This window comes from Candidatus Omnitrophota bacterium (genome assembly GCA_028699255.1).
In the GTDB taxonomy this organism is placed as follows: domain Bacteria; phylum Omnitrophota; class Gorgyraeia; order 2-01-FULL-45-10; family 2-01-FULL-45-10; genus FEN-1322.
Genome location: JAQVUX010000002.1, coordinates 115,343 through 173,013, shown reverse-complemented (window position 1 = coordinate 173,013; position 57,671 = coordinate 115,343). Strand labels below are relative to the sequence as shown.

Genomic DNA, 57,671 nt, shown 5'->3' with positions numbered 1-57,671 from the left:
TCTTCGGGAATTCTTCCTTCGGGAATACGCCCTGGTACGCGAGATTATGTATAGTATAAAGCACTTTTGTTTTAGCAAAAAACGAATCGTATTTATACAGGGTATTAAGATAAACCGGTATGAGTGCTGTCTGCCAGTCGTTACAATGTATTACGTCCGGCTGAAAACCTTCCTTCTTACAGCGCTCCAGCGCCTCTCTGCAAAAGAACGCGAACCTGTCTAAGTTATCGCGATAATCGCCGAATTTGTCGCCGTAGAGTTCCTTTCTGTTAAAATAACCCTCGTTCTCCACAAAATATACTTTTACCTCTTTGCCTATGACGGCCTCGGAACCTTCCGTCTTCACGCAGGCGTACTTCGGCATGATGACGCGCACATCGACGCCCATCTCTTCGAGAGCTATCGGCAGGCTCCCGGCAACGTCGGCAAGCCCGCCCGTCTTAGCGAACGGCGCTACCTCGCCCGCCACAAACAAAACCTTTAGCTTATTCACACAGCCTCCATATCGAGCCAATTTTTGCCTACTTCTATATGCGCTTCCACCGGCACCTTTAATTTTATAATGTCTTCCATGCCTTCCTTTACTATCTTCCGCGCTTTTTCAAGCTCGCTCCTCGGGACATCGAAGACAAGCTCGTCGTGCACCTGCATCGTCATCTTCGTCTTCATTCCGCTCCCGCGCAACTTTTCGCTTATGGCGATCATCGCGACTTTTATCACATCCGCGGCGGAGCCCTGTATCGGCGCGTTCACGGCGGTCCTCTCGGCAAATTGCCTGATCCGCATATCCGGGTTACTTATCTCCGGTATGTAACGCCTGCGGCCTAATATCGTGGAAACGAAACCGTTCTTTCTCGCCTCCTCGACGAGCCCCTCGAGGTATTTTTTAATATCGGGGTACCGCTCGAAATATGAGTCTATGAACTCTTTAGCCTTGTCTACTCCTATACTTAAACTCTGGGACAGGCCGTACGGGCTCATGCCGTACACGATGCCAAAATTGACCGTCTTCGCCATGGCCCGCATCTCGGAGGTAACCTCCTCGGGCTTCGCGCCGAAAACCAAGCTTGCCGTAAAAGTATGTATGTCGAGTCCTTCCTTGAACGCCTTCGCCAACTGCTTGTCGCCGGAAAGATGCGCCAGTATCCTCAACTCTATCTGCGAGTAGTCGGCCGACAAAAGGACGCTGGATTCCGACGCCGGTATAAAAGCTCTGCGGATCTTCTTCCCCTCATCCGTCTTCACCGGTATGTTCTGCAGGTTCGGCCCGCTCGACGAGAGCCGCCCGGTAGCCGTAACCGTCTGGTTAAACGACGTATGTACCCGTCCGGTCTTCGGATTGATAAGCTCAGGAAGCGAATCGACATAAGTCGATTTTAATTTGGCGAGCTCCCTGTATTCTAAAAGCATTTTCGGCAGTTTATGTTCCGCGGCGAGCTTAACCAAAACCTCTTCGTTGGTGGAGATGCCTGTCTTCGTCTTTTTTATTACCGGTAGTTTAAGTTTTTCGAAGAGGATGCGCGAAAGTTGTTTCGGGGAGTTTATATTGAACTCCTCCCCGGCGAGATCATATATCTCCTTGGTCAACTTATCAAGTTTATGCCCTATCTCCGTCGAGAGTTTCGCCAGATAATTCTTGTCGATAGCGACGCCGTTTATCTCCATTATCGCCAAAACTTTTATGAGCGGTATCTCGACGTCGTAGAAAAGCCTATCCAATCCTTTATCCGCGATATCCTTTTCTAATATCTTTTTAAGGCGGAGCGTTACGTCGCTATCCTCACAGCAATAAGCCGATACTTTCGCCACATCGACCTTATCCATGGTTATAGCTGTCTTGCCTTTACCCAAAAGTTCCTCGATAGGTGTCGTCAGTTTATGGCTTAGATATTCGAGCGCGATATCGTCGAGGTTGTGGTTCAACTTCGACGGATTTAGGACGTAGGACGCAACCATCGTATCGAAAGATATGCCTTTTAACTCTATACCCTGGTTGGCAAGAATAATATATTCGTATTTTATATTCTGGCCTATCTTCTTTATTTTTTCATTTTCAAAGACCGGCTTGAGCGCTTCGAAAACACCGGAGACGGTAAAGTGTTTATTCATAGGCACGTAGCACGCCTTGCCTATCTTCCACGAGAATGAAACTCCGACGGGCTCGGCCAGCATCGGATCTTCACTGGTCGTCTCGAAATCGAACGCGAACTCGTCCAGCGCTTTAAGCTCGTCGACCAATTCTTTAAAAGCCTTGTCGCTGTCTATAGTCTCGTAAAGCGAATCGAGCGTGCCCTTAGGCGTCACGCTCTTCATAAGCGACTTGAACTCAAACTCCCTGAAGAGTTCCAGGAGCCTGCCCTCGTCCGGCTCCTTTAATTCAAGCTCCTTGAAATCTATCTTTATAGGCGCGTTCTCCTCGAGAACCGCCAGCTCTCTACTCATGTACGCCACGTCCTTATTCTCACCCAGTATCCGCTTCTTCGCGTCGCCCTTCACCTTATCGATATTCTTGTACAATTCATCAAGCGAACCGAATTCCGCGATCAACTCCATCGCCGTCTTCTCGCCTATCCCTTTAACACCGGGTATATTGTCGCTCGCGTCGCCCATGAGCGCCATTATGTCCACCACGTGCTCCGGCCCAACACCGTATTTCTCCTTAACCTTCGCGGCGTCGTATATAATATCCTCTTTATGCGGATTGTAAACCTTGATGTGGGCTCCGACTATCTGGAGAGCGTCCTTGTCACCCGTAACTATAAATGTATCTATGCCTTTTCCTTCCGCGCGCTTCGCTATGGTAGCCAATACATCATCGGCTTCGTAGCCTTCCAGCTGGAATATCGGTATGTTGTAAGCGGCGACTGTATCCTTTATATGCGGCATCTGGCCGACCAGGTCGTCCGGCATAGGTTTACGCTGTATCTTGTAATCTTCGTACTTCTTGTGTCTGAACGTAGGCCCTTTCATATCAAAAGCCACGGCCAGCATGTCGGGTTTCTTTTCCTTAACGATCTTATTGAGCATAGTAACGAACCCGTATATGGCGTTCGTCGGCTGGCCCTTTGAATTCGTGAGGGCCCGTATGGCATAGAATGCCCTGTAGCAGAATGAATTACCATCGATTAAATATAGCTTTTTATTGGACATTAAACGGACTTTGCAGGCATCTTATGTTTTTGGGATTTATCTACTCTTTCGAAAGGAAATTAGAAATTAGAATTGTCAATTACCGTGTATAAGTATACCAATATATCGCATTTTGTCAATAGAAAAAATTATCCCATACTGTCAAGAACTATGCTGACTTTCAGAATCAGTAACACTTATACTGTTAGGCTTAATCTCGGCGATCAGTGCGCCGAACAACATGGCTATCACCGATACGCGGTCAATTTTAATAGAATTCAGCATAAAAAATAACCCCCCTCTTAATTTGCTCCGTGCAGAGCTTTTATGACGATACGAGGGTTTATCTCGGCAATCCTGAGTAATGCCAAAGCCGGACCCTCCGGCCGTCTGCGCCCTTGTTCCCAATTCTGAAGCGTATCGATACTCACGCCAATCATATGGGCAAAGACGGCCTGAGAAGCGTGAAGCTTTAAGCGTATAGCCCTAACCATAACAGGATTAAATTTCGTAACCCTGCCAGCCTTCATCTTACCGGCGTGTATCTTTCTCGCCTGGTCGATACTCCTTAACAGATCTCCGAAGTCTTTGTTCTTCATAGCACACCGCCTTTTATGTAATCATACAGTATCTTTAACTGCTCTTTTGTTAAATCCTCTTGCCTTGATTTCTTATACGGAAGCAGGAGATATATCTTTGCGCCTCTCGCATATACGTAGTAAATAACTCGTATGCCTCCGCTTTTGCCTTTACCACTACTACTCCAACGTAATTTTCTTATGCCACCGCCACCTGGAATGACCGGCCCCGCTTCGGGATTAATCGCCAAAAACCATTGAAGTTCCCGATACTCATCATCACTTAAAAGATCAACTATTTTCTTTGTAAAAATCGGGGTTTCGATAAGTTCCATACTATATCCTTACGGTATAAGTATACGTCATTGGCGTATACTTGTCAAATCTTTTTTTATTTTTATTCTGCGCTACAGTGCGCGTGTATATATTTCACAGCGTCGAATGATTGATAATTACCGCGCCCCCCATGGAGATTTTTAACACAAGTGCCGTCTTGATAATTAAAGGATGAAAGAGTTAAGCAGGGATGGGATTTTGCCTCGCTTACCCCTTATATCCCACTTTTTGCCTCCCCTTTATCACTTCTTTCCTTAATATGATCCGAGAGGTAGTTGCCGGTGAGGTCGTCGATCGCCTGGGTCAGTTCCTGGATGCGGAGTTCCCGCTCGAAACGCGTACGCATGTCCTTTGGCGGGGTGAAGACCAGATCGAACTGCAGGCGCTTCCTCTCATAATAGATCCTCCGCAAATTATCGAGGATGTCGTTCCTGAGCTGGGTATTGAGCCGCGAGCGGACGTCGATGCTCGTTTGGTTATCGCTCCAGATGAGGTTGCCAAGGTCCCAGGATACGCTAAAGTCGAGGTTATTGGAATAATCGTCAGGGCCTACCACGGCATAATCACGCGTAGCGCTTGTATATATCTCGGTGTTGGATGACTGGTTGTTGCCGAGCCCCACAGAAACTTTCGGCACAAGCGCCTTTAATTTAGAATCCCTATGCCAACTCTGTATTTTCTGCGGGCTCACATCGCAGAACTTTATCGCCGCGTCCTGTAGATCCCTGAAAGATGGCTCGTTATCGAATGCTATCTTGAACGATTTCAGGTTACGCTCGATGTCCACATATTGATCGGCCGAGTACCTGCCCGTCTCTAACTTGTAGAGCCCTCTTTCCGTAACGGCCCATAACGCTTTCTCGTCCTCAGCGCAGAATAATATCCGCGAAGCGTTAAGAGTCTTTTCCGTGCCCTTGTAAAGCTCCGCCCAACCGCTCTTCTCATTAGTGAATTCGAATACGCCTTTGGTGGTTGCGCAATATAATGTCGCGGGGTTTTTTGACGGCAGGATGTAATTGACCGCCCCGCCCAGCCCGCTACCGGCAACGCTCTTCCACGACGCGCCTGCGTCGTCCGAGTACATGACAGACTTACCGACGCCAGCGTAGACACGCGAACCCCTGGCCGTAACACAGCTGACGGCGCCCAGTTCACCCGCCCCGCCCGCCTCCTCGTACTCAGCCGCGCTCACCGCCTCATCCCCCGCCTCAGAGTCAGCACCCGCCTCCGCGCCTCCTCCCGCGGCGTCTCCCGCGCCACCGCTCCCGCCGCCGACGTAGATGCGCTCCCACGCCGTCTGACCGCCCCGCCTGGCGTACAGCCCGTCCTCGCCCGCGGCGTATATCGCGTCCTTATTCAGGGCCGCGGACGATATCCGTTTATTCCTGAGATTTGCGCTGATATCCGACCAATGCGAGCCGAAGTCTTCGCTCAAATACAGCCCTTTCATGGTACAGATGGCCACTCGCCGCGGATCATATCTGGATATCTCGATGGACAGGATGTTGCTCTTCTCGCGGATTACCGTCCTGAAGACATTTTGCCACGTTCTGCCGCCATCTTCCGATCTGAAAAGTCCGCGTTTTGTACCGAGCAGGATATTCTTGCCGCGGGCATTAAGCGAATTGACTTCGTTCTCTCCGGGTGGAAGCGAAAATACCTCCTGCCATTTGTCGCCCTGCGCCACGTCGTGCGTCCTGTAGAGCGCGGTACGTGTAGCCAGATATGCGAGGCCGTTATCGGCCACCATGGCGCGCGTTTCGATATTTTTTATACTGCCGTCTTTGCCGGGATAGATTTCCTGGGCGCGAGCTTGTATTGCGGTAAACACCAGACAGAAAATTACGAATATTTTGGTCTTGCGGAACATCTCATCCTCCTTATTTTTGGAGGATGAGTATAGCACTTATTTAATTATTTGTCAAATCTTTTTGATTTTATTTAAATATCGCCTTCCATGGCAACCGCGCTGTCATTTTTATCGTCGAGGTCCTCAAATTTGATGTCGTAGCGGCGGCGCTCTAATTTCGAAAAGAGACTGTAAACACACGGCACGACGAAGAGCGTAAATAGCGTCGAGACGATAACGCCGCCTATAATGGTTATGGACATCGGGATGCGCGTCTCAGCGCCCGGGCCTATGGCAAGCGCCGGCGGCACCGCCGCGGATATGGTAGCGATCGACGTCATGAGTATCGGCCGCAGACGTATCGGGCACGCCTTGAGTAGCGCAGGTTTAACCTCGAGTCCCGCCTCCCTATGCTGGTTGGTAAAGTCTACAAGGAGGATCGAGTTCTTCTTTACTATACCCATCAGCAGGATAAGGCCGATCATACTGTAGATATTGAGCGACTGGTTAAACACCCACAGGCTTATGAACGCTCCCGAGATACTGAACGGCAGAGCGAATAATACCGACAGCGGATGCAGGTAACTATTGAATTGCGACGCGAGCACCATGTACGCGATAAGTATACCAAGTATAAAAGCGATCAATAGGCTAACCAAAGATTCGATAGCGGTTTGAGCGCTACCCGAGAATACCGCCTTGTAACCTTCGGGGAGAACGCTTTTTGTTATGCGCTCAACCTCTTTAAAAGCGTCCGTCTGCGATTTTCCGGGCGCAACGTTCGCGTATATCGTAATGGCCCGCTCTCTATTGCGCCGGGTTATAGTCATCGGCGTCGGTTTCGAACTTATAGTTACGACATTCTTCAGCTGGACGAGCTCGTTGCGGTTGTTCCACACCCACAGCTTCTCTATATCCTCTTCCTCGGTGCGCTGGGACGGCATAAGCCGCACCCTAACGTCGTAGCGCCGCCCATCCTTGGTATATTTCGCGATACGCTCGCCGCCTATCAAAGCGTTCACCGCGCTTCCGATAGCGGAAACACTCACACCCATGTCGTCGGCCTTTTGCCTGTTCGGTACGACGCGTATCTCCGGTATCTTGGCAAGAAAATCGGTGTCGACGTCGAGCATAAGCTTCGACTCTTCCATCTTCGCGCGTATCTCGTCGGAATACGCCGACAGCTTCTCCCAGTCCGGCCCTCTGACGGTAAATTCAACGGGAAAACCTCTCTGCGCCGAGAAACCTGACAGCGACAGATCCTGTATGGTAGCCTTAGTATCCGGTATTTTGTTCAATTCCTTACGGAATACCGTCATCAACTCGCCCTGGGTAAGCGGTTTTTTATTAGGCGGTACGATGGGCCTCTTCTTGGGATCTTTCAGCGTTACGAACATAACGCTTGAATTAACCTCGCCACTGCCGAAACCACCGACGAGCGAAAAGTAATCGCTAACCTCGGGCCTGCTCATAAGAAAATCTTCGGCCAGTTTGGAACGCTCGTCGGTTAATGTGATCGACGAGCCGACCGGCGTCTGAAGACGGCACATGAGCATGCTCATATCCTGTGACGGCAAAAACTCTTTGCGCATAATGCCGACGAAAAATATTGACGCCGCGAAAAAGGCAAGCGCCAATATCACAACGAGTATCCTTGCCCTAAGCGCCTTCTCCAGCAAAAAATGGTAAGTCGAAGCCAGCCATTTGAACCCGGAATCCACGCCCTTACCTATAAAGGTGCGGCGCGACCCGACCTCCAGGAATTGCGAGCATCTCATTGGCGCCAGAGTCAGCGCTTCCAGAAGCGAGAGCGCTACCGCGACCGATATTGTAACGCCGTATTGGAAAAAGAACTTTCCGATAATACCGTACATGAACGCGACCGGCAGGAATATGGCGATCAGAGCTATCGTCGCGGCGATGGCCGCGAATGTTATCTGCCGGGCGCCCCTGCGCGCGGCTTCTACTTTTTCGACACCTCTCTCCCTGTAGCGCACGATATTTTCGAGCACCATTATGGCGTCGTCGACGACTATACCTATCGCGAGCGACAGTCCCAAGACGGTAAACGTGTTCAGCGTAAAACCTAAAAAGTATATGACTATGAAGGTTCCAAGCACCGACGTCGGGATGGCGAGCAATATATTGAGTGTAGCGCTCCATGAACCCAGAAAGAACCAGCAAACGAGCGACGTAACTATAGCCGAGAGTATCAGCGTGAATATCAATTCCTGTATCGAGTCCTCGCTGAATTTCGTTTTATTGTAGCGGATACCTATATCGATATCTTTAGGCGCGTATTTTTTTATCTCCGCCAGCCGTTCCATTATCTTGTGCGCGACTTCGACCTCGTTGGCGCCGCGTTGTTTGCGGATGCCGAGCGCCACCGTCTGACGCTTGTTCGATCGCGCTATGCGCCTGACGTCGGCAAGTCCGTCTTCGATAGTCGCGACTTCCTTTAAATATATCGGCCGGAATACCGGCTGGCCCGACCTTTTAGGTATAAGGAGGTTTTCAAATTCTTTTGTGGTAGCCGCCTCCCCCATTACCCTTACGTTAAATTCTTTTATCGGCGTTTCAATTCTACCGGCGGGCAATTCCTCATGTTCCGATTTTACGGCATCTATTACGTCCTGCACGGTAAGCTGGTAGGCCTCGAGCTTATTGGCGTCAACCCATACCCTGAGATTCCTGTCGACGAATCCTCCGAGGAATATGTCACCGACGCCGTTTATAGTGGCGAACTGATTCTTGAGATGATCCTGCACATAGGTCATTATGTCGCGTAACGGCCTGCCATCGGACGAAACGGCCAGCATCAATATCGGATGGTCTTCGGAGTTAACCTTTGTTACAACGGCAGGATCGAGCTCTTTCGGCAGTGTCCTCTGCGCCTGGTCGATCTTCGACTGGACATCCTGGACGGCGACATCTATGTTTTTATTCAGATCAAATTCTACGCTTATAGTTGCCGACCCCTGGCGTATGGAAGACGATATTTCGCGCACCCCCTGTATGCTCATCAGGGAATCTTCAGCTATATCTACGACGTCCGTCTCCATTACCTCGGGAGCCGCGCCTTCCCACGTAAGGTTTATCGAAACCATCGGGAAGTCGACGTCAGGCAATTGCCCGACACCCAGGCGTGTGTAGCTTATAATGCCGAATATAATAAGCGCGGCCATCATCATCCACGCAAATACCGGATTTTTTATCGAAAGGTCAGAAAGTGTCATTCAAGCTCTCCGTTCCGCTCTGCCCGACCGCAACGCGCAACTGCCAGTACTGGCGCTTAGCCGCATACAAAGCGCTTATATAATCTCTCTCGGCGTCTTCCAGCGTCTGGATAGACGTCAAAACATCAAGGTTGCTGACCAGACTGCGCTCGTAATCTTTCTTCTGCAAATGATAATTCAGCTTTGCCGCCGAATACGCCTTCCTTAACGCTTCATATACGGCCATAGCTCCAACGAGGTTTGCGTAAGAATCCTTAATATCGTAAGGCGCTTTGCGTTTCGCGCGATGATATTCCTGCTTTCGCTCATCCGCCTCCAGGTTGGCCACTTTGGAATTGCCCAAAACTTCGGTTCCTTCGAATATCGGCACATTTACGGTAAGCATTACATCCCAGTCGGTATTTTCATAAAAACCCGTACGCTGGACGTAATAATTGCCCGACAAATCGGCTTCGGGCAGGAAACCGCTATCCACCACCCTGATATTTTCTTTCGACAATTCCCAGGCAAACTTCGCGGCCTTCACGTCGGGCCTGTCGGAAGCTTTTAAAACATAATACTCTTCTATGTTTAGTTTTATGGGAAATGGGTACGAATCCGATATTTCGCCGACCGGCTGTCCCACGAGAAATTCCAAAAGCTGGCGCGCCGTTATCTCTCTACTCTTCGCCAGTTCTATAGACGCCTCGACGTTATAAAGCTGGGCTTTAACGTTTACCACTTCGCTTGGCTTCGAACGTCCCAATTTTTCGCGGGCTATCAGTTCCTTAACGCGATCCGCGAGCGCTTTCCGAGTCTTTTTCAAAACTTTAAGATCGTCCCGTCTCTCTTTCAAAAGATAAAAAGCGTCCGCTACGTCGACGAGGAGGAGCTGTTCGGCGCGTATCTTTTCATCGATACGCTGGTTCTTCTCGTATTTGGCGCCACGTATCGCGGCTATGGCTTTGAAACCGTTAAAAAGCGTCTGTGTAACGTTAAAATATCTGGTCGAGCTCTTGGCTGGTTTTAAAGTACCGAAGGTCGTGCCTTTATCGGCAGGCTTTGTCTCCTGATAGTCTTCGGATATAAACGATGCGTGCGGCAGTATCTCAGACAAAGCCACCAGAAAGTGCGCATCCGCTTCTTTTATAAGATCGGCGTTTATAGCGATTATTTCGCTCTGTATAAGGGCCATCTGGTAGCAATCCGGTAATGTAAATGCTATTGAACAAATCGGAGTTTTCTCCGCGGGAGCGGATGCAGGGTTATCAGAAATCGCTTTAGACGTTGGTTCAGCCTTCGCGGGCACACTGTAGGAGGCTTGTTCCTGCGCGGCCTTTTTACGCTCTTTTGCGGAAACGGCCGTCCCTTCGCTCAGGACATCCGCCGGGCCTAAACTCAATAAAATAAAAAATAATAATAAAATCGCTACAAATCTCTTCACTCTTATTCTTTCCCCTTCTTTTCCTCATCCGCCCTCTTCTCGCGGAGGCGGTCTCTTACGATGGTTAATATCCTCAGATACTCTGCGCGCTCCTTCGCTGAGATGACGCCGAAGACCCTCGCAAGCATCTTCTTCTTGCTCTGTTCGGCGCCCCGAGCGGCATTGATGCCCTTAGTTGTAGCTATTACTTTTATTATACGCCTGTCTTCCGGGTCGCGCTCGCGCTTCACATAACCTTCACGGACGAGCCGCTCCACTATGCCGGTCATGGCGGCAGTAGTCACGTTCATGGTGCGCGCAAGGTCCGTCATGTTTTGGCTCCCTCCACGCTCGAGTATTATCATTATCGCGAGCTGAGGAAGCGTAATGCGCATCTTATGAAGATCACAGGGATCTTTCCGGTAAAGCTCCCTCATAAATTCCGGCATCATCCCGGATACTTTATCCGCAAATTCCGAAAGCGACATTTCCGACATGATTAACCTCCTCGATATTTAACTATGTTAAATATCAATGCTGTTAATCATATCATCACACAACATCCTTGTCAATATATTCCTGTATTTTTATTACGGGGTGGGGTTAAATGACAACCGCGCATATATAACAACCGTATATGACAACCGCGTAGGTTAGGCAGTTAACGACGCCGGATAACCTACGCGGTTGATTTACGGACGGTTCAGTATTCCGCGTCCTTATACCAGTTGAGCGAGGCCTCAGATAGAGAAATATCGGAACCCTGATTCTCCCTGTATTTTCGCTGGTATTCTTTGATAGCCTTAAGCTCGCTGTGGAATTTCTTGCCAAAATCTCTGGGCTTGTCCCAAAACTCGATACCGGCCTCGTACGCCTCTTCGTTCTGCTTCTGCCGGATATGCCGGATCTGGCTTATAACAAACAATACCTCGTCTTTAAGCATTAATTTTATTATCAGGTTGGATAAAAGCGGAAACTCGCGCCCTACCGTTATCAGCGCGCCCGCCTCCGATATATTGAGCGTTACTGACGGCTCTTTTGGGTAATGATCTTCGGACTTATATTCAATAGGACAATATATAGGATAGCGTTCATAGCGGCGTTTTTCTTGCAGTGTGTTCACTTCCATCGGGTCTCCTGTACCGTCGGCAGTGAAAGTATATCATATCTTCCGGATAATGCAAGGCGTCGGAGGCAATATCTCGTCATACGCCGCGGTTATCCGTTCCATAGTGAGTTTCCAGTCAAAATCCGCCAACCGCCTCCTCCCATTTGCGGCAAGCTTGTTCCGCAGGCTATCGTCTTCGCTCAAGGCAGTCATCGCCGCGGACAGTTCGTCCTCCGACAGCGGATTTACCAGTAGAGCGCTATTAGACGCCGCGACCTCGAGCAGAGCCGAAGTATTGGAGGTTATAACGGGAGTACCCAGAAAGAACGCCTCCAGTATCGGTATGCCAAACCCCTCGAATAGAGAAGTAAATATCATGGCCCTTGCCCGCTTAATCATCGAATAGAGAGCCGCATCGTCGAGGTATCCCGTCAATATGACCCTGTCGTTAAGACCGCAGGAATCTATAAGCTTAGTCAGTCTCTTAAACGCTTCGCCCTCTTTATCGCAATGGCCGACCACCACCAGCTTATAACGCGCCCTCTTCGGATCGCCATTAGCCGTAAACTTGCAAAAAGACCTTATAAGAAAGAGCACGTTCTTTCTTACATCGTCCAGTCTTCCCGCGATACTTATAAAATATGGCTCTTCCATACCGGCGGCCTTTAATGCGGCGGCCTTCTCTATATATTCCCTATCGCAGTCCGGATAAGCCACCAACACCTTCCCGGGCCTAACATGCAATTTCGTAACTATCTCTTTTTTTGAATATTCGGATACGGTGAATATCTTTTTCGAAACCAAGGCTTCAAGAAAATAATTGACGTATCTGGCGATCTTCTTTTTTCTTTTGATGGTACTATTGTCGCGGGAGATAGCATATAGGTCATGTATAGTCATAATAGACGGAACAGCTGAGATGAGCGGCACGCCCTTATCCCACAAAGCATGGTACAGCTGTATCTTATGCTTTAAAAGCTGGACGGGCAACACCCAATTCTTCCAGTATTTTTTAAATATTTTATTACTGAAGAGTATCACCCTGTGGCCGGATATGCAGGGTTTGTATTCGTCGAGGATGGGCGTATCGGTAAAGAGGCATATCTCGTATTTATCGTACCGCTGAAGGCCCTTCAGGAGATTGACAGCATACCTCGCCACGCCGTTCATTGGCTGAGAAAGTATCCTCGCGTCGATTCCTATCCTGGGCTTCCTATTTTTTATATTATCTGTGTCCATGTATCATACCATCGTTATGAAACTAATTAAGTAGCGTGTCCCCTGCCAATGTTCGGAAATATCACCTTTTATTTTTCTCTACCGGATTCCTTTTTCAATTTATCAAGAAAACTGGGATTAACTTTCCCCTTCAATTCCAATATCTTGTTAACAGTTTCCCATGTTTTATCGTAATCATGTTGTCGATAATATGTATCTGCCAACCACAAATATGCCAAAATATTATCAAGCTTTAATTTTATGGCAGTTTTAAAATCTGTGCATGCAGCATCATCATTTAATGCCACAAAATTTAAAATCCCGCGGTTTAAATATGCGAAACTATTAATAGGATCTATTTTCATCGCCTTCTCAAAATCATCTTTAGCTTTGTTGTATTGCTTTTTCATGCTATACGCAACACCTCGCTGTATATAGACATTGGGATCACTATGGTCGATTGATATTGCCTTACTAAAATCATCTATTACTTTATCATACTTCCCTTTCATATAATAACAAACAGCTCTTTGTTCATAAAATTTGGCGTTATTTGGTGCTATCTCTATCGCTTTAGTATGGTCATCGCTTGCTTTACTATAATAACCATCTTTAAAATAAATACTTCCGCGAGTAAAATAAAGATATTCATTCATAGGATCGATTTTTATAGCTTTGGTTAATTCAGATATTGCCTTCCCAAATTTACCATCAGCAGAATAAGCAATGCCCATTTTGCGATAAGTTTCTGAATAGTTGGGATTAGCTGCAATAGCTTCGTTAAGTTCTGCGATTGCTTTTTTTGTTTCACCTTTTTCAAGATAATAAGACCCATTAAATAGATGCATTGCAGTCTGTTCTGTGATTTTTTTATCAAATATGCTCTTAATCACATTAAGATTAATATGTATTAACATTTCATATTGTTTTGCCTTTATTAGTTTTAATTCTTTTTCCGCATCTTCAAATTTTCCTTGTGAGCCATATTCTAAAAACTTGATATAATTTGGATCACTAGGTATTTTTGTAATCTCAGTGGCACTACACGTAGCACGCAATAAAAATACCGCTGTCAGTATTATTGAAATCCTGACTATAACTTTATTCATCTTGCCCCCCTACTGGCGCAATATAGATAGTCTCTATTTTTTAAATTCTTCTACGATACGTGAATAATCGTCGCTTATATGCTTGGCAATCTCAACGGCCAGTTTGCGGTGTTGGAGACCTTTAGCTTTATAGTCAACGTCACTTAAATCTGCTTTTATCCCACACTCCACAGTAGTTTTAATATGCACTGAATATCTCGCCACTTCTATCGAACCTTTATTAAGTGTAATAATCGCATCGTGGGTACCTGTCCCGCTTGAACCTATCGCCATACCCAAAGTACCCATAGAAAGACCGATAAGAGTACCTTTTGCAGACTCGAACAGCGCGGATGAGTTCCAACCGCCATTTATATCCATTTTGAGAATACCATCAACTTGATTGTTTTTCTCATACGGAAAAATAATTTCATCAAACACTCTCATTTCTTTCAAATTTTTTACCACACCGTAACCATTCTCGAAAGACGCGGAAGTGTCTCCCAATACTACGCCAACCTTTATAGGAATTGTTTTTGAAACATTGTAAGTGGGCATTGCCGGGATCCTTTGCCACGCACACCCGCTAATAAATAGTATTGCAGTAAATAAATAAGCGACTTTTTTCACTCCGCCCCTTTGTTCTCTTGTGTTGTTGTGCCGCCTTTATCTTTTTTATTACTAAGTATCTTCATTAAACTGGTAACGACCTCGCCATTCAAGCTAGGATATTTTTCTTTTAATTCTTTAATTGCGTTATCTTTCTCATCATATATCGCTATATTTACATGACCTGCGCTAAATAGAATATAGTTATGCATATCTTTAGGTGTAAGCTTAAGAGTTCCAATATACACGATTGCGTTTGGCGAAACAGAAAAGTCTATCTTTGGATAAACATCGCTGACATTTTGATTATATTCCATGAAGCGTAGCGTAGTGAAGCGATAGTCTCCTGGAGGAAGCGCAATATAAAAAGTCTTTTCGACATAGCCTTTAAAATTTTTATTCTTCTCAAAGAACGTATATCTTATAAAAGGCCCGTCATTTGCTTGAATTTCATAAAATTTATTGGTCTTCACATTTATGAACATGGCTTTACATTCGGCGCCAGAGGGCATATAGAATGAGACCTTGCCAAAAACAACGCTTTTATCTGATGATACGATTAATGGCTCATTTTCTTTAACATTACTTAAGGTGCTTGCACATCCTGATAGCATAAGGATTGATAAGATTAGAAATAACGCTCTTTTCATATTACGCTTTCTCGACCATCGCTTTTAGCTGTATGGTGTTATATAAAGTGTCTACTTTTATTTATTTTGTTTATTTAAAAAAACGGCTTGCCGCAACAAATAATTTTACACAACTACACCATATCATCGTAAAAAACTTCAAAGGATGCCTAAAATAAACCTTCATTTGCATAGGAAAAGTGTAAAAATAGATTGCCGCTATCGAGCATCTTTTTCCCAACAGCATTGAGTAAAGGTCAATGCTGACAGCCTTGCCATTAGTTAAAAAAATAGTTTTTTTAGCTAAAAGAAAGACTCCTGGCGCACCGGTATCTTTTTCCAAGACCTTAATATCAAAATCAGCGAATATATGTTCTATGTCAGAAATCTCATATCTCCAAAAATCAAAAGGATAGCTATGATTCGGGAACCCTTTTGATCTGGTAGTTACGACCACTATTCCTCCTGGCTTTACAACATGCTTCAAATTCCAAATAACTTTTTTCCAATTTTTCACATGTTCCAAGACTTCTGTGCAAATTACTAAATCGAATTTGTTTCGTCCAAATTTGTTTACAATATCTTCGGCGGCGCACACCAGGTCAACCCCGGGTCCTTTTTGCATGTCAACCCCAATATATTCAACAGGGGCAAACGATTCTATGAAAGATCTCAGAGAACCATTGATATCCATAGAGCCTACTTCCAGCACAAATTTATTCTCAACATATTCTTTTTTAATAATTCTTTTTCCAAAATTAATGCAAGATTCATGACACATACGCTTGCCCCTTCTCCGTAAGTTGGTATTATAGATAGTTTTTATTTCACTAAAACCATATCTTTCGCCCCCCCTATCACCATTCGAATTATAAATTACTCTGCCCGAAACTGCCCGAATCTATATAAAACTTCGTTTCGGCTCCCATGTTGGGAAAGTTGTCATAGTTGATCGCCGCGCCATTTATCCGAAGCTCGCTTACCGTAGGATTGATGGCCGAGTTCCATTTTGCAGCCAAATATACCTGAATCAAATCACCCTGATTCACGCCAGTAACATCATATGCATAAACCCCGTTAAAACCGGATTCAGACAAAACTTCAGTTCCAGGAATAGCCGTGCCGTTTTTATATAGCTGATGATACATTGGCCCATTGTTAGATGATGCTGTGATTTTGAACGACACATTAATGGTAACATTAGAAAGCGGCGCAAGGATCTTCGTCTCTTTCTTTTTTGTATAGATCGGATGAACAGACCCGATCGCACCGGATACCAATGAATCGTTTTTGTGATATATACTCGCTGTTCCATAAACATAATAAGATGTCGGATGCCGCACAGTGGACGCAATCTGCTCGATGTTACTAATAAGCCCCGGATTACCTGCATCATCCAACTGTATTTGGCCAATATATCGATAATATACTCCTTCGCTCGTTTCGGGGTATCGCTTGTACAAAAAAGGCTGTTGTGCGGTATTCCCATAATAATCGGATAGAGTAGGGGCCTCATCCGAAAATTTAAATGCTATCTGGCCGGCATTATTAAATGCATAAACGTAAGCCACAGAGTTGGGGGTTTTTGATCCGTGAATCCAGTCCTGGTTTTTAGGCTCTGTCAGGCATTCAAGTCGCAACGGATCCGAATATATAGTAGACGCAAACATTTTGCCCACCAGGTCCATAACACCGGCTGAGATTTTAATTGAGTTAAAATCTATAGAGACAATATCGAAGCCCTTTCTGTAGAATGGGATGACTGGTGCTTCAGATAGAGATTGAGCCGCATACGCATACGGTACCGATGCAAGACGCGTCCGGGGAGACATCTCGCCGTCTGTGTTGATCTCGAGCGATATCCAGTATGGCACATCGAAAGACAGGGTTAGTGCGGTAACACTGCCTAATTGAACCTGGAAGATACCATTCGTTATCTGAACGCCGGTTTGGGTCTCGGACCATTTCGCGGCGCCTCCGGTTTCGGCATCGTATATCCTGAACGTGAGATTATATGTGCCACTTAACGGCGCTCCCGCCTTATCCGTTGCCTTGCCCTGAAAGTTCATGAGATGCGGGATCGCGGCAGAGGCTGTGGAAGCAAACAGCAAAATCGCGGCAGATAAAAATACTGCTATCAAGCTAAACCTGGTTTTCATGGCAACGTCTCCTTTTTGATGTATGGCATTATGTAAAGTGTCTACAAAATCTAATTCTCTATTTTATTCCTAAAAAACAATAATGCATATACATAATAAATCACAAATAGCATAACTATTATATTGCCAATTAACCCAAGTTCAGCAATAAGAATCAATCCTGCAAAAAATCCAAAAAAAATTTCAATAGCGCAAAGAAAAACAAAAATTAATTTAATCATCCATTCTTCGCAAGCATTTCTAAGAAGTAAATAACTTAAATATACCCGGACAACTCCAACCAGCACAAGAAAAAGTGCAAATGGAAAAACTAATAGACTAATTCCATATTTACGAATTTCAGCTGATATAATATACATAGACACTTGATAGGTAGCGGTTATAAAATAAACAGGGCTCAATAAAAGTGTAAATCGTCCAAATCGCTTTTTATTTATCCAAGAGTCATAAGGAATCATTGATTCCGCCACCTTACATTATTCTTAATTTTCAACTGCTCCAAAACCCAATCACGACCTTCATAGCAATTAAATGGTTTCCCTGTGCCATATAAATTGTATGAATGATCCGTATTATGAAGTTTTGCAGCTATGTCAAAAAATGCATTAACTTTGGTTGAATTATTATCTACAACTAAATAAAATTGATAATTTTCGGAGCCACCGAATTTGCCAGGAACGTCTTTACCTAATAATGTGTCCAGATTATTTGCACCCGGTGCTCTATTAAAATCTATTATGGCGCTTTCGCCTGATATGCTTTTTGCTTCTAGTCCTGTATGATAAAAAATTCCAGCCCCTTTGTATCCGATTCCAATCTCCCCTGCACTTAGTTGTGTTCGATATTGGCCTGGATAAAGGTCTTTATAAAAACCGGGTGCATTTGCATTACCAAAAGCGTTTCCTGCTGTTGACCCTCCTGACATAGCACTATTTATCACGGCGCTCCCCGCCCCTACTCCTGATGCAACGAGTGACCCAACCGCGCTTACTGCACTGCTTTGAATAGCCGCTGGCACTTCATGTGACACATAAAATAAACCCATCTCGACTGAATTTTCGGAACTTTTTCTCACTACATATATAGTCGTTTCACTAACAACCTTTTGCGATGTGTTGGCCGCTACACCGGCTGCGGCAGATTCGGCGGCGGTAGCCGCACCTATGGCAGTCAACCCAGCCCCTATGCTAACCCAACCAGCTATTTGGGCAATGGAACTAAACGTATTAGCTAACGCCTGATTACCCGCCGCGCTACTAATCATACTTGCGACTGTACATACCGCAGATACAACGGCAGCTATAGCCGATATGACCTGACATATAGCCCATATTATAAACCACCAGAAGTGTCCCGATGGGTCGATGTAGACTATGGGATTATTTCGAGCGTAGGAATATCTATTGAAACACTGGGGATCATATGGATAAGCAATAACTGTATCAGCCGTGATGAATCGTCCGAGTTCGGGGTCGTAATAACGTGCCCCGTAATAGTAAAGAGCGGAACCTTCGTCGTATATCTTACCAGTGAAGCGCTTATCTGTCGAGTAATTACCGGTGTTGCGAGATACTTCGCCGAAAGGCGAATATTCGAGAATATTCACGACGCTACCGGTTTCGTCGGTAACGACGTTGGATGAGCCGATATGGTCGGCGTGGTAGTAGTAAGCCTTAACCACCCCCGAGGAGCCCCCTTCGGCGGCTCGCAACGACGTCTCGACCGAGCAGATGCGTGTCGAGCCCATGTAGATGTACTTTGTGATCTTGTCGGGTGACTGGCCGGCAGGGCCTTCGGCTTCGTAAGAGGAGCCGACATAGACGGTGACTTGACCTTTGCCAACCTCGGAGGATGCGCCTGCGGCGCAACCTCCGAGGTTATCTGCTGCGGCGCAACCTCCGAGGTTATCTGTAATCAATGACGGGGAAGTTCGTAAAACTCTTCCACCATCGCCGTCGTAAGAGTAGGTAGTTTCGACCTGCGACAGAGGCACAGTCCACGCCTGGTCACTCGTTACATGCAGCCAGTAGGCATTGCCTTTCTTGAGCGTCGCCGGATCATGGATATATTCCGTGCCGTTATATTCGACGATAGAATCGTAGGTTATGTTACGGAACGCTTCGGAAGGCTCGATCTCGGACGTCGTGGGCGCGGACACCAGGTTCCAACCGGTCTTTAACTGGCTGACCTGGGCGGTAGCCGGGAACGATCCGCTCAAACTTAAAGTGCACGCCTCTTTTACATATATGAGGTATCCAATGCCGATCTCGAACTTGTCGAACTGGTTGAATTTTTCATCTCCGACGTAGTGGAGCCACTTACCCGTAACCGGATCGTACGTCGAAACCTGGTCGTATTTCCCGTCTATCGAAGCGAGCACATCTTTGATCTTGCCGGCTGTGTTCGGGATAAATCCGGGAAGCGAGAAGAAATTCCATCCGACGGCAAGATTGAGGGAAAGATCGAAGAGCTCGCCGCCTTTTTCGACCATTACTTTATTAAGCCTATTCTCTATATCATACTCGAAACTACTGTTGCCTTTCGCAGTCATATTGCCGTTATGATCGTAAACTATGGTTTTTCGTACGTCGTTTAATGTATACGCGGTAACCGCGTGCGCTCCGGCGTTGGCGCCGTATTCCATTCTGATGGCGCCTTTAGTAAGAATATTGCCGATAGAGTCATAAGTATAATTTATCTGCCCGTAACTATTGCCTGTCGCCTGTATCAAACGGTTCAGATTGTCATATTGAAAAGATTGCGTATTGGTATTTACGCTATCCTGGATCGAGGTTACATTTCCGATAGGATCAAAATTATAAGCAAGATTTTGTATAGCCGTTTTTTGCGGATCGAAAGTTTTCAGCTGATCGAGCCGGAAATTATAAGGATCATAAGCATAATCGGTCGAGGTACCGTTGCCATACACTATATGCTCTATCTGGCCGTTCGCATTATAACTTACCGAGGAAACATAAGAAGCCCCCTGCTCGCCCGTAACTGTAGCGATCCCGCCCTGCTTGTTGTATACGTAGGCAATAACAGTACTGTCGGGGTATTTAACGGTAACGAGCCTGTCGAGCGAATCATAGGAGCGCTCCACGGAATATGAAGAAGTGCCTATATTTTTTGTGGTCTTTATCTCACGGCCAAGAATATCGTAAAAGAATTCCGTCGAACCGCTTGGATCTGTAACGCTCGACAGCCTTCCGATGCAGTTCGGCTTAGAGGAGTCGTCGTAGAAATAATCAACGGAAAAAATGGGGACAGCCCCCTGCGGGGACAGTCCCCATTTTTTAACCAGTCGGTTAATGACATCATACTGAAAAGTTATGCTCTGCCCTTTTGCGTCCACCTGGTTGACGAGGTTGCCTGCCCTGTCGTAATAATATTGCCAGCTCTTGCCGGCGAATCCGCCCATATCGGGATCGGTCATCAATATTTTTCGCCCTAAAGTATCGTATTCCATATGGACGTGATTGCGCGTTGAGGCGCTGTCGTAAGTATCGGTAAGATTGCCGAGCATATCATAAACGTAATTCGTGATATCGCCCATGTCTTCCTGAACCTCGACTATCCTGCCATAAGCGTCTTTCGTCTGCGCGGCGCGCTGGCCGTTCTCGTTTACCGCTTCCAGCTTATTCACGCCATATATGGTGTAACTCACCTTATTATCCGGACGGATCGTCTTGACCAGACGTCCCATGGCGTCATACTCATACGCGACATAACACGTCGCGTTCTGCGGCGGCATATACAAGTCTTCGGGGGCTGGGACAGAGATATAATAAGGCAGGTATTTACGCACAACCTGACCGCGCGAATTGTAACGCACCTCGCCCGAAACGATGTGTTTCGCGGCGCCGCTATATTCGGCTTCGGAGCGCGAGAGTATCTGTCGGCCAAGGCCGTCGATAAAGCTAAAAGCCTTCGCGTAGCTTCCGTCCGCCGTTTTTGTAGCGGATATTATCCTGGTCGGGGTTGAGGCCAGATCGTAAGTATACGCAACCTCGGAGATATTGCCCGGCCCGGCTACATGATATAACCGGCCGAATCCGTCGTATTGCGAAGACGACACCTGGCCATTCGGGTCGGTGGAAGTAAGTATCTTGCCGGTGGCTTTATTATAGGTAAATTGCTGGGTATGGCCGAGCGCATTGGTAACTATTACCGGGAACGTCATTGTGGCATCGTATGCGGTAGCGGTAACACTGCCGCGGGCGTCCTTAACCGTCTCGACGTTTCCGACAGCGCTGTAAGTAAACTCGGCCGTCGGGTTGTCGCCTGATCCCCACGACGGAGCGCCGCCCGCGCGCCCGAGCCATCGCTCCTCTTTCTTCAGGGCGCCGTCCGAATAGTATTCGTATTTCGTCGCCGCGGCCACATTGCCCGCGGCGTCCTTCACCCTGCTCTCAACCGGCTTTGAGAGTATCCAGTTTGCGGTGTCGTAATAATACGTGATCTGCGCCTCCTGCTCATCTCCTGCCGTATCGAGGAAACCCTCTTCCCTGACATTTACCGCATTGCCATAGTCGTCATAGGTGTATATAGTTTTCGCGCTTTTAGTCGCGCCGGTAACCGGATCATAAGCATTTGAGGTTTTGTCCAGAAGGTATGGATAATCAACCGCGTCGCTGAATAATTTACGATCCTGCCAGTTATACAAAACCTGCGAGTAAATATTGTTATACTTATCACGCACCACTTCTTTCGACGGCCTTCCTTTATATATGTCATCCTGGTTAAAATACGTCTCTTTGTAGCTTCCTTCGGCGTCTATTACTTTAACGTAACCGAACCCGCGGAACTCGCGCTGGACGGAGTCGAAGGCGCCGTCGCGGTAAAAATAATTCGCCGTGTAATTACTTCCGAGACCGTCCGACTGGGTCACGCTCGTCACGACGCGTATCGAGAATGGCAGGGTCGGCAGTCCGTCGTCGCCGGTATTATCGAATACGGCCGAATCCTTGTAAGTTATCGTGGTCGTACCGCTCATACCGTTATCTATTCCGATGAGCAGATCCGGATATTTCGAATGGTGTAGTTTAACCGTCCATTCACGCGTATCCTTATTAAATACCGCTATATCAAAAAGGCCGTCGCCGTTAAAATCGCCGGATATGAATGTACCGCTTACAGAATCGGATATAAGCGTCTTGTAGGTATACGCTTCGCCGTTCTTAAGATTAAACTTCGTTCCGTCCGATATGGCATATTTTACCGACCACTGCGAATCTTCCTTTACCATATAACCGATGTCCGTCAGGCCATCGCAGTTAAAATCGGCCAGGACGGGATCTTTATCCGTGCCAAATACCGTTAGCCAGGTAGTCGTATCGCCAAACCTGTCGCCCTTCGAGAGGCATACAGTCCATGTGCCGTATGCCTTCCTGAAAAAACACGCGTCCGTTAATCCATCGCCGTTAAAATCGGCCGCGATGGGCGATATTTCACCTGTCGAAACATGGCTTCCGCCTTTTATCCAATTTTCCATCGCCGATACCGCGCCATTCGCGCCGGTAAGCCCAACGTAACGATAGTTCGCCTCCTCGTAATGAACCTGGCCGGTATCGCTTATGCCGTCGCCGTTAAAATCGCCGGTAAACGTCGTGTAATGCCAGTCGCTCATCAGTGTCCCGGCACTCGTACTGCGCCAGTCGGTTGTTTGGGCGCTGAAGGCCGTACCGCTTGATAACGCAAGCCGAACATACGAGCCGGCACCGTCTGAAGTAGGCACGCGTATAAAACCCGCGTCAGTCTTACCGTCACCGTTAAAATCACCCGTCATAGGATAGCAATAGCTGTCGTTATTACCGAATCCGCTCGCTATCCAGTATTCGACAGACCCAAATGTACCGTCACCCTTGGACAACTGAACCTTCCATATCCCGAGCGCCCTGTTAAAATAGCCGAGATCCGTTAAGCCGTCACCGTTAAAATCTCCGGATATCGGGAAATATACGTCCGACGAGGAATTTTCATCGACGTTTATCTTAAGCGTAGCCGAGGCGGTATTCGCGTCGCCCGAAACGCCGGTTTCCGTAACTACAGCGTCGATGGTGTGACTTCCCGCGTTCGATATGGATATAGTTTTTGTAAAAGTCTGGGCGTCGAGAACAATGTTTTCGCAACCGGATATCGCGCTCCCATCCTTTTTGAGTGTCAGCGTCAATTGGTCGCCGTCGGGATCCTGCGCAAGCAGATAAACCGTGAATTCTTCATTCGCAGATAGGCTGGTCTTATCGGAGTAAAGCCGGACCAGAGGCGCCGCGTTGATGGGATTTACGGTAACATTGGCTTCGCTCGTCGAGCTCAAATCGCCGTCCGATGCGGTAACCGTAAAACTGTATGACCCGGCATCTTTGTACGTCGTCTGCCAGCTTCCGTCGCTATCCAGAGGATTCGGATAATCTATGGTGACATTATCGCCATCAGGATCGCGGGCTGTAACGTTTAATTTGACGACATCACCTTCGTTGACCGTTACGCCGGCAATCGTATCGATAACCGGAGGCCTGTTCACATTTTTTACGGTTATATTAAAAGCGGAAGAAGCTTTTAGCGTCCCGTCCGAAACGGTAGCCGTTATTTTATATGCACCAGAGTCTTTGTAGGACGTCTGCCAGCTTCCCGTATCGTTTAAGGGCGCGCTGTAAGTTATAGTCAGAGCATCGCCATCCGGATCGAATACCGTCGGCGCGACCTGAACGAGTTCGTTCTCGCGCACCGTAATGTCGCTGATCGGATGGATCACCGGAGGATTATTACCGGCCCCTTTCACCACAAGCATCACAAAATTACTCACGGTTCTATTGCCTGAGGCATCTACAGCAACGAACCTGACGGCCTCGGCACCGGAAAAATCATCGCCCTGCGAAAAATTGACGACGTGCGTTACGGGATTAACAACCGCAGATATCCGCGAGTTACCTTCTACTATATATGTAAGGGGCAAATTATCGGGGCTGGAAAAATACCCATCGAGGGATATCGTCGTCGCGCATGGCTGAGCCTTATCCCACACCGCTCTCATATTCGCGTCCGGTATCAATGATTTGAATATCGGCGGGTTCGAGGCGATAACATTTATGTAGCCGAGCGAGGCCTTATAATTTGAACTCTCCGCATTACCCGTAGCCGGTTCCGCGGCATTTGAATAAGCGATATCCGCCCCAATACCGCCGTTTGAGCCGCCTCCGGAGGATACGGCGCTCTCCGTTACCTTAAAATTGGCGCTCTCCATCGCGTGCGCCTCGGGAAGAGGCAGTATAAGCGCAACGTGGGCAAATACCAGGATTATGGAAATAAATTTTCGCATTTTTGTCTACTCGATCGTTTGATACGTAAATTTCTTCGGAGGCAGACTGTTGCCGGCCGCGTCGAAAAGCGTAACCTGCGTCAGGAGCGAGCGTGTCGTATCCGCGCTCGTCGAGTAACTGAACGCATACCGCCACACGAGAACGCCATCGACTTTAACCTGTACCTCTTTTAATCGTTTGGCGGTAGCTATCTGCCACCCGGCTCTGTTATTATAGGCAATATCGGCCCTGCCGGTTTCGTAAACAAGGCTCACCGCTTTATCCGCGGCGAGCGCCGGAGTCACAGTAGAGTTGGAGGTATAAATAGCTCCGGCCAGATATATCTGCCCGCTATCCTTTTCATAAGTAAATAACACCGTATTGCCATATACGTCTTCGACCCTGTCCAGAAACCACGCGAATATTTTCGTAGCGTCGTCACCCACGATCCTCGAATCGACGGAAGTGCCAAATACATATTTAGTGCCGGCTTTATCCCATACCGTCCATTTTAAGCCGGCAGGATCAAAGACATACTTCATAAAACCCGTCTCTATCTTCTGACGATATTCATTATTCTCGGCATCGATCAGGGCGAGGTCGCCGCTCGATCCGCTTGAAGCAAAAACAAATGTATCCGTGCTATCGTATTTTGGAGTTCCATTCTTGGTCGAGCGCTGAATGCTGGAGGTTGTAAGCCCCCAGCCGACGCCGCACACTCCATTGGGGTTATTGCTGGAATAGGAGATCGCTATCGACGGTTGCATATTCTTTCTACCGGGCGGCACGACTATCGGAATATTGGCAGTCGCACTGCCGGTGGCAAGATCCGTCTGAAATGATTCGCTCAAAAGCGGTGACAGCGAAGCGCCTCCTCCGACGGAGCCGGAACTTACGTCTTCGCCCGCCGCCATAGACGCCACCGCCGAGGCCGAGGATTTGACCATAGCCGCCGCGCTCTTTTTGGAAACGACTTCTTCCGTATTCGTTTCGATGGTCGCCGATACATCTTCGGTTTTTACAGTTTCCTCAGCACAAAAAACACGTGGAGTTAACGATAAAGCTATAACTATAATTATGGCAAATATTTTATTACTCATGGTAATTCCAATGCCTTTCTGGCCAGGTATATCGATACACAACCGGAGTTTTCATTGCCCCATGTATCTTTAACATAAACCGTAGCCTGCCTTGCGCCGGATTCGGGCGACGTCATCTGCCAGCTAAAATTTGGAGCGCTATTCCAATCGCTTACAATCTCGCCGTCAACCAATATCCTATACTGGATGGCGTCCCCTTCCTGGTCGATAGCGTTTATATTAAAATCCACCGTATTCTCAGAGTCCAGAATACTTCCCGCAACCGGGCTGATCGATATTATATCCGGCGCGGCCTGTATTAATGTACCGCCGCCGCTCGAACTTATACAGCTCCACAACCCCGCGCCATTCCGGGCCTGGACGCTGAAATAATACGTATGACCTTTGGATAGAGATAATTCCGTAGCCGTCACCTCCGGCACTACACCCGTTGATGTCCAATCACGAATTACCGATCCGCCATTAGTGCCATCCGTTATGCGATATCGATACTCGATAATTCCAGACTCCGCATCTTGAGCCGACCAAACAGCATGAAAAGTGCTTATATAATTAGTAGTAGCTCCATCATCTATCATTACTGGGGTTGTGGGAGGGGTTGTATCAAGTAAGATGCTCGCGAGAGCGGATTGACTCTCTCCGCCTGTGGAGTTTTTCGCTGTGACGTTTATATTGTTTTGACCCTCTGCCAACGTTATAGAGACAGACCATGTAGTAAAGCTATCTATGGGGACTTTTTCAACTCCGTTCATCCATATAGAGGTATTAATATCTTTAGTTCCTGACAATGTCTGCACCGTATTACTGGTAGGAGTAGAAAAAGTGTTAAGAGTCGGTTTTGTGGGAAGCTTTGATAAATCCTGCAAGGTTATCTCAACACCATTACTCTTACCCCCTGGAGTATTTACTTTCAGCGTCTGATTACCTGATAAATCAGTATTAAACGGTATTACGCAGACAATGGAAGTGTCTGACCAGGATGTTATGGCCGCATTTACAACACTACCACCTAACTCAATATTTGAAGAACCCTGGCTATACCCAAGGTTTGTGCCGGTTATATTGACATTATAGCCTGTGTAGCCGCACTCACAATCGGCAGAGATAATACGAGGCGAGAAAGTCATGGCCGTAAGGTGGATTTGGCTATCATCTCCCGCCCATACGATCCTATACTCATACATGGCAAGATTGATAGAGCCTGAATTTTGCGTTAACTGCATCCCCTCTTTTGTAGAGATATTGTATATCCATAGTCCGGTTGATTGAGCCCAGGATATCTTATCTCCATATGCGGCAAATCCGCATAAAGCAAGATTATTTAATACCATAGATTTAGTTCCGGCTTGAAGGTCGTAGGTGTATATATCATAAACATTCTGGCCGGAATCCAATCGACTACTTTCCCAAAAGAGAGAATTTTCATCCATATTCAGAGATCCATGGCTTGAGCTTGCGTCGCTTATCGCAGTTACTTGTCCGGTTGGTATATCATATATACAGATATTCACGGGGTCAGCTACATATGCTATTTTATTTTTATAAATAGCCGGTCCGTTATCGGCTGTAGAAAGCGTTGTTACTTCAGTCTTCTGGGTTGTGGAGAGATCGTACATATAAAGGTTGAAGTCCTGATCGATATATACAATATTATCTCCATATATCGCAGGTTTAAATTTTGCCGCGGTATCAATATTTAGGAGCGATTCGCTATGGCCTGAGATATCATACAGGTAAAGATCGTAGCTTGAATTTCTATTATCTGACCAGATAACTTTATCGTCATAAATAGACGGTTTACCCACAATGCTTGCGTCATTTGTGAGCAAGGCTTCCTCTATATATACAGTCGAGAGAATGATAGATTTGGTGGATGATGTAGCGCCATTGGTTACGGTAAAGGTAACGTCGTAGGTCCCTTTATCGGATAGGGTTGGCGTCCATGAAATAGTGCGGCTTGCGGCATCAAACGAAGCATCCGGAGGCAGGCCTGCAACCGAATACGCAAGCTCACCCGCAGGAACATAGGAGCCGTCAGCTTCTAACGTAAATTGTAATAAATTACCTATGACCACGGTCTTATCGGTTAGATTCGTGAATTGCGGCGGCGGTACATTCACTGCCCATGGGCTAAGATCATGTAATTTTTGCCATGTAGAGTTGTTGTAATATATCCAAATGCCGTACTGAGAACCAAAGTCGATTATAATGTCGTCAATACCGTTGCCGTCAAGATCGGCGGCGGTGATAGACTTTGTGGTGAAGTTATGTAGCTGATTCCATGCACCGGTATCGCTATACACATAGATGCCGTACTCTGAACCAAAGTCTACGATGATATCATCCTTACCGTTGCCGTCAAGATCGGCGGCGGTGATAGACTTTGTGGTGAAGTTATGTAGCTGATTCCATGCACCGGTATCGCTATACACATAGATGCCGTACTGTGAACCAAAGTCTACGATGATATCATCCTTACCATTGCCGTCAAGATCGGCGGCGGTGATTGACTTTGCGGTTAAAGTATGAAGCTGAATCCATGCACCGGTATCGCTATACACATAGATGCCGTACTGGGGACCAAAGTCGATTATAATGTCGTCCTTACCGTTGCCGTCAAGATCGGCGGCGGTAATGGAGCTTGCGGTAAAAATATGAAGCTGAGTCCATGCACCGGTATCGCTATACACATAGACGCCGTACTGAGAACCGAAGTCGATCACGAGATCATCGATGCCATTGCCATCAAGATCAGCTCTGGTAATTGACTTAGGACTTATAGGGTGAAGGTGAAACCAGACAGAGTTATTGGAATATACCCAAAGACCGTGTTGAGAACCGAAGTTAATGATAATGTCTTCGGCGGGATTAGCATCCAGTTTAGCAGTTATTATAGTAGTAGGCGGGATAGAAGCAAAGCAGAGCTCCGTAACTCCGGCAATAACAATACAGGTAAGCGCACAAACGATTAGGAAATTTATTCTTCTCATGATTTTGACCATCCTCGCTACCAAGCATAAGAAATATATCATGCAATTCCGATTTTGTCAAATCTTTTTTACTTTTTATCAAGTTTGATTGTTTCATGACTTGACAAATCCACAAAAGAGTAGTATAATTGGTTCATAAAAATAGGAGCTATAATATATGCATGTCGGAGAGATAATAAATAAATACAGGAAAGAAGAAAAGATGACGCTCTCGGAGCTGTCGCAGAAATCCGGCGTCGCGCTCGCCACGTTGAGCAGGGTCGAGAACGGCAAGATGACGGGTACATTAAAATCGCACATAAATATATGCGACGCGTTAGGCATTACCATAACCGATCTCTATAAAGATCTGCCCTCCGCAAAGAAGACCGTCGAGGTAAAAACAAAAGAAACCGGGCCTAAGGTCTCGATACACGACAAGAAATCCGCGTCAATTATACTCGCGACAAATGTCCGCGACAAGAATATGCTCCCCATCCTCATTACAATAGCAAAGCACGGCCGCACCGGCGCGGAAGAAGATGCGCGCGGCGTCGAAAAGTTCATTTACGTCATTGAAGGACGGATCGAAGCGGCTATAGGCGAGGAAAAATACGTATTGGGTTCGGGCGACACTATATACTTCGACTCATCCGCACCTCACTATTTTAAGAATCTTGGAAATAGCGAGGTGAAGATCGTCTCTGTATCCTGTCCGCCCGCGGCTTAACGCTTTTATCCCAGCCTTGGGGTTTGGTCACTACTTGTGATTATATTACCTTTCTCATAAGCCAATAAAAACGCGCTCACGATAACCGGATCAAATTGCGAACCGGAACAGCGCTTCAATTCCTGCAGGGCGTCCTCGATCCTCTTTCTGCGTTTATACGGCCGGTCGGTAGTTATGGCGTCGAAAGCATCGGCCACCGCTATTATCCTGGCGATGAGCGGGATATCCGCGCCCTTCACCCCGTCCGGATAACCCGAACCGTCGTAACACTCCTGATGGTGGCGCACTTCCCTCGCAACGTCGCTCAATTCCTTGATCGGATGCAGTATAGTCGCGCCGATTATCGAGTGCTTCTTTATCTCCTCGAACTCCTCCGGCGAAAGCTTGCCGTGCTTATTTAGGATGTGGTCGGGAATGCCGATCTTGCCGATATCATGCAGGAGCGCCGATATCTGCAGAGTCTCCCTGAAATTCTTGTATGCCGACATCTCGGGGATGCCCTCGAGCTCCCTGGCTATCGCCAGACAGTAGGTCGTAACGCGCTCCGTGTGTCCGTGCGTGTACGGATCGCGCGCGTCTATGGCCGCGGCCATCGCTATCGCCGTATGTATGAATATGCGGTGCTCGCGGACGTAGAGCTCCTTTATCTCGTCGATCTTTTGCTGTAAGTTTTCGATAAGTAGCGCGTTCGCTATGGCCATTGCGGCGTCGTTGGCAAGCGTAACGAAAAATCCCATCTCCTCGCGGCTGAAACTCTCGCCCGATATCTTCTCGCCCAGGACGAGTATGCCCAAGAGTTCGCGCTTAAAATAACACGGTACGCACAGCTTCGCCTTTATCAGATCCATCTGCTTCTTTATGAGAAGCAGTTTGTCATAAAGCGCCGGCTGGCGCTCGAGTATCTCGCGGTTTCGCAGGCCGGTGATAACATCGTCGGAGCGCAATATACCCGTCTCGGATATAAGATAACTTTCCTTCCCGGTAAATACGCTGATGAGAGGATTATCCGCGGCCAGCTTTATAAAACCTATCGGCAGTTTTACACCGTGCGCGCCCTTCGAATCTATCAGAATATAGGAATGCTTATGTTCTTTAAATAAAAGCACGGCGGTGTGCGTTACCTTAAGCTGTTCGTCGATCGTCCGGACGATCATCTTTATAAGATGTTCGGGCTTTTTGAAGCGTATCATCGTCCTGGACGCCTTCTCCAAAAACGCCTGGTAATCGTATTTTGGCATAACGCCCTCCGGTGGCGAGCCGTCCTGTTGATCGCTTTGCGGATTTATGCGGTTGGCGCCGCGGCCCGCGGTATTCTCGACGAAGAGATTATTGAGCTTGTCCCAACTCGGCGCTTTTTTCGGTTTATCCATTACCACATTCTCCTTTTGTTATTTTAAATTATTCTCAACCGCGCGTTCGAGATTTTCGAGAACAAGCGGCTTTGTGATATACTCGGACGCGCCGAGGCGGCACGCTTCATCTATCCTATCCTGGTCTTCGAGAGCCGTAACCATGACCACTTTTATCTGTTTATCGATATCCTTGACGTGCTTGAGCACCGCGATACCGTCCATACCCTGCATCTTTACATCGAGGAGCATCAGGTCGGGCCTCTCCTCTTTTACCATTGCGAGCGCGGAGTCTCCGCTCGTGGCGAACCGCACGGCATACCCTCTCTCCTGAAAGAAGCTCTGGAGAAAATCGCATATGTCGTGCTCATCGTCAACTACGAGTATCTTCTTCATTACTACCTCCTTACTGCTTACCGCTACTTATTTACCACATTACCCGCCGCGCGGATAATCATCTCCTCCAGACCTTTTAACGAGGCTATCGGTTTGTCGAGACACGCGAACGCCCCCAGTTCCAGAAGGCGCGCCTTCGTCTTACCGCCGTCGTCGTACGCCGTTATGAATATTATCTTCGGCGCGTGGCTCATCGACGCCATGAGCTTAAGCACCTCGTCGCCGTCGATACCCGGCATCTTCAGGTCCATCAGGACGACATCCGGCTGTTTCTCTTTAACCAGTTCGATCCCCCGCGCCCCACGGATCGCGACATTTATTTCGTACTCCCGTGGTTCGAAGTAATCCCTCAACATTTGTATGAAATCAGCCTCGTCGTCTATCGCGACTATTTTAGGTTTTGCCATTAACTGTTTTTCCTTTCTTTGCGCTTGCATAATCTTCCTGGCTCGCTTCCGGGAATTCCAGAGTAAACGTCGTGCCTTCGCCGACCTTAGTCTCTTTAAGGCGAATGCGGCCGCCGTTCTTCTCTATGACCTGGCGGACTATGAAAAGTCCGAGGCCGGTGCCTTTGCCCGGATCCTTGGTAGTAAAGAACGGATTGAACAGTTGTTTTATCTTATCGGGCGGAATACCTGCGCCCGAATCCTTTATATCGATATATACTTTTCCCTTCTCACGCCTGGCGGTAACTATTATCCGGCCCTTCTCGCCTATCGCCTGCCCTGCGTTTCGTATCAGGTTGAATAAAACCTCCTGAAACTGCTTCTTGTCGACAAAGATATTCGGCAGGTTTTCCTGAAGCCGTTTCTCTATCTCGATCTTCTCAAGCTTTAGCTCATAATCCACCAGCCCCAGGACATCGTCAATCTCTTTATCAATACCGACTATCTCCAGGTCGCCTTTAGCCGGCTTGGCAAATTGCGACAGCTTCTTCGTGATGGCCGTCGCCCGGTCGGTTTCATGGATGACCTTCGCCATGATATCTTTGGCTTTAGTGAGTAGCTCTTCGTTGGTCTTCAACTTATAGAGGCCGTCTTTCAAATTCAGCAGGAACGCCTCGCACTGGCCGCGCGCTATGCCGAGAGGATTGCATATCTCATGGTTTATCCCGGCCGAAAGCGTACCGATAACCGCCATCTTTTCTTTCTGCGCGGCTTCGGCCTGCGTTTTGCTGAGCTCGTCGAAGAACTTGGCGTTCGATATGGCGATGGCGAGAGTGCGCGCCAGCGGCAAAAGTATGTCGAGGTCGTCCTGTGTGTATTCCTCATCGGACTTCTTCTTGCCGAGCGACAGGATGCCCGTCACTTCTTCGCGCATGATCATAGGGATCATGAGCTCTGTGTTTAACCTGTCCATGGTAGCCTGCACCGCGGCAGGTATTATTATCTTATTCTTTTTCATGTCAGAAAGCAGTATGTGCCCGTGCGTCTTCTCCATAAATGTTACTATAGCGTCCGACTTCAATAAAGCGACTGACGGATCTTTTATGCCTTGCGATGCCGCGACATCGAACTGCACCTTGTCCGCATCCAATAGAAGAACCGATGCGGAAGATATCTTCATGATGTCACCGATCTTATCAACCGTCAGGTTCACGAGCCGGTCGAGATCCAGTACCGTCAATACCTCAGTCGTAAATGTCTTGAGCAATTCCTTGTAATCGTATTTCTTCTGGAATAGGTATTTATCGGTAATGCTTATAAGGAAGGACTCGATGCGCCGCATCGTCAGGATAATAATAGCGCCGCTTATCGCAAATCCCAGTATCTTACCGCCAAAACTCGCGCTTCGGAATATATATTCCTGCAAAATCAGCGTCGGCAGAATGACCATGGCAAAGACAGACGCAAATAACCCTGCAAAAACGAGAGTCTTTTTTATGATTACTTCGATATTTAAAAACTTGTGTTTCAGGATTGCATAGGTCGTCAATAATGGAAATCCGGGAAGTAATAATGACCCGTAAGGAAAAACATTCGGAAAATAAACTGTGAAAAAGTGCGTCGTTCCACCAACTATGCCAAATAAAAATGCAAATAGATGATATTTAAGCTGTAAACGTTTTTGACCTTGCGAATGCCAAAGAGCGGTAACTAAAATAATAGCGGAATAGTAACAGACTAAAAGAAAACAAAAAGTGAATATCGGATATACAATACCGTTTGGAGTGATGTAGTAAAAAGAATTAAAAACATACGTCATTTTTACTTGCAAAAGATCAAAGAACGAGAAGACTTGAAAAAGAGATGCTTCTGTGTATGCAAAAATCAAAAACCACCTCTTCTTACTCTCAGTAACTGCTAATACATTTTCCAAAATAAAACAAACGGTAAAAACACCGCCTATATGCGCTATCTTCCACCAAAAAAGCGCTGACGCCGCATCGGCCGACATTCCAACCATCATGCATCCAAAGCCCCATATTACCAAAGCTATATTTAGTAAGAATAGCGAACGGTGCAAATCGTTCCGCATATTTCCAAATCTTAAAAGTAGCACCGCCAAAAAAAGAGTTGTAAGCCCTATTACTAAACCGAAAATTGAAAATAAATTCATACTGTCAATCCCCTATTTACACATTATAGAAAATACATTTTTTAACTGGCGTAAGGAGTCGCATTAATTTTTAATGCTTTATTCTTAAAAGCTATCATGCGCCAAAGAATATTACCAACGCATGTATAAAGCATTGTTGGCATAAAAGGTCTTGCTATCAGAGTAATAGCTTTTTCAGGAATCGCTGTACCTGAGTAAATAGCATCGGTCATCGACTTAATCGCTTTATCTATATTTTTACACTGAAAAGTTATTAATTTATTATTAATTATCGGTGCCATCCCAAATGCCATACCGCCAATCCATTCAAATCTTGACTCTATCGCAAATTGCCGAAATATACGGATAGCAACATCATTATGAAAAGCCTCCGGAAAGCCACAGTGCATAATTACGGCCAATCGCACATTAGCTCCACCTGTTTTTTTTCTGGACTCGCCAATATGCTCTATTGCGCGAATAACATAAGATGGTATGCTATCGATATATAAAGGACAGGATAATATAATGGCTTCCGAATTATTTATCTGATCGACTAAAACATCCAATCTTTCTTTAGAACCCGCAACATCAATAATACGAATCATTACGCCCCGCATACCTTTTACGGCTAAAGAACTCAAAATACGATTACCGATATTACCCGAAACTCCTCCGTCTTGCTTTGGACTACCATTTAAAATTAGCACGCTTTTTGATGAATTCATTAAATTACCCCTGATAACGTATTATCAATTTTATTTGCTATGTTTTTCCCATCATCATCTGATAAAAAAATCTCACTGCGGCTAAAAGCACTTTGAAAATTATTACTATTCCTTTCAACGAGCGCTTTAAATATTGGCGCGCTACTCACATTATCTTCACCGAGCAACCCAAACCCTACAAGAATAGGACGCTTCAAATATCTAGGAATATGGCGAACCTCATTTTTTACTGTATTAAAAAACGGCAACCCGATACAGATCATTCGATCAATAGCTTTTTTTAATTCCGAGGAATACCCCCCAAAAATCACCGGAGTAATAAGAACCCACATATCGCTTTGTGATGCCAAACGAGCCACTTCCCGCCCGAGGTCATTTATGACGCATACGCCGGGCGTCTTTATCCAACAACCAAAACATCCCAAACATGGTGCCACCTGAATATCTCGCAGGATAAAGGATTTTACTTCCCAATTATCTTTTTCTAAGCGCTCTTTTATTATATTATGGGCCTTCTCAAGCACCTTATCTTCTTTTCTCGATCCATCCAATATCAATGCTCTCATGTTACCTTCCCGAATATCGATACCCCGTTAAACCCCGCGAAGCCGCATGACATTTTTGCCATGACGTTTATATCCGCTTTTTGATTTTTGCTGACGATTTTCAGGCCATTGGCTCCGCTCTTGTAATTCAATGTTGCCGGAACGAGGCTGTTTTCCATTGCTAAAAGCGCTATCGCACTCTCCAAAAGCGCGCTACCGCCCAGATTATGCCCGACCAGCGGTTTGAACGCACTTACGAGCGGCTTCTTCCCTTTAAATACATCGTTGATGGTCCTCGCCTCATATATATCGGTTATCTTCATGCCGACCCCGTGAGGGTTGACAAAGTCGACATCGTCCGGCTTGATCCTGGCGGTTTCCAGCGCCTGCCTGAATGAGCGCGCGTAAAAATCGCCTGTTACGTCCGGCACCGTTATCTTCCAACCCTCGAGCGAAAAGCCGCCGCCTAAGTACTCGGCATATATATGCGCGCTACGCGCTTTCGCGTGTTCGAGATCCTCCAACACCAGCGCCGCGCCGCCGTCTCCGAAAACAATGCCATTGGCTTCGTCTGAAAACGGACGCGTGATGCCATCCTCGGCATAAAGGCCTTTCTTCTTAAACCACAAATATTTGTATATCTTCGTCGGATTATCCACGGCGGCCACGATAACGGCCGGCGAAACACCGGACTTTATCTGCCGCGCCGCCGATTCTATGGCGAATAGTCCCGACGCGCACGCGTTATTGATAAAGAGCGAATATCCGTGCAGGTCGAAGACTTTCGCGGCGGAGAATAGATAGGAAAATGACTGCAGATTGTAGCCGCGCTCTTCGCATCCGCCGTTATATACGGCTTTCGCGAGTTCCAACTTCGTCGCGTCTTTGCCCTGATTCGTCTTGAATATATCGTAAAGTGAATCGATAAGCTCCTCAAAAAATATCTCCACGCCCGGATTTTCGTGCGACAGGATAAGGCCCATGGCGTTATTTTCCAGATCGTACTTAAGTTTGCTGTCCTCTATAGCAAGCTTGATGACAGCCAGCAGATAATAAAGATCCGTATCCTCTTTTTTTACCGTCCTTAATCCTTTTACAAATTTGAAGTTTTCCTTCGGCAGGTCAAACTTATCTATGCTAAAATCGCGCAGTTTGTGCAGATAAAACTCTCCCCACTCCTCGCCGCCTACGGAATAATGCTCTTTGACGAGATTCAATCTTGAGCTTAAGATCGAATCCCACGTCTCTTTGCATCCGGTGCCCAGGGAAGACATCGGGCCTATACCTGTAATAACAACTCTTTTCATATTATCCTTTTAACAGATTACTCACACGATCCGACGATAACAGCACCCCACCTATCCCTCCGCCCATCTTTGTCCAGTGGCTGGCAAGCATAAGATTTTTTATAGGCGTAGTGGGATTGATAAACTGCATTTCGTCGGCAAGGTTTTTTCTATTCCAGCCGTAGATCGACCCCTGGCTGTTGCCGGTATATCTTTCCATTGTAAGCGGCGTACCGGCTATTTTGACTTTTATATGCTTTCTTAAGCCGGGGATTATTTTTTCCGCGCGGCCGAGCAGAGTCTCGAGCGCCTCTTCCTTGTTCTTTTTATATTCTGTGCGGGACAAGCCCTTCCAAAAATCGTAACCCGACAACATGCCTATGGAAACAGCGGATTTGCCTTTGCCGCAGAAAGCGCCGGACAGGTTGGAGTATATCGTTATCGAATACGGGGCGTCCTGGAAATCATTATCTACGGACGATCGGTACATCGACTCCATGTCATATGAAGGATTTACGAATATCTCATAATCTTTCACGCCCAAGCTCCTGACATCCACATCAAGGCCAAGATAAACTTTAAAAGCCGATATCGATATCGCATTCTCCTTAAGCTTTTTCAAAAATGGGGCGATGGCCGTCTTCTCCGCGCCGTCGATCATGGCGAATGTCCCAAAAACATCTATGCCCGAAACAACGCTATCCGCGGAAAACCTATCCCCATTCTTAAGCTCCACGCCTGAGGCCTCACCCTTTTCGACATGTATCTTTGCGACTTCGCAACCAATCATCACATCTCCGCCGCTCTTCCTGATGAAATCTGTCATGCTCTTTATAATGTCTTCCATTCCCCCGCGCGGGAAATAACTGCCGTTCGCCGTATAGTCATACCATATGTATGAGAAAGTGATCGCGGAGAGCTTGCTGGGCGGAAGGCCTCGGTACATCCAGTACTGCGAGATGATGGCCTTAAGCTTATCGTCCTTTATGAATTCATCGAGCAGGTCTCTGAGGGACCTTTTATAATAACGGAGGATAAAGGGGCTTTTCTTAGGCGCTTCGCCCAGATAAAATCTCCTCATCTCCATATATAGCGACTCCATTACGCTGAAAAGTGATTCGATATTCTCTTTCTCCCTCGGGAAAAACGAAAAAAGCATCTTTTTATACTTCGCCAGATCTTTTTGCGGAATAGTTATGTCGTAATCCGGGAATATACTCCTGTACAACTCTTTGGGGCTTTCGATCTCCGTGGCTGAAAGAGCGCTCGTTCTTTTCAGAATATCATATATCGGACTGCCTTTATAAAGACCGTTTATCGCCTGGACCGCCGACTCAAAAAGATAGTCGCCTCTTTTGAAGCTTGCGCAATATCCGCCCAAAGGACGATTCTTCTCCAGCACAAGAACTTTCTTTTTCTCCGCCAGAAGTCCGGCGACAGCCAATCCGCCTATCCCGGAACCGATTATTATCACATCGTATTTTTTATTCATTCCTTTAATTCCCGTATCTCGCCAGAACGACTGTCATAACGCACCGGCCGATACACTTGTCCTATATCGATGTCCTATAATGTCCTATATTTTTTCTATGCACGTATTTAGGTTTAAAAGGCATAGATCAATTATCCCCGTATCTCGCCAGGGCGAGGCAGGCGTTGTTGCCGCCGAAAGCGAATGAGTTGTTGAGCGCGACCCGGACATCCTTCTTGCGCGATTTGTTCGGGACACAGTCGATAGCGCATTCAGGATCAGGCGTCGCGAAATTGATCGTCGGCGGAATGACGCCGTCGCGTATCGCCAGACAGCAGGCCATCGCCTCGAGAGCGCTCGCCGTACCCATCGTATGGCCGAGCATCGACTTTATCGAGCTCACGGGTATATCTTTGGCCAGGTCGCCGAAAACTTCGCGTATCGCCGCGGACTCGGTCTTGTCGTTTAAACCTGTGCCCGTACCATGAGCCGATATGTAGCCGACATCTTTTTTTGCTATGCCGCTATTTCGTATGGCTTTCTCCATCACCTTCATTACGCCCTTCTGGCTCGGTATCGTCATGTTATGCGCGTCACAGCTAAGCCCGTAGCCTAAAACTTCCGCGTAGATCTTGGCGCCACGGGCTTTTGCGTGTTCGAGAGCCTCGACCAAAAGCAACGCGCCGCCCTCGCCCAGCAATATTCCTTTACGATCCTTGTCGAAGGGCCGGCACATATCCGGCGACATGGCAAAGAGCCGGTTGAACCCGGTGAACGCGAGCCGTGACAGCGGGTCTGCCCCGCCGGCAAGGAGAGAATCCGCGCGCCCCGTCCGTATAAGATCGGAGGCAAAACCTATAGAATAGTTACCGGCCGCGCATGCGGTCGGTATGACATAATTGTATCCCGTGAAACCCAGGACGGCGGCGACATTGTCCGACAGATTGTTTACGGGGAAATTTTTCACGTTGGACGGATATACATCGTCCTCGCCCTTACTCGTCCAGAACCTGTCTATCATCTCGATCGACGGCGCCTCGCCCATCGTCGTGCCGATTATTACACCAAAAGAGTCTCCGGCATCTTTCTTCATATCGAAGGCCGCGTCCTCGAGCGCAAGACGCGCGGCGGAGATCGCGAGTTGCGAGCCTCTGCCGATGCGCTTGCATATCGTTTTCGGGATAAAATCCTCGGCGGCAAAGTCCTTCACCTCGCCCGCGCGGTGAGTGGGAAAACCGGACGTATCGAAACGGCTAACCTCACTTATACCGGACCGCCCGGCGATAAGGTTCCTCCAGAACTCGTCCTTCCCTATCCCTATGGAAGAGACCACGCCCATGCCGGTTATAACAACTCTCTTATTTGCAGGCAAAGGTCATCTCTCCTTTCGACACAATATTATTATCTACAGACGCCTCGGTCTCGAATATCCCGCCGATGCGCGTCATCTTTATCGTTTTTATGGTGATATGCAGTTGGTCGCCGGGAATCACCGTCTTGAAAAACCGTATTTTTACATTTGTAACGTAAAATAGCGTGGCCTTCAGGTCGAGAATGCTTTTTTTGAGCAGGATGCACGCCGCCTGCGCCATCGCCTCCGCGATGAACGCTCCGGGAAATACGGCCGAATCCGGGAAGTGTCCATTAAAGCATTCCTCGTTCCGGCTGATATTCTTATACGCCTTTATAAACTCCCCCTCTTTTATTTCGATAACCCGGTCGATCATCAGAAACGGGTACCGCTGGGGGATCAGGCTTTTTATCTCTTCGACATTAAGCATCGCGCTCTTTCTTAAAGATATTCTTTCGTAAGCTTCACCGCTTCTTTTAAATTGGTAAGGCGGCCCAATTTCTCCTCGGGAACCTGTATCTTGTACTTCTTCTCTATGGCGGCGAGTATCTCGAGCGCCATCATCGAATCCATGCCCAGATCCTCTACGAACTTGGATTCGAGCCCGATCTCTTTGGTTTCGATCTCCGTAACCTTCGCTATTATTTCGCGCAACTCTTTTTCCAGCGTTACATCATCTACCTGTGGCATATATTCCCCCCTTCTATTAACTTTACCTTGATTCGATTGATTCGACCTCCGAGGTCGCACCTCGGAGGTCGAATATGGTTACATGGTCAAACCGCCGTCCACCTTTATCACCTGGCCCGTTATATATCCCGCCCTGTCGCTCAGTAAAAACGACACGGCTTTCGCAACCTCGTCAGGCGAGCCGAACCGCCCGGCGGGTATCATCTTCATAAGTTCATCGCGCGCTTTAAGCTGGCGCGTCATGTCCGTATCTATGAAGCCGGGCGCGACGGCGTTGACCCTGATACCGTAATGCGCGACTTCTTTGGCGAGCGCCTTGGTCAGTCCCACGATACCGGCCTTCGCGCTCGAATAATTCACCTGTTTCGCTATCCCCACCACTCCGGACACCGAAGAAATATTCACAATATTTCCGCTCTTTTGTTTCATCATCGTAACGATGCACGCCTTCGCCATATTAAAGTAACCGGTGAGGTTCGTATCGATAACATCCTGCCATTCGGACGGTTCCATAAACATGAGCGCTTTGTCTTTTATTATGCCGGCGTTATTCACGAGAATATCGAGCGCGCCGAATTTTTCCATCGCTTCTTTGACAACCTTCTTTGCCTCTTCGTAATCCTTGACGTCCGCCCTGATGGCTACAGCTTCCCCGCCCAGCTCTTTTACCTCGTCTAAAATTATCGAGGCGGACTGGACGCTCTGCAGATACGTAAATATGACCTTCGCCCCATTATGTATCAGCTCAAATACGATGGCGCGGCCGATACCGCGCGTCCCGCCGGTAACTATCGCCACTCTATTCTTTAAAAGGTCTGTCCTTTGCATGCTCATGCGTACCTTCCCACGGCCAGTACCGAGTTGGCGCCCGTCGGGCTGAAAGTATCGACGAGTATATTCTTAATTTTAAGATTGCGCGCTTCGTTCGGCACGCAATCGACGGCACAGCGCCTGTCCGGCTTGGCGTAATTTATCGTCGGGGGGATCGCGTCCTCCTCGATAGCGCCTATCGCCGCGGCAAGCCCCATAGCCCCTGCCGCCGAATACGTCTCGCCTATCATAGACTTTATCGAGCTTATCGGCACGTCGCGCCCCGCGCCTGCGAATACGCTTTTTACGGCCAAAACCTCCATCGCGTCACAATCGAGCGTAGAATTCGCGGCCGCACATATATATCCGATGTCGTCCGCTGTAAGACCGGCATCTTTGAGGCATGAGAGCATGGCACGGATTGCGCCTTTTGCCTTCGGGCTGTATATATTTTTGCTGTCCGGATCGAACGACGTCCCGTAACCGAGCAGTTCCGCGTATATGGCCGCACCGCGCTTTTTCGCGTGCTCCAGCTCCTCGAGCGCGAATATCGCCGCGCCCTCGCCGAAGATGATACCGTTACGACGTTTATCGAACGGGCAGTCGATCTCATCCTTGCCCGTCCGGGATCCGGCGAGATGGCCTATCTTGTAGAAACCTTTATACGTCTGCTCGCAGAGCTCCTCGACACCGCCGGCGAGCACAACCTTGTAATCGTACAGCGACATCATGCTCATCGCGTAATATATCGCGTCGGAACTCGCGCAAAATCCGGTAGAGATCGTGCCGTTGAAGCCCTGTATGTTAAAACGTATCGAGACCTGGCTCGCCGGAGAGTTTATAACCGTATTGGGGAATAGCGCAGGATTGACGCTCCGCGGCCCTTCTTTCAGCGCCTCCTTGTCGAATTCGCTGATCGACCAGACCGAGCCCATCGTCGTGCCGAGCGCTACGCCGTAGGAGTCCGTCTCCTCTTCCGCGACCGGGCCGGCCAAGGCGGCGTCGTCGAGTGCCATCTTAGAGGCGGCGAGCGCAAGCTTAGTCGAACGATCCAGATTTCTCAGCCCCTTCAATCCGAGTATCGCCTCCGGGTTAAAGTCCTTTATCTCGCCGGCAAGCTTCGTTTTCATATTTGCCGTATCAAAAAGGGTCACGGGTTTTATGCCGGAGGTGCCATCGAGAATCGCTTTCCAGAAATCTTTTTTACCGATCCCGTTGGACGCCAGCACACCGATGCCTGTAATCACTATACGCTTTTTCAAACTTACCTTATCTCGGCTCCAAACAAAAATGCCAACCTCAAAATATGAGATTGGACATCAGCTTGAAAAACCGTTTTCTTTCTCTTCCTGTTCAGATATCCAGCGATCTATAGTTGACTTCTTAAATCGCCAGTTAGCCCCAACCTTGAAACACGGAAGCTTCCCGGCCTTTGCGTGCTTATAGATGGTAACGGGTTGCATCCGCAGATATGTGGCTACTTCCTGAACCGTGAAGACAACGTCTTCGGGCATAAGAACACCACCTCTAAATTATTGGTATCGGTTATACTCTTTTAGTATACACTGATACGCAGTAACCTAAAGTATACCCTATAAAGCGGCATTGTCAAGGGGGCAAGTTTAAGGAATGTTGTACAAGTATATTGCGGGTGCTATGCTATTTGTATATTAAAGAATACTACCAGCCCAAAGCTCGCGCAGAAATCTCTCCCATGGAAGTATCTCTATTTTATTGTGCATCCTTTTCTCTTTTTCGTTGCAAACCACAATGCTTCTTTTCGGCGAATATGTATCGGTAAACGCGCTTAATCCATTCATATCCCTTTTACCAAGCGGCGCGCCCGTTTTTACCTCAATAGCAATCTCGCCGCCGAGCACAAAATCCACTTCAAGACCCGACTTTGTTCTCCAAAAATTTATCGCGAACTCTTTCTTGCGATAAGATTTGTATGCCGCAATTTCCATAAGTATAAAATGTTCGAATGCCTTACCGAACTCCGCGCCACGCTGTTCAACCAGATGCCTTTTTGTCAGGTATCCGGCGACACCTACATCGAACATATAATATTTTGATGCCTTGGTTATAACATCCCGCGATTGTCTCTTTTTAAAAGGTTCGACTCTGATTGCCAACAACGTATCGATTAGAATATTATAATATTCTTTAACTGTTTTGGAGTCTACTCCGCACTCGCTGGCGATATTGCTGTAATTGGTTATCTCGCCGTGCGAATATCCAAAAGCGTCAAAAAATCGCGAAAATGCCGGAATATTACGAGTCAAACCTTCAGCGAATACTTCCTCGCGTAGGTAATCCTGCACATAAGCCTCTAAAGATCTCCTGCAATCTGCGTCATTCTGTAAATAGTGGAGCGGTATCATGCCATGATTTAATACATGCAAAAGATCGATGCTATCCAACTCCTTGCTCACAAACGGGAACAGTTCATATCTCCAGGCTCTGCCGCCTAAAAGATTGGCGTGGCCTTTCTTAAGTTTTCTCGCGCTTGAGCCGCAGAGCACAAACCCCAACCCCTTGTTTTCTATTAGCCAGTGTACTTCGTCCAACGCCTGCGGGACTTTTTGCACCTCATCCAATATTATCGGTTTCCTGAGTGCCGCATTGTCCAGCGCGAGTATCCGTTCGCGTAAAAGCGCCGGGTTTTTCGATATCTCCAAAAACAGGTCCGTTTTTAAAAAATCATACACTTTACTGTCGGGAAACCTTTCTTTCAGATACGTGGTTTTGCCGGTTTTACGGGCACCCCATAAAAAGGCGGACTGGCCGGCAGGTAGCTTCATGTCTAAAATTCTTTTGATCTTTTTCATATATATCGTCCTCCAATTTAGTGCTACTAAATTGGAGTATACTCTATTTTAGTGAAATAGTCAATATCGATCCAAAAGAAAAAAGGACGTAGCGTCCCCTTTTGAAACTACTGGACCCAAGTCCCTCATTTTCTATATAAAGCGTCAGGAATGTTCTACAATTATATCTCGGGTGCTATACCGTGTACTTATCCATCTCCTTATTTATGGCGCGGATCGCGGCATCGAGCCGATCAATAACGATATCGGCGCGTTCGCGATCTTTCGGCGGGATGGAAGAAACGAGTTCTCTCAGGGCATAGAGATCCTTCAAGGCATTCTCCACCTGGGCCTTCTCCGCGGCAATGGTCGAGGACAGGCTGTCCGTAAGGCGGTTTATCCCATCCGCCAGAGAAACCATTTCGTCGCCTTTCCTTAATGTAATACGGGTTGAAAGGTCGCCCGATACCATCGTACCGAGAAATTTCTCTATCCTATAGATAGGGCCCGCGATCTTGTGGGATAAGTATATTCCCAAAAATCCGACTATCGGAGATATTACGAGCATGCTGATAAGTATGCGAAAGTTAACCGTATTTACGATAGATACGAGTTGGCCCTGCGGATATACGTTGGCGAGCTTCTCTCCGAATAATATCATCGTCGTGTAATAAATGGCGTATGCGCAAAAACCGGCGGTGAGGAACATGAGCAAAAGTATCATGCCCGCGTACTTTAGCTGGAATTGCCTTGCTACGATGTACTGCTTTCGTTTAAATCTCGGCCTCACTGCATTTTTGAGCATGTTAATCTCTCCTCCAGAGTAATATTTCTCTTCGCACGGTTAAGATCGCCGTCTTCTCTTTAGAATCCCGTATCATGCTTACGGCTTTCTTCATCGGCATATAACGGGTCGATTTGCCGTCTATCGCGGTGATAAGGTCGCCGGCTTTAAGTCCGGCCTTAACTACCGCGCCGTCCCGGCGTACTGAGTCGATGGTAAGCCCATCGAATCTCATCGCAAGAGACGCTCCTATGAGTTCGTTGGGCCCGGGCGCCACCAGCCTGTACGGATTTATCGCAACATCTACCGTCTTCTCAATAGTACATTTCAATTCCAACGATGGCTTATCTAAGAGGGCGCCTAAAACCTCATCCAGGCTCATATATCCGGTAAGGCGCGCCCATATAGCGACGAGCCTATCGCCTCTTTCTATCCCGGCCTCGTCCGCCGGTGAATTCGGCTGAACGCTCTCCGCCACCGGAAATCCGTCTTTCACGGCAAGCGTAATGCCGACGGCTTTTCTCAGCGCAGTGACTTTCTGCTTAGTATCAAGCTCCGTCTGTACGGTGGCCGTTACGCCCTGGCGCTCCAGATCTTCGCGCCGCCTTACGTCCTCTTCCTTCTGCGCCTGCTCTTTCCTGAATAAATACCCTTCCAGAAAAACGAGCCCGTCCTTGGCCGCTTTGGAATTGGGGTTCTTTTTAAACGCCATGTCATAATATGTAAGGGCTTTTATATAATCGCGTTTTTCTTTGGCCTGGTCGCCAAGTTTTATAAGGTTATCTTCTTCTTCGTCGTAATAAAGTTCTTTGATATCCGATTTCATTATCGTCTTTTCACCGTCCACGGTCGACATTATAATGCGGTCTTTATAGTCCTCTACGACAATACCTTTCAACTCCTGCCCTTCGTTCGTATCGATGGTATCTGCGCAGGAAACCGATAGTTGACAGGCGGCGGTAAATAGCACAAAAGATGCCGCCAATAGCGCTGTCCTGGCGGCCGATTTCGCCGCGTCATATATTTTCCGTAGCGGCACATTCCTGCGCCGCGCCGCCTCGACGCATTCGTCATGTTCCGGCGACACAGTAGCAATCCCACCCGGCCCTTTGCTTATCTTCACGCTTATTTTTCCGTAATTGGTATTCACGATGGCAACCTTCCTGTCGAGCTTCATTCTGTTTACTTCGTAAAACCTCAGGCCGATCGCGGATGTTTCGGCAAAAATGACATCGGCTACGCTCCGCAATTTTCCCGCAGGCGTTATCGCCGTTAATTTAAACGCCGGACGCGCCTTCTTCATCTGTATATTTGCGATGTACGCGTCGACGGCACCCGCAGTCATCGCCTTCTCGATGACATATCCGGCATGCTGGGGATTCATATCGTCGATATTCGTCTCGACCACATACACTGTATCTTCTTTAAATGAACTCTTCGACTCGCCTATGATAACCCGCAAAAGATTCGGGCGCTCGCTAAAATCTTTAGAACCGGCGCCATATCCTATACCGGATATTTCCATGCTCGGGACCGGGCCAAAGCTTTTCGAGAGCGCTTTCAGTATCCCCGCGCCGGTCGGCGTAACGATCTCCGCATTTATACCGGTTATCGACACAGGTACGCCTTTTAATATCTCTATGCTCGCCGGAGACGGTACCGGGATATTGCCGTGTCTGGTCATGACTATGTCGCGCCCCATATTTACACAGGACGAGTAGACAGCGTCGATACTCATCTCTTCCATCGCGATAGCCGTTCCAACTATATCAACGATCGAATCAATATCGCCGAGCTCATGAAATATCACGTCTTTGGCGCGCGCTTTGCCGTGAACCTTCGTCTCCGCCGCGGCGATAACGCCGAATATCCGCTTCGCCATCGTTTTGACGCGGCCGCTAAGCGAGCTTCCGTCGATAAGCGCATTAATACTTTTGAGAGAGCGATGACCATGCGCGGAACCGTCCGCGACGCATTCGAACTTTGTGCCGGCTATACTACCGCGCAAAACCTTCGACTTTTTCAACCTGTATCCGCCGACTTTAAGCTTCGCGAGCTCACTCGAAAGTTTTTTAACGCTAAGGCCCGCGTCCAAAAACGCTCCGAGCGTCATGTCGCCGGATATGCCACAAAAACAGTCGAAGTACGCTATGCGCATAAGATTATCTTTTTAATTATTTATCAGCGACGCGAAATACGCCGCGCCGAAACCATTATCGATATTAACGACCGCGACCCCCGGAGAACAGCTATTCATCATCGTTAAAAGAGGCGCTATCCCTTCGAAGGAAGCGCCGTAACCGACGCTCGTCGGTACCGCGATAACAGGCCGCGCTACGAGCCCGCTAACCACACTCGCCAGCGCCCCTTCCATACCCGCTATCACTATAATGACGTTCGCCTTTCGTAAAATATCCTGCTTGCCTAAAATACGATGAATACCCGCAACGCCCACATCGCAGAGAAGCTCCGTCCTGTTGCCCATGATCTCGAGCGTCGCCTTCGCTTCCGCGGCCACAGGCAGGTCGGCAGTGCCGGCGGTTACTATAAGTACTGTGCCATTTTTTAACACAGCCCTGTCGCGCCTGTAACTTATTATCCGCGCCGAAGCGTCGTATTTAATACCGGGGTATGATCTTTTAAGTATCCGGAACGCCTTTTCATCGGCGCGTGTTACTAAAAGAATGCCGTCGTGCGCTATTATTTTACGCGATATCGCGACCACCTGCGCAACCGTCTTGCCTTTACCAAATACGACCTCCGGGAATCCTCTGCGCAAACACCGGTGGTTATCAATCTTGGCAAAACCGATATCCTTATAAGGTAGATCCTTTAATACCTTACGGACTTTGGAATGCGAAATACGGTTCGCCTTAAAAGCCTTGAGCATCGTCGAGATATCGTCTGTCATGTTAGGGCTTAGGCCTTTTTAAAGATAAGATACATCAAAAAAGCTATCAACAGGAATGAGATAATATAGAAATCGTTGAAATAGAAAAAATCCCTAACCCTTTCCACAAACGTATAATCATATTGACGGGTAGAGGGCTCTTTGCGTTTTATCTCCTGCTCCATCCGGGTATAGGTGTGCGCGGGCTTACCCTTTACGTCCAGAACAGGCTTTACGTGCTCCGGCTCCTTCTCTTCGATCTCGGAGATATCGGATTTTATCGCGTCTATCTGCTCTTTCCTGAATCGTAAGAACGTATCGCCTATACGATAAGCGGGTATCTCCCCGATATCGACGAGACGCTTCACCTCTTCCTCGGGTATCTTCAGATAATCCGAGACTTCTTTAATGCTCAGTAATTTTTCAGGCATAGTTTATTTTATCTTCCCTTCCGCGACCCACTCATCGATACGGTTGCGGTCGAATCTCCAGGTGTCCCCCTCTTTCATGCCGGGGATCTTACCGGAATTAACCCACTCGGATATAACTCCGACCTCGACCTCGAGATATTTCGCCAACTCGTCCGGCGTCATCATAACCCCATATGCGCCCGCCGCGTCGGCCGGTGCGCGGCCGAGCATCCTGCAGGTACCGTCGAATATAGCGCCCTCGGCTATGCTTAAGACCGGAGTGGATATCTCACCCGTAACGCATGCGGGGGAAATCAGCTTCAACTCTTTCAGCGCCCGCACAGTCCCTGAAACCTTGCCCGCCACTATGATCGACTCGCCCGTTATATCGGCATTCACCGACGCGTGCTCGCCTATCATCAGGTTGCCCTTCGTATTGAGCAGACCGTCGAACTTTCCATTGATGCGCAGATTGACAGGGTCATTAAAGGAGAGCGAACCCTGCATAGAGGCATCTACATCCAAAACCCTTTCGACCTCCTGCTTCTTATCCCTCTTTCCCATCATACCCCACCCCCTGTTTTTATTCCAACTCCCACTTCACATGCTTTACGCCGTCCAAGTGCCCAAGGTCTTCGATTATCTGGTCGGCGAGCCTCGGCTGATAAAGTTTCAGGCCTATCTGTAATATCATGCCGGCATTGTCCGGCGCACGTTCGACTTCGAAGTCAGTTATCTCCGATCTACAGCCGGCAATTATTTCCCGGATCGCCTTTAATTGCTCGACGCCGTCTTTAGTTTCAATAGTGATAGTCCTGTACCAATCTTTGCGGATCATGGCGTGTTCCAGGCGCGAGAAGAACATAAGCGTAACTATCGTCAGGATGGTGGTGATAATGGAGCCGTAGTAAAAACCCGAGCCGACCGCGAGTCCTATCCCGGCCACGACCCACAGGCTCGCGGCGGTAGTAAGCCCTCTGACGGCGGATCTGGAATGCATTATCGTGCCGGCGCCGAGAAATCCGATACCTGTAATAACACCGGCGGCTATTCGCGCGGGATCGATGGCAGTCTTGGCGGAATATATGTCGAATATGTGCATCGAGGTAAGCATTATAAGCGTGGAACCGACACAGAGAAGTATGTGCGTCCGGAAACCTGCGGCGCGACCGTGGAATTCGCGTTCAAAACCTATGATACCACTTAAGATCGCGGCCAACACCAAACGGAAAAGTATGCTCCACTCATTTAACATCGACCACCTCGAGGTTGGGTTCGGCCGAAAGGTAAAGGTCGGAGCGCACGCCTCTTTTGTAAAGGGCCTCGCCCAGATAACCGATCATAGCCGCGTTATCCATACAATATTTTAACTCAGGAAAGTGTATTTTCATAGAAGAAAATGCCGATAGCTCTTTCATCTTCTCTCTCAACCGGGAATTGGCCGAAACCCCTCCGCCGATAACTACGCGCCTGGCGCCGGTAATTTCGGCCGCGCGGCCCACTTTCTCGACCAGAGAGTCGAGCGCCGCTTCCTGAAACGCGTAAGAAATATCGGCCACGTCTTTATCGCGCAAAACGCCGTCTGCCGCCTTTTTCTTATTTACGTAATACAGAACCGCCGTCTTGACGCCGCTAAAGCTGAAATCCAGCGAATCTTTTCCGAGATAGCTCCTCGGGAACGAGATCGCGGCGCCCCGGCGCGATCGCCGTGCCATCCGGTCTATCGCCGGACCTCCGGGATATCCAAGGCCGAGCATCTTCGCAACTTTATCGTACGCCTCGCCCACAGCATCATCCTGCGTCGACCCGAGAAGCCGCTGGACGCCGATATCTTCGCAATAGAATAAATTCGTATGCCCACCCGAAACCACAAGCCCTATAAACGGGAACTGCGGCCTGTCCTTCTCATTCAAAAACGAACTGTATAGATGGGCGAGGATATGATTGACGCCCACGATCGGCTTATTGAGCGCGTAACTTATGGCCTTGGCCATCGATATACCGATCAAAAGCGCTCCTACAAGCCCGGGCCCGTTCGTAACCGCTATGAGCTTTATGTCTTTCATGCTTTTGCCCGAATCCGCCAGAGCCTTCCTGATAACCTCGTTTATATACTCCACATGAAATCTGGAAGCTATCTCGGGAATAACGCCTCCATATTTTTTATGGATATGCACGCTCGACGACACTATATTAGAAAGAACCCTGTGGCCCTCGGTAACGGATACGCTCGTCTCGTCGCAGGATGTTTCAAAACCCATGGTAAGCATATCAGTCCACCATATCCGAAAGATAAACGAACTCTATTCCATCCCTGGCCATGCGCGGCATCACTTTCGCCAGCACAACGGCTGTACTCTTCCTGTCGTGGCATATGGCTATGGCGCGTCCTCTTTTAAAAGCAAGTTTTTCCAGGATGTCGAGCTGTTTTTCTATGTATTCCGCACTGCTTTCATTATCGAGAAACATATCCCGTCTGGCAAAACGTATATGTATACCGGCGGCCGCTTCGCGGCATACCGATTTCTCCGATGTCAGGCTGTCAAAATAATAAAACCCACTCTTCTTCAGATAATAAAATATCTCCGACATTAACACTTTGTCTTCGGTAGCGAGCGAACCCATATGATTCGATACGCCGCATATCCCCGGAACCGAATCTATGTCCTTAGACAGGCGCTCCGCAATTTCTTTCTTATTCTCGCCCGGCCGGATCGTCTCCGACTCTTCTTTAACATCCTTCCTGTGAGAAGCCAGCGGCAGGTGCAGTATTGTCTCGTAACCGTGAGATGCGGCGCTTTCGGCTATTTCACGCGAACAGCGCAAACCTGGTAATATCGAGAAAGTCAGCGGTAGCTTTATAGAGTAGAGCGTTTCGAGGTTATTCGTATTATATCCAAAGTCGTCTATGACTATGGCCACCTTCGCGGGACGCGATGATTTTTTTACAGGCACCGGCGGGAGCGCTTGCGCGGGCGCGGCCGCTTTTTTCTTTGCGGTGCGCTGAGTGTTATATGCCGGGCGCTCTTTAACCCTGGATTTCTTCGCGCGGGAAATCTGCGTCTTCTGCCCTAAAAAAAATGCCGCGAGGATCAGAATAGCGACCGATAATATTAAAATGACCTTTTCGCGTTTCACTTACTTAACTCCATTATAAACTTTTATACCCTTCATCAGGCCGACCGCCGCAAAAAGCTGATCGTCTTTTCTGAGCCGATCTTTGGCCGGGAGCTTTTCGTAGAACAGGTCTTCCGCCGCATCCGGATCTTTTTTATTATCCTCGCGGTCTTCTATAACAACATCCGGCGTTATCCCCTGTCCTTTTATCATTTTCCCCGACGGCGTTAAATACGAAGCCGTCGTAAGCCTCAATGCCGAGCCGTCCCTCATAGGTATTACCGTCTGGACGGACGCCTTCCCGTATGTCCTCACGCCCAGGATCAGGCCGCGTTTATTGTCCTGCACGGCGCCGGCAACGATCTCGGAGCCGCTCGCGGAGCCTTCATTCACCAATACGATGAGCGGGTACTCGGCATGCGTATGCTTGCCGCTCGATTTAAACGTCTCATTCTGGTCCGGCACCCTGGACTTAGTCGATACGATAACCTTGTCTTTAGCAAGAAATCTTTCGGCGACATCGAAGGCGCTATCGAGAGTGCCGCCCGGGTTATACCTTAAGTCGAGGATCAATGAATCCATACCGCTGGTCTCAAATTTCTTAAGAGTTTTATCCAGGTCGCGAATCGTATTATCCTGAAAATCCGTAAGTTTTATATAACCGATCTTTCCGTCGATAAAATCGGCTTCCCGTATACTTTGTATCTTTATCGTAGCGCGTTTAATCGATATATCCAATATCTTCCGGTCCTTCTCGCGCCATATGGTGAGTTTTATAATAGTGCCGGGTTTACCGCGCATCTTCTTTACGGACTCGTCCAGCGTCATGTCTTTGGTTATCTTGCCGTCTATTTTAACCACCTTGTCGCCCGGCTTTATACCTGCCGCTTCAGCAGGCGTACCCGGTATCGGCGTTATCACGGTAACGATACCTTCTTTCATCGATATCTCGATACCGATGCCGCAGAACTCGCCTTTCGTCTCGGACTTTAGCTCCGCATATTCCTCCGGATCCATGAATTCGCTGTAATCATCGAGGCTGGCAAGCATGCCCCGCATGGCCCCATACATGAGCTTTTTTGAATCCACCTCCTCGGCGTAATCGCTTTTCACGAAACTGACCGCGTCGGCAAACAACTCAAGCTCCTTGTACAGGTCTCCTTCCTGAGTTTTATCCCCGGAGGCCGCTATCGCCGTAGACGCTATCGCGAGGAGAAGAATGGAACCGAAAATTATTTTACGCAGACACTTCATCTCGCTATTCTCCAAGAATCTTCTTTAATGTCGCATTCACCATCGCGGGATTTGCTTTGCCCTTAGTTTCTTTCATGACCTGTCCAACGAGGAATCCGAGGGCCGCTTTCTTGCCGGCTTTATAATCATCTACGGATTTTATCTCTTTCTGTAAAACCTTCTTCACGGCCTCCTCGATCTGGGACGAATCGCTTATTTGAGACAGCCCCTTCTTCCGGACTATCTCGTCCGGACTTGCCTTCGTTTCGATCGCCTCGATTAAAACGTCCTTGGCCATCTTGCCGTTTATAGCTCCCGAGTCGATCATCTTAAGGAGCCCGACGAGCGCTATGGGCGTAAGGGCCAGTTCCCTGATATTTATATTGCGAGTGTTGACGGCGGCCATAACGTCACCCATTATCCAGTTCGCCGCTACTTTGGCATTCGGGTAAAGTTTAAGGCATTCTTCGAAATAATCGGCGACATCGACCTGTCCGGTCAAAACACCGGCATCGTAATCCGAAAGCCCTAATTTTTCTTTGAATCTCAGCGATCTCGCTTCCGGAAGTTCAGGCAGAGCGCTCCTTACCTCCTCGATCTGATTTCTGTCCACAACGAAAGGCACGAGATCGGGCTCGGGAAAATACCGGTAGTCCTCAGCCTCTTCCTTCACCCTCATCGACGCGGTAACGCATCTGCCGGTATCCCATAATCTCGTCTCCTGGATGAGTTTGCCTTTCTCGTCGAGAACCGACGCCTGGCGCTTCTCCTCGTATTCGAGGGCGGAGCGCACGCCTCTGAACGAATTCATATTCTTAAGCTCCACCTTCGTCCCAAGTTTCGTCTCGCCCTGCGGCCGTATCGATATATTCGCGTCGCAGCGAAGCGAGCCCTTCTCCATATCGCAATCGGAAACCCTTAGATACTCGAGTATCGATTTGAGTTTTGTAAGATAATCGTACGCTTCCTGCGGCGAATTTAAATCCGGCTCCGTCACTATTTCCAAAAGCGGCATGCCGCCGCGGTTGTAGTCGACCAAACTGTAAGATTCTCCCTCGGGATGCATCAATTTCCCGGCATCCTCTTCCATATGAACGCGTTTTATTCGTATCTTTTTTGCCGCAATATCAATGAATCCATCATACGAGAGCGGCATATCATATTGCGATATCTGGAAATTTTTCGGCAGGTCGGGATAGTAATAATTCTTTCTGTCGAATTTTATAAGCGATTGTATTTTGCAGTTGAGCGCCAGCGCGACCTTTATCGCGAAACGGAACGCTTCCTCGTTCAGGACGGGCAAGCTTCCCGGAAAGCCGAGACATACGGGACAGACCTGAGAATTAGCCCTGGCGCCGAACTTCGTCGAACAGCCGCAGAAGGCTTTTGTCTTCGTGGCAAGTTGTAAATGGACTTCCAGCCCTATGACGGTCTCGTAACTCATATTTTCGGCTTTCGATTGTGATAGTCGGTATTCTGCTCGAACGTATACGCTGTCCTGAATATCGTCTCTTCATCAAACGGCTTTGCGAGTATCTGTAATCCTATCGGCAAACCATTTTTGGAAAATCCGCACGGCACTGACATCGCAGGCAGTCCCGCGAGGTTCGCGGGGATCGTGTAAATGTCGGAAAGGTACATGCTCAAAGGATCGCCCGTCTTCTCGCCTATTTTAAATGCCGGCGTCGGAGAAGTCGGCGTGATTATGCAATCGCATGTCCGGAAAGCATTGTCGAAGTCCTCGCGTATCCTGGTCCTGACTTTCTGCGCCTTAAGGTAATAAGCGTCGTAATATCCGGTCGAGAGGCAATACGTGCCGAGCAATATGCGCCTCTTAGCTTCATTGCCAAAACCCTGAGAGCGCGTCTTTATGTACATATCGACCATGTCGCCGTGATCCGCGGAACGTAATCCGTACTGGACGCCATCGAACCTGGCGAGGTTAGAGCTCGCCTCGGCGGTCGCGACTATGTAGTATGTGCTGACGGCGTATTCGGTGTGCGGAAGTGTTATCTTTTCTATCTTCGCGCCCAGCGATTTAAGCAATTCTATGGCGGCGTTAACGCCGGCGGCAACTTCTTTATTGAGCCCTTCGATGAAATATTCTTTGGGCACGCCGATACGTAGCCCCTTAACATCTTTTACGAGCGAACGCGTGTAGTCGGGAACCGGCAAATCAACAGAGGTGGAATCCATCTCGTCGTGTCCGGCGATGGCGCCGAGGAGGAGTGCCGCGTCCTCGACATCCTTGGTGATCGGGCCTATCTGATCGAGCGATGAGGCGAAAGCGATGAGTCCGTAACGCGAAACTCTCCCGTAAGTCGGCTTCAGTCCGACGACACCGCAAAGCGCGGCCGGCTGGCGAATGGATCCGCCGGTATCGGAGCCGAGCGCCAGTATCGTCTCGTCTGCCGCGACTGCGGCCGCGGACCCGCCGCTGGAGCCGCCGGGGATGCGCGAGGTATCCCACGGATTCTTCGTCGCGCCGTAGCACGACGTCTCGCACGATGAGCCGAATGCGAACTCGTCCATATTGGCCTTGCCTATCAGCACCGCACCTTCGGTCTCCAGCTTCTTTACGACCGTCGCATTATACGGCGGCTTAAACCCTTTCAATATGCGGGAGGCGCATGTCGTCTCTTCGCCCTTAACGCAGATATTATCTTTCAGGAGCACCGGAATACCGGCAAGGCGTCCTGATTTTTTCGCAGAGGCGGCGGCCTTGCGCGCTTTGTCTTTATTCGCAAGGACTATCGCTTTGATTTTGGGATCTACGGTATCTATTCTGGAAAATACCTGGTCGAGGATCACCGCCGGGACAGTTTCGCCTTTGGATATAAGTTCGATTAATTTGTGGGCCGTGAGGGAATTAAACTGTTCCACTTATTTGCCCTCTATTATCTGAGGAACTTTGAAGAAATCGTCATCTCGCGACGGGGCGTTAGCCAGGGCCTCATCAGGCGTAAGGGATTGTCGCAATACGTCTTTGCGGAATACATTCTTGAGAGTGGCCAGGGCATGGCTTGTGGGAACGACATCTTTTGTATCTATTTCATTTAATTTGCTTATATATGTAAGAATAGAAGCCAGTTGCCCGCTGTAAAGCTCGAGCTCTTTATCGTCCAATTCAAGGCGGCCAAGATGCGCAACATGCTTCACCACTTTTGCGTCTATCGTTTTCATTGTAATCCCTTTATTTGTTATAAGTTACCACATACTGCGGCATTTGTCAATTTTGCGAAATCGACGAGGGATAGGGTTTCGGGGCGGGCGGCAGGATCGATGCCGGCGCGCTTCAGGATGGCCGCCAGCTTTTCTTTGGAAACATCCAGGACGGCTTCGCGCGAAAGCGAGTTAATGATCGACTTGCGGCGCTGGTTGAACGAGCCGCGCACTACGCGAAAGAATAATTCCTCGCTCTCCACATCGACCGAAGGCGAGTCCAGTATTTCGAGCCGCAATATCGCGGAGTCGACTTTGGGCGCCGGATAGAAGCATGTGCGTTTTACGGTGTAAATATACTCAGGACGCGAATGGTATTGGACAAAACAGCTTAAGGATCCGTAATCCCGGGTACCCGGCTTCGCAAGGAGGCGCAGTGCGACCTCTTTCTGCACCATGATCACGGCTGACTTTACAAAGCGCTTGTTGGTAAAGAGATATTCTATAACCGGCGTCGTTATGTAATACGGCAGATTCCCTACTACCGTCAACTTCTTTCCGGCAACGCATTTCAGATCAAACTCCAGTATGTCGCCGTTTATGATCTTGAGATTCGGGAATTCCGATCCGGCGATTTCGCTGAGTATCTCCACCGCTTTACCGTCCTTCTCCACGGCTATAACCGAATCTGCGGCGCTGGCAAGGTCGGATGTCAGCGCCCCGAGCCCAGGCCCTATTTCGAGAACTGTGTCATTCGCGGAAACACCGGCCGCGGCAATTATTTTATCCTTTATATTACTATCGATAAGATAATTCTCGCCCAGCCGTTTCAGCGGCGCGAAATCATATCGCTTAAAAATTTCTCTTATTTGATTTTTTGTAAGCATCAGGTTTGATTATTGATTTTTTCCCGGTCTTTTTGTAAGTTTACACGCGAGCCGTATAGCCTCGATCATAGACTCCGGATTCGCGATACCCTTACCGGCTATGTCGAACGCGGTTCCATGATCCGGCGAGGTCCGGACGAATGGCAGGCCGAGTGTCATATTCACACCGCTGTAAAAATATAGCATCTTGAACGGTATCAGCCCCTGGTCATGGTACAGCGCTATCACCGCGTCGTGCTTCCCGTCGAGCGCTTCGCAAAAAGCGATATCCGCGCTCACCGGCCCTACAATATTCTTCACCGAGCGCGCGGCCTTTCTTATGGCCGGGGCGATAATTCTTTTTTCTTCGGTTCCAAAGGCGCCGTTCTCGCCGGCGTGAGGGTTGAGGCCGCATACGCATATCCGGGGAGAGGCGATCCGGAAATATTCCTTTAGCGCCTTGCATGTCAATATTATAGCGTCGTATATTTTTTCGGTCGTCAGTATACGGGGGATATCGCGGAAGGGAACATGACGGGTCACGAGCGTTAATTTAAGCTTTTTACCTACAAACATCATAGCGAATTTCTTGACGGCGAATCTCTCCGCCAGATATTCCGTATGCCCCTGAAACTCCGGGATACCGGAACTTATTATCGACGATTTATTTATCGGGGCGGTAACTAAAGCATCCGCTTCGCCTGCGGATATCATTTCGAGCGCGGTATCTATATACCGGAGCGAAGCCCGGCCGGCTTCGGCGGTCAATCTGCCGTAAGAAAATCTCTGTCTGCGTCCTTCGGAAACATCCACGATATTTATAAAAGGCTTACAGCGCGCGAGGCGGCACGCTCCCGCCAATACCCGACGGTCCCCTATAATAAAAAAATCGGCAAGCCCTTTTACATCAGGATTTGCCAATGCCTTCAATGTAACTTCCGGCCCGACCCCGGAAGGGTCGCCCATAGTTATAACGATACGGGGCTTTCTCCGCGCTTTATTTGAACGCGATATATGCGCTCTTCTTAAGGCTCTCAAGCCAACCCCTTATCTTCGCGTCCACCTTTGATTTATAAGCCGCCGCTTCGACTTCGCGCCTGACTTCGGACAACGACGGTGTCCTCGGGGGCTCCTTATCCTCGACTTTAAATATGTGATAACCAAGGCTCGTCTGAACTACCCCCGTGACCTCGCCCGGCTTAAGAGCGAATACCGCCTTCTCTATCTCAGGCAGAAGATCGCCGCGCTTTACATGTCCCATGAGGCCGCCTTCGGAAGCACCCGGACCGTCGGAATAAAGCTTGGCCAATCCGTCAAAATCGCACCCCTCGCGCAAGCGTTTCGATATATCCCGCGCCTGTGCCAGCGCCCTGGTAGGCTCCGGAAATTTCCTAAGGCTTATCAGTATATTTTTAAGCTTGACCCGTTCCGGCCGGATAAAATCTTCTGTGTTTTTGTTAAAGTATGTATCGATGTCGACCGGAGTAACCACTATCGCGGCCCCGATCTTACGATCCACTAAACGGCGTATCATGAACTGCTGTCTGTAGCGCTCTTTTATATCCTTTACCGTCAACTGTTGCTGTAGAAGAGCTTGATTGAAATTTTCCCGCGACCCTAGCCCGTTGATTATATCCTGCACCTTAGCGTCGACTTCTTTCTCGTCTATCTCGATATTCTGCTTCTTCGCTTCGGCGTAAAGAAGCCTATCCTCGATCATCTGTTGCGCCACCTTCTGTTTAGCCTCTTCTAATTTCTCGACAAGCTTCGGCCCGCTGAACATCGTCTTGTATTTTT

The 57,671-nt window shown here is 48.1% G+C and carries 50 protein-coding genes (2 of these 50 running past the window's edge); 1 reads left to right on the top strand and 49 read right to left on the bottom strand.

The genetic code is table 11. The features are described 5' to 3' along the window. From glgA to PHS46_02450, 19 genes are all read right to left on the bottom strand, one after another. A protein-coding gene (glgA, locus tag PHS46_02540; protein ID MDD3905390.1) for a glycogen synthase GlgA crosses the window boundary here: on the bottom strand, positions 1-493 show its beginning. It extends 893 nt beyond the left edge of the window; 493 of the gene's 1,386 nt are visible here — the first part of the coding sequence; the start codon lies at positions 491-493; its stop codon lies beyond the left edge, outside the window. Next, positions 490-3,150: a DNA polymerase I gene (polA, locus tag PHS46_02535; GenBank protein MDD3905389.1), complete on the bottom strand. Its 2,661-nt coding sequence runs from the start codon at positions 3,148-3,150 to the stop codon at positions 490-492. Before polA ends, glgA begins: the two co-directional genes overlap by 4 nt. 281 nt (positions 3,151-3,431) lie before the next feature. After that, positions 3,432-3,728 carry a NadS family protein gene (gene nadS / locus PHS46_02530; GenBank protein ID MDD3905388.1) on the bottom strand — a complete coding sequence of 99 codons (297 nt, stop codon included), beginning with the start codon at positions 3,726-3,728 and terminating at the stop codon, positions 3,432-3,434. After that, positions 3,725-4,042: a type II toxin-antitoxin system RelE/ParE family toxin gene (locus tag PHS46_02525; protein MDD3905387.1), complete on the bottom strand. Its 318-nt coding sequence runs from the start codon at positions 4,040-4,042 to the stop codon at positions 3,725-3,727. The genes nadS and PHS46_02525 overlap by 4 nt, the downstream gene beginning before the upstream one ends. A gap of 215 nt (positions 4,043-4,257) precedes the next feature. Beyond that, positions 4,258-5,913: a hypothetical protein gene (locus PHS46_02520; protein MDD3905386.1), complete on the bottom strand. Its 1,656-nt coding sequence runs from the start codon at positions 5,911-5,913 to the stop codon at positions 4,258-4,260. Positions 5,914-5,984: 71 nt separating this feature from the next. After that, positions 5,985-9,128: an efflux RND transporter permease subunit gene (locus PHS46_02515; protein ID MDD3905385.1), complete on the bottom strand. Its 3,144-nt coding sequence runs from the start codon at positions 9,126-9,128 to the stop codon at positions 5,985-5,987. Continuing rightward, the gene (locus PHS46_02510) at positions 9,115-10,551 is read right to left on the bottom strand and encodes a TolC family protein (GenBank protein MDD3905384.1); all 1,437 of its coding nucleotides are present in this window, start codon (positions 10,549-10,551) and stop codon (positions 9,115-9,117) included. Before PHS46_02510 ends, PHS46_02515 begins: the two co-directional genes overlap by 14 nt. Before the next feature lie 2 nt (positions 10,552-10,553). Then, positions 10,554-11,027 (bottom strand): MarR family transcriptional regulator, encoded by a 474-nt coding sequence (locus tag PHS46_02505; protein ID MDD3905383.1) that lies wholly within the window; start codon positions 11,025-11,027, stop codon positions 10,554-10,556. Positions 11,028-11,233: 206 nt separating this feature from the next. After that, the gene (locus tag PHS46_02500) at positions 11,234-11,653 is read right to left on the bottom strand and encodes a PilZ domain-containing protein (GenBank protein MDD3905382.1); all 420 of its coding nucleotides are present in this window, start codon (positions 11,651-11,653) and stop codon (positions 11,234-11,236) included. A 39-nt stretch (positions 11,654-11,692) separates the two neighbouring features. After that, entirely contained in the window at positions 11,693-12,877 is a 1,185-nt protein-coding gene (locus tag PHS46_02495; GenBank protein MDD3905381.1) for a glycosyltransferase family 1 protein, read from the bottom strand. A gap of 68 nt (positions 12,878-12,945) precedes the next feature. Beyond that, a complete protein-coding gene (locus PHS46_02490) occupies positions 12,946-13,965 on the bottom strand; it encodes a tetratricopeptide repeat protein (GenBank protein ID MDD3905380.1) in 1,020 nt (339 codons plus the stop codon). Positions 13,966-13,998: 33 nt separating this feature from the next. Beyond that, positions 13,999-14,574, bottom strand: a complete 576-nt coding sequence (locus PHS46_02485) for a hypothetical protein (GenBank protein MDD3905379.1) — start codon at positions 14,572-14,574, stop codon at positions 13,999-14,001. Beyond that, the gene (locus tag PHS46_02480; protein MDD3905378.1) at positions 14,571-15,203 is read right to left on the bottom strand and encodes a hypothetical protein; all 633 of its coding nucleotides are present in this window, start codon (positions 15,201-15,203) and stop codon (positions 14,571-14,573) included. The genes PHS46_02485 and PHS46_02480 overlap by 4 nt, the downstream gene beginning before the upstream one ends. A 70-nt stretch (positions 15,204-15,273) precedes the next feature. Continuing rightward, a complete protein-coding gene (locus PHS46_02475) occupies positions 15,274-15,963 on the bottom strand; it encodes a class I SAM-dependent methyltransferase (protein MDD3905377.1) in 690 nt (229 codons plus the stop codon). 88 nt (positions 15,964-16,051) lie between these two features. Continuing rightward, entirely contained in the window at positions 16,052-17,341 is a 1,290-nt protein-coding gene (locus tag PHS46_02470; GenBank protein ID MDD3905376.1) for a hypothetical protein, read from the bottom strand. A 50-nt stretch (positions 17,342-17,391) separates the two neighbouring features. Next, positions 17,392-17,799: a hypothetical protein gene (locus PHS46_02465; protein ID MDD3905375.1), complete on the bottom strand. Its 408-nt coding sequence runs from the start codon at positions 17,797-17,799 to the stop codon at positions 17,392-17,394. Continuing rightward, positions 17,796-24,659, bottom strand: coding sequence for a toxin TcdB middle/N-terminal domain-containing protein (locus tag PHS46_02460; protein ID MDD3905374.1), 6,864 nt, complete (start codon positions 24,657-24,659; stop codon positions 17,796-17,798). Before PHS46_02460 ends, PHS46_02465 begins: the two co-directional genes overlap by 4 nt. A gap of 6 nt (positions 24,660-24,665) precedes the next feature. Beyond that, a complete protein-coding gene (locus PHS46_02455; protein ID MDD3905373.1) occupies positions 24,666-25,739 on the bottom strand; it encodes a SpvB/TcaC N-terminal domain-containing protein in 1,074 nt (357 codons plus the stop codon). Further along, positions 25,736-28,729: a putative Ig domain-containing protein gene (locus PHS46_02450; protein ID MDD3905372.1), complete on the bottom strand. Its 2,994-nt coding sequence runs from the start codon at positions 28,727-28,729 to the stop codon at positions 25,736-25,738. The genes PHS46_02455 and PHS46_02450 overlap by 4 nt, the downstream gene beginning before the upstream one ends. 157 nt (positions 28,730-28,886) lie before the next feature. On the opposite strand from PHS46_02450, the gene PHS46_02445 reads away from it, so the two are divergent. Next, entirely contained in the window at positions 28,887-29,438 is a 552-nt protein-coding gene (locus tag PHS46_02445; GenBank protein ID MDD3905371.1) for an XRE family transcriptional regulator, read from the top strand. 5 nt (positions 29,439-29,443) lie between these two features. On the opposite strand, the gene PHS46_02440 is transcribed toward PHS46_02445, so the two are convergent. The 30 genes from PHS46_02440 to PHS46_02295 all read right to left on the bottom strand — a co-directional run. After that, a complete protein-coding gene (locus tag PHS46_02440) occupies positions 29,444-30,808 on the bottom strand; it encodes an HD domain-containing protein (protein ID MDD3905370.1) in 1,365 nt (454 codons plus the stop codon). Positions 30,809-30,826: 18 nt separating this feature from the next. After that, positions 30,827-31,183: a response regulator gene (locus PHS46_02435; GenBank protein ID MDD3905369.1), complete on the bottom strand. Its 357-nt coding sequence runs from the start codon at positions 31,181-31,183 to the stop codon at positions 30,827-30,829. A 23-nt stretch (positions 31,184-31,206) separates the two neighbouring features. Beyond that, positions 31,207-31,590, bottom strand: a complete 384-nt coding sequence (locus PHS46_02430) for a response regulator (GenBank protein ID MDD3905368.1) — start codon at positions 31,588-31,590, stop codon at positions 31,207-31,209. Then, on the bottom strand, positions 31,577-33,742 hold the full coding sequence (locus PHS46_02425) for an ATP-binding protein (GenBank protein ID MDD3905367.1): 2,166 nt from the start codon (positions 33,740-33,742) through the stop codon (positions 31,577-31,579). Before PHS46_02425 ends, PHS46_02430 begins: the two co-directional genes overlap by 14 nt. A 41-nt stretch (positions 33,743-33,783) precedes the next feature. Continuing rightward, the gene (locus tag PHS46_02420; GenBank protein ID MDD3905366.1) at positions 33,784-34,449 is read right to left on the bottom strand and encodes a hypothetical protein; all 666 of its coding nucleotides are present in this window, start codon (positions 34,447-34,449) and stop codon (positions 33,784-33,786) included. Beyond that, positions 34,449-35,015, bottom strand: a complete 567-nt coding sequence (locus PHS46_02415) for a flavodoxin family protein (GenBank protein MDD3905365.1) — start codon at positions 35,013-35,015, stop codon at positions 34,449-34,451. The genes PHS46_02420 and PHS46_02415 overlap by 1 nt, the downstream gene beginning before the upstream one ends. Then, positions 35,012-36,301: a beta-ketoacyl synthase N-terminal-like domain-containing protein gene (locus PHS46_02410; GenBank protein MDD3905364.1), complete on the bottom strand. Its 1,290-nt coding sequence runs from the start codon at positions 36,299-36,301 to the stop codon at positions 35,012-35,014. The genes PHS46_02415 and PHS46_02410 overlap by 4 nt, the downstream gene beginning before the upstream one ends. A gap of 1 nt (position 36,302) precedes the next feature. Further along, a complete protein-coding gene (locus PHS46_02405; protein ID MDD3905363.1) occupies positions 36,303-37,772 on the bottom strand; it encodes an NAD(P)/FAD-dependent oxidoreductase in 1,470 nt (489 codons plus the stop codon). Between the two features lie 127 nt (positions 37,773-37,899). After that, positions 37,900-39,123 (bottom strand): beta-ketoacyl-[acyl-carrier-protein] synthase family protein, encoded by a 1,224-nt coding sequence (locus PHS46_02400; GenBank protein ID MDD3905362.1) that lies wholly within the window; start codon positions 39,121-39,123, stop codon positions 37,900-37,902. Next, positions 39,110-39,532 (bottom strand): 3-hydroxyacyl-ACP dehydratase FabZ, encoded by a 423-nt coding sequence (fabZ, locus tag PHS46_02395; protein ID MDD3905361.1) that lies wholly within the window; start codon positions 39,530-39,532, stop codon positions 39,110-39,112. Before fabZ ends, PHS46_02400 begins: the two co-directional genes overlap by 14 nt. 11 nt (positions 39,533-39,543) lie before the next feature. Continuing rightward, positions 39,544-39,792, bottom strand: a complete 249-nt coding sequence (locus PHS46_02390; GenBank protein MDD3905360.1) for an acyl carrier protein — start codon at positions 39,790-39,792, stop codon at positions 39,544-39,546. A gap of 78 nt (positions 39,793-39,870) precedes the next feature. Then, positions 39,871-40,626 (bottom strand): 3-oxoacyl-[acyl-carrier-protein] reductase, encoded by a 756-nt coding sequence (gene fabG / locus PHS46_02385; protein MDD3905359.1) that lies wholly within the window; start codon positions 40,624-40,626, stop codon positions 39,871-39,873. Continuing rightward, entirely contained in the window at positions 40,623-41,864 is a 1,242-nt protein-coding gene (locus PHS46_02380) for a beta-ketoacyl-[acyl-carrier-protein] synthase family protein (GenBank protein MDD3905358.1), read from the bottom strand. Before PHS46_02380 ends, fabG begins: the two co-directional genes overlap by 4 nt. Before the next feature lie 57 nt (positions 41,865-41,921). Then, positions 41,922-42,116, bottom strand: coding sequence for a helix-turn-helix domain-containing protein (locus tag PHS46_02375; GenBank protein MDD3905357.1), 195 nt, complete (start codon positions 42,114-42,116; stop codon positions 41,922-41,924). Between the two features lie 156 nt (positions 42,117-42,272). Further along, positions 42,273-43,433: an AAA family ATPase gene (locus PHS46_02370; GenBank protein MDD3905356.1), complete on the bottom strand. Its 1,161-nt coding sequence runs from the start codon at positions 43,431-43,433 to the stop codon at positions 42,273-42,275. 175 nt (positions 43,434-43,608) lie between these two features. After that, on the bottom strand, positions 43,609-44,217 hold the full coding sequence (locus PHS46_02365; protein ID MDD3905355.1) for a methyl-accepting chemotaxis protein: 609 nt from the start codon (positions 44,215-44,217) through the stop codon (positions 43,609-43,611). A 1-nt stretch (position 44,218) separates the two neighbouring features. Then, positions 44,219-46,354, bottom strand: coding sequence for a nickel pincer cofactor biosynthesis protein LarC (larC, locus tag PHS46_02360; protein ID MDD3905354.1), 2,136 nt, complete (start codon positions 46,352-46,354; stop codon positions 44,219-44,221). 12 nt (positions 46,355-46,366) lie between these two features. Beyond that, positions 46,367-47,107: a nickel pincer cofactor biosynthesis protein LarB gene (gene larB / locus PHS46_02355; GenBank protein ID MDD3905353.1), complete on the bottom strand. Its 741-nt coding sequence runs from the start codon at positions 47,105-47,107 to the stop codon at positions 46,367-46,369. 8 nt (positions 47,108-47,115) lie between these two features. Continuing rightward, positions 47,116-47,517, bottom strand: a complete 402-nt coding sequence (locus tag PHS46_02350; GenBank protein ID MDD3905352.1) for a helix-turn-helix domain-containing protein — start codon at positions 47,515-47,517, stop codon at positions 47,116-47,118. A gap of 3 nt (positions 47,518-47,520) precedes the next feature. Then, positions 47,521-48,063 (bottom strand): polymer-forming cytoskeletal protein, encoded by a 543-nt coding sequence (locus PHS46_02345; GenBank protein ID MDD3905351.1) that lies wholly within the window; start codon positions 48,061-48,063, stop codon positions 47,521-47,523. A gap of 16 nt (positions 48,064-48,079) precedes the next feature. Then, the gene (locus PHS46_02340; GenBank protein ID MDD3905350.1) at positions 48,080-48,751 is read right to left on the bottom strand and encodes an MgtC/SapB family protein; all 672 of its coding nucleotides are present in this window, start codon (positions 48,749-48,751) and stop codon (positions 48,080-48,082) included. Further along, positions 48,741-49,766, bottom strand: a complete 1,026-nt coding sequence (tsaD, locus tag PHS46_02335; protein ID MDD3905349.1) for a tRNA (adenosine(37)-N6)-threonylcarbamoyltransferase complex transferase subunit TsaD — start codon at positions 49,764-49,766, stop codon at positions 48,741-48,743. The genes PHS46_02340 and tsaD overlap by 11 nt, the downstream gene beginning before the upstream one ends. Before the next feature lies 1 nt (position 49,767). Next, complete coding sequence (locus PHS46_02330) at positions 49,768-50,634, bottom strand: divergent polysaccharide deacetylase family protein (protein ID MDD3905348.1); 867 nt, start codon at positions 50,632-50,634, stop codon at positions 49,768-49,770. Further along, positions 50,635-51,867 (bottom strand): S41 family peptidase, encoded by a 1,233-nt coding sequence (locus PHS46_02325; protein ID MDD3905347.1) that lies wholly within the window; start codon positions 51,865-51,867, stop codon positions 50,635-50,637. It abuts the gene before it with no gap. A gap of 4 nt (positions 51,868-51,871) precedes the next feature. Continuing rightward, positions 51,872-53,290, bottom strand: coding sequence for an Asp-tRNA(Asn)/Glu-tRNA(Gln) amidotransferase subunit GatB (gatB, locus tag PHS46_02320; protein ID MDD3905346.1), 1,419 nt, complete (start codon positions 53,288-53,290; stop codon positions 51,872-51,874). Further along, complete coding sequence (gene gatA / locus PHS46_02315) at positions 53,287-54,729, bottom strand: Asp-tRNA(Asn)/Glu-tRNA(Gln) amidotransferase subunit GatA (protein ID MDD3905345.1); 1,443 nt, start codon at positions 54,727-54,729, stop codon at positions 53,287-53,289. The genes gatB and gatA overlap by 4 nt, the downstream gene beginning before the upstream one ends. Beyond that, a complete protein-coding gene (gene gatC / locus PHS46_02310) occupies positions 54,730-55,029 on the bottom strand; it encodes an Asp-tRNA(Asn)/Glu-tRNA(Gln) amidotransferase subunit GatC (protein MDD3905344.1) in 300 nt (99 codons plus the stop codon). A gap of 17 nt (positions 55,030-55,046) precedes the next feature. Continuing rightward, positions 55,047-55,895 carry a 16S rRNA (adenine(1518)-N(6)/adenine(1519)-N(6))-dimethyltransferase RsmA gene (rsmA, locus tag PHS46_02305; protein MDD3905343.1) on the bottom strand — a complete coding sequence of 283 codons (849 nt, stop codon included), beginning with the start codon at positions 55,893-55,895 and terminating at the stop codon, positions 55,047-55,049. A gap of 9 nt (positions 55,896-55,904) precedes the next feature. Further along, positions 55,905-56,912: a 4-hydroxythreonine-4-phosphate dehydrogenase PdxA gene (gene pdxA, locus PHS46_02300; GenBank protein MDD3905342.1), complete on the bottom strand. Its 1,008-nt coding sequence runs from the start codon at positions 56,910-56,912 to the stop codon at positions 55,905-55,907. Continuing rightward, positions 56,872-57,671, bottom strand: partial view of a peptidylprolyl isomerase gene (locus tag PHS46_02295; protein ID MDD3905341.1) — the 3' portion only. The gene runs 157 nt beyond the window's last position; only the last 800 of its 957 coding nucleotides appear in the window; its start codon lies off the right edge, out of view; it ends in the stop codon at positions 56,872-56,874. The genes pdxA and PHS46_02295 overlap by 41 nt, the downstream gene beginning before the upstream one ends.

What these genes read in the sequence shown, in the direction of transcription:
- polA (MDD3905389.1), bottom strand. Translation starts at nt 3,150, where the DNA reads ATGTCCAATAAAAAGCTATATTTAATCGATGGTAATTCATTCTGCTAC.
- nadS (MDD3905388.1), bottom strand. Translation starts at nt 3,728, where the DNA reads ATGAAGAACAAAGACTTCGGAGATCTGTTAAGGAGTATCGACCAGGCG.
- PHS46_02525 (MDD3905387.1), bottom strand. Translation starts at nt 4,042, where the DNA reads ATGGAACTTATCGAAACCCCGATTTTTACAAAGAAAATAGTTGATCTT.
- PHS46_02520 (MDD3905386.1), bottom strand. Translation starts at nt 5,913, where the DNA reads ATGTTCCGCAAGACCAAAATATTCGTAATTTTCTGTCTGGTGTTTACC.
- PHS46_02515 (MDD3905385.1), bottom strand. Translation starts at nt 9,128, where the DNA reads ATGACACTTTCTGACCTTTCGATAAAAAATCCGGTATTTGCGTGGATG.
- PHS46_02505 (MDD3905383.1), bottom strand. Translation starts at nt 11,027, where the DNA reads ATGTCGGAAATGTCGCTTTCGGAATTTGCGGATAAAGTATCCGGGATG.
- PHS46_02495 (MDD3905381.1), bottom strand. Translation starts at nt 12,877, where the DNA reads ATGGACACAGATAATATAAAAAATAGGAAGCCCAGGATAGGAATCGAC.
- PHS46_02490 (MDD3905380.1), bottom strand. Translation starts at nt 13,965, where the DNA reads ATGAATAAAGTTATAGTCAGGATTTCAATAATACTGACAGCGGTATTT.
- PHS46_02480 (MDD3905378.1), bottom strand. Translation starts at nt 15,203, where the DNA reads ATGAAAAGAGCGTTATTTCTAATCTTATCAATCCTTATGCTATCAGGA.
- PHS46_02475 (MDD3905377.1), bottom strand. Translation starts at nt 15,963, where the DNA reads ATGTGTCATGAATCTTGCATTAATTTTGGAAAAAGAATTATTAAAAAA.
- PHS46_02470 (MDD3905376.1), bottom strand. Translation starts at nt 17,341, where the DNA reads ATGAAAACCAGGTTTAGCTTGATAGCAGTATTTTTATCTGCCGCGATT.
- PHS46_02465 (MDD3905375.1), bottom strand. Translation starts at nt 17,799, where the DNA reads ATGATTCCTTATGACTCTTGGATAAATAAAAAGCGATTTGGACGATTT.
- PHS46_02460 (MDD3905374.1), bottom strand. Translation starts at nt 24,659, where the DNA reads ATGCGAAAATTTATTTCCATAATCCTGGTATTTGCCCACGTTGCGCTT.
- PHS46_02455 (MDD3905373.1), bottom strand. Translation starts at nt 25,739, where the DNA reads ATGAGTAATAAAATATTTGCCATAATTATAGTTATAGCTTTATCGTTA.
- PHS46_02450 (MDD3905372.1), bottom strand. Translation starts at nt 28,729, where the DNA reads ATGAGAAGAATAAATTTCCTAATCGTTTGTGCGCTTACCTGTATTGTT.
- PHS46_02445 (MDD3905371.1), top strand. Translation starts at nt 28,887, where the DNA reads ATGCATGTCGGAGAGATAATAAATAAATACAGGAAAGAAGAAAAGATG.
- PHS46_02440 (MDD3905370.1), bottom strand. Translation starts at nt 30,808, where the DNA reads ATGGATAAACCGAAAAAAGCGCCGAGTTGGGACAAGCTCAATAATCTC.
- PHS46_02435 (MDD3905369.1), bottom strand. Translation starts at nt 31,183, where the DNA reads ATGAAGAAGATACTCGTAGTTGACGATGAGCACGACATATGCGATTTT.
- PHS46_02430 (MDD3905368.1), bottom strand. Translation starts at nt 31,590, where the DNA reads ATGGCAAAACCTAAAATAGTCGCGATAGACGACGAGGCTGATTTCATA.
- PHS46_02425 (MDD3905367.1), bottom strand. Translation starts at nt 33,742, where the DNA reads ATGAATTTATTTTCAATTTTCGGTTTAGTAATAGGGCTTACAACTCTT.
- PHS46_02420 (MDD3905366.1), bottom strand. Translation starts at nt 34,449, where the DNA reads ATGAATTCATCAAAAAGCGTGCTAATTTTAAATGGTAGTCCAAAGCAA.
- PHS46_02415 (MDD3905365.1), bottom strand. Translation starts at nt 35,015, where the DNA reads ATGAGAGCATTGATATTGGATGGATCGAGAAAAGAAGATAAGGTGCTT.
- PHS46_02410 (MDD3905364.1), bottom strand. Translation starts at nt 36,301, where the DNA reads ATGAAAAGAGTTGTTATTACAGGTATAGGCCCGATGTCTTCCCTGGGC.
- PHS46_02405 (MDD3905363.1), bottom strand. Translation starts at nt 37,772, where the DNA reads ATGAATAAAAAATACGATGTGATAATAATCGGTTCCGGGATAGGCGGA.
- fabZ (MDD3905361.1), bottom strand. Translation starts at nt 39,532, where the DNA reads ATGCTTAATGTCGAAGAGATAAAAAGCCTGATCCCCCAGCGGTACCCG.
- PHS46_02390 (MDD3905360.1), bottom strand. Translation starts at nt 39,792, where the DNA reads ATGCCACAGGTAGATGATGTAACGCTGGAAAAAGAGTTGCGCGAAATA.
- fabG (MDD3905359.1), bottom strand. Translation starts at nt 40,626, where the DNA reads ATGAGCATGCAAAGGACAGACCTTTTAAAGAATAGAGTGGCGATAGTT.
- PHS46_02375 (MDD3905357.1), bottom strand. Translation starts at nt 42,116, where the DNA reads ATGCCCGAAGACGTTGTCTTCACGGTTCAGGAAGTAGCCACATATCTG.
- PHS46_02370 (MDD3905356.1), bottom strand. Translation starts at nt 43,433, where the DNA reads ATGAAAAAGATCAAAAGAATTTTAGACATGAAGCTACCTGCCGGCCAG.
- PHS46_02365 (MDD3905355.1), bottom strand. Translation starts at nt 44,217, where the DNA reads ATGCTCAAAAATGCAGTGAGGCCGAGATTTAAACGAAAGCAGTACATC.
- larC (MDD3905354.1), bottom strand. Translation starts at nt 46,354, where the DNA reads ATGCGCATAGCGTACTTCGACTGTTTTTGTGGCATATCCGGCGACATG.
- larB (MDD3905353.1), bottom strand. Translation starts at nt 47,107, where the DNA reads ATGACAGACGATATCTCGACGATGCTCAAGGCTTTTAAGGCGAACCGT.
- PHS46_02350 (MDD3905352.1), bottom strand. Translation starts at nt 47,517, where the DNA reads ATGCCTGAAAAATTACTGAGCATTAAAGAAGTCTCGGATTATCTGAAG.
- PHS46_02345 (MDD3905351.1), bottom strand. Translation starts at nt 48,063, where the DNA reads ATGATGGGAAAGAGGGATAAGAAGCAGGAGGTCGAAAGGGTTTTGGAT.
- PHS46_02340 (MDD3905350.1), bottom strand. Translation starts at nt 48,751, where the DNA reads ATGTTAAATGAGTGGAGCATACTTTTCCGTTTGGTGTTGGCCGCGATC.
- tsaD (MDD3905349.1), bottom strand. Translation starts at nt 49,766, where the DNA reads ATGCTTACCATGGGTTTTGAAACATCCTGCGACGAGACGAGCGTATCC.
- PHS46_02325 (MDD3905347.1), bottom strand. Translation starts at nt 51,867, where the DNA reads ATGAAGTGTCTGCGTAAAATAATTTTCGGTTCCATTCTTCTCCTCGCG.
- gatB (MDD3905346.1), bottom strand. Translation starts at nt 53,290, where the DNA reads ATGAGTTACGAGACCGTCATAGGGCTGGAAGTCCATTTACAACTTGCC.
- gatC (MDD3905344.1), bottom strand. Translation starts at nt 55,029, where the DNA reads ATGAAAACGATAGACGCAAAAGTGGTGAAGCATGTTGCGCATCTTGGC.
- rsmA (MDD3905343.1), bottom strand. Translation starts at nt 55,895, where the DNA reads ATGCTTACAAAAAATCAAATAAGAGAAATTTTTAAGCGATATGATTTC.